Raw genomic sequence first — 57,671 nt, 5'->3', positions numbered from 1 at the left:
CCGCGCTGGGTGACGCCCAACCAGGTGCAGGACTTCTTCCAGCCGGCGGTCGAGGCCGCGAAGAAGGCGAAGACCGCCGTCGTGTTCGCGGCCAACGACGACACGGAAGGAACGGACCGGACCACCTTGACCCTGCCCGACTACCAGGACGAGCTGATCGACGCGGTGGCCTCGGCGAACCCGAACACCGTGGTGGTGCTGCAGACCGGGTCGGCGGTGACCATGCCGTGGCTGTCGAAGGTCCGGTCGGTGCTGCAGATGTGGTACCCGGGCCAGGAGGGCGCGCCCGCCGCGGCGGCGCTGCTGTTCGGCGACTCGGAACCGGCGGGCCGGCTCACCCAGACGTTCCCGACGTCGATGGACGCCACCGCGATCAGCGGCGACAAGCGCCGGTTCCCCGGCGTGGACAAGCAGGTGCAGTACTCGGAGGGCATCTACACCGGCTACCGCTGGTTCGCCGCGCAGCAGGTCAAGCCGTTGTTCCCGTTCGGGTTCGGGCTGGGCTACACGAAGTTCGCCTACAGCGACCTGAGCACCGTCTGGAGCGGCCAGAGCCTGATCGCCTCGCTTACCGTGCAGAACATCGGTGACCGCACGGGATCCGACGTGCCCCAGGTGTACGTCGGCCCGAGCTCGACGCTCCGGATGCCGCAGGCGCCCTTCTCGCTGGCCGGCTACACGAAGATCACGCTGGCTCCCGGGGCGTCGGCCCGCGTGAAGATCGTCGTGGACCCCGCGCAGCTGAGTTCGTGGAACACGGCGACGAACTCGTTCCAGCTCGGCACCGGCACCCGGACGCTGTACGCCGGCCCGTCGTCGGCCGACCTGGTGCTGCACCAGAACATCTCGGTGGGCGGGATCGGCACCGGCGGCCGCTGAGCCGCGCCGTCCGTGCGGGCCGCGTGACGCGGCCCGCACGGACGGGTTCAGCCGTTGCGCGGGCGGTTGAGGTACGCGAGCACGGCGAGGACCCGGCGGTTGTCGTCGTCGGACACCGCGAGCCCGAGCTTGCCGAAGATGTTGGCGGAATGCTTGCTGACCGAGCCTTCGGTGATGTGGAGCCGGGACGCGATCGCCGCGTTGGACCGGCCCTCCGCCATCAGCTCCAGCACCTCGAACTCGCGCGAGGTGAGATCGGCCAGCGAGGTGGTGCTCTTGTTGCTGGCCAGCAGCTTGCTGATCACCTCCGGGTCCATCACCGTGCCGCCCGCGGCGACCTGGCGCACGGCGTTGATGAACTGGGTGCCGTCGAGCACGCGGTCCTTGAGCAGGTAGCCGACCGCGCCCGCCTCGTCGGTCAGCAGTTCCCTGGCGTAGAGCTGCTCGACGTGCTGGGAGAGCACCAGCACCGGCAGGCCGGGGGAGCGCCGCCTGGCTTCCAGGACGATCCGGAGGCCTTCGTCGGTGTGCGTCGGTGGCAGCCGCACGTCGACGATCGCGATGTCCGGGGTGTGCTCTTCCAGCGCGCGCTCGAGCTCCGGGCCGCTCTCCACCGCGGCGATGATCTCGCAGCCCTTGGCCGTGAGCAACGTGCTGATCCCGTCGCGGAGCAGGAAAAGGTCTTCGGCGAGAACGACTTTCATCGACGGCTCCAACGTGGTCAGGCGGTCACCACGGGTGAGTCTACTGGGCAGGTGCCGCGCTGGGGTTCCGTAGGGGTTGGCGGCAGGACCCCGTCGGCGTTGGGTGGAGCCCGGGTGTCCTGGCGGCCCGGCCCGGACCGAAACCACCGGCAACCAGGGGGATCTCCATGCCCGTTCCGCACGTCCGTCCGTTGTTGTTCGCCAGTGGCTCGGAGGCGGGCCGGATCAACCCGCTGCTCACCATCGCCGCCGAACTGGCCCGCGGCGACGGCACCGAGCTGGTCTTCGCGTCGACCGACGACCGCCGCGCCGACATCGAGGCGCTGGCGCCGGGGCAGGTCCGGTTCGCCTCGCTCGGCGAACCGGACGCCCGGCACCTGCCGCGCAACTGGGACGAAGCGATCTTCACCGCGATGACCGGCCCCTCGCGTGGCCGGGCCGCCGCCGAGTACCTCGGCCGGGTGATCGACGCCGACTACCTGCAGGACATGTACGACCGCACGCTGAAGGTGCTCGACGAGGTCGAGCCCGCACTGGTCGTCGTCGACCAGGACGCGCCGTACGTCATGGATGCGGCACTGGCCAGGGGCGTCCCGTACGTGATGAGCGTGCCCATCCCGGTGAGCGTGGTCTACGCCGAGCGCGTGCCCGCCGACTTCCCGAAGGCGTTCACCGGGTTGCCGAGGAACATGACACCCGCGCAGCTGGAGGAGAACGCGCGGTTCGAGCGCGAGCTGGGCGAGGCGCTCACCGCGTCGGGCAAGCTCGGTGAGTTCTTCAAGGCGCGGCTGGCCGGCGGCTTCCGCAATCCCGCCTGCGTTTCCTCCGCCTACGCGGACGAGGCCGTGTCGGTGCTGGGGTTCTCCGTCTTCGGGGTGGAGTACGAATTCCCGGACGTGCCGGAAAATGTGCGCATGATCGGCGCGGTCGTGCCCGAGCCGTCGGGCGAGCGGACCGCGCTGACGGGCTGGCTCGACGACCACGAATCGATCGTCTACATCGGATTCGGCACCATCATGCGGCCCACCGCGGGGCAGGTCGGCGGGATCGTCGAAGCGGTGCGGCGGCTCCCGCCCGGGCAGCACGTGCTGTGGCGGCTCCCCGCGTCGCACCACCACCTGCTGCCGCCGGACCTGCCGGCGAACCTGCGGATCGAGTCGTGGCTGCCGTCGCAGACCGAGGTGCTGGCCCACCCGAACGTCAAGGTGTTCTTCAACCACGGTGGCGGCAACGCGGTCAGCGAGGCCGGCTACTACGGCAAGCCGATGCTGGTCATGCCGTTCTGGATGGACTGCCACGACTGGGCCGCGCGGGTCGTGGACTGCGGGGCCGGCCTGGCCGTCCGCTACACGCCCGAGCTGGACCCGGCCGAGATCGCCGAGCGGCTCACGAGCCTCCTCACGGACGAGCGCTTCGCGAGCCGGGCCGCGTACTGGCGCGATCGCCTGCGCGCGGCGGGCGGCGTCGGGGCGGCGGTCGAGATCATCGAAAAGCACGTGGCCGAGCAGGCCGCGCGGGACTGACCCCGCGCCGGAAGACTGGAGCAACGCTGTGCGTGTACTGGCCACGGTGAACGCCTCACCGTCCCACGTCCGCAAGTTCATCCCCCTGACCAGGGCACTGGCCGAGGCGGGGCACGAGATCCACTTCGTGACCTCCGAGCCGATGCTCACCGAGCTGGCCCGCGAACCGGTGACCGCGTCGACCCTGCTGCCCAACGCCTACGACGGCCTCGCCGCGCTGCTCAAGGGCATGGCCGCGGCCGAGACCGCCGGGCACCCCGTCGCGGCGGGCGAACCGGACCAGACCGCGGGCATCAACGTGGTCTTCGGGCTCGGGTTCTGGCGGGACGTCCTGCCGCCGGTGCTCGACACCGCCCGCGAGTTCAAACCGGACCTGGTGCTGCGGGACGACTTCGACGTCATCGGCTACCTGGTGGCCGAGCAGCTGGAGATCCCGCACGTCGCGATGTCCGGCGGCTCCACCATCCTGCTCGACCCGGCCCGGCTGGCCGACCCGCTCGACGCCCACCGCGAAGCGCTCGGCATCGCCGGATCGGGCCGCGGGCTCTACGGCTACGGCCGGGTCGACTACCTGCCCGCCGAATTCTCCTTCGCCGCGCACGAATGGCCGGTGGAGCTGAGGTTCCGGCAGCCGGTGCTGATCCGGCCCGGCGAAGCGCTGCCGTCGTGGATCGCGGACCTGCCCGCCGGCAAGCCGCTGGTCTACGCGGCAGTCGGCACGTCGCTGCCGATGCAGGCCAAGCTGAACCGCGAAGGCGTCCCGCTGCCGTCGTCGATCAAGCCGGAGCACGAGGTCGGGCTGATCCTCGCCACACTGTCCGAAGTGGACTGCGTGGCGGTGGTCGCGACCGGGGGCATCGGCGCGGACCTCCCGAAGGCCGCGCACGTCCACGTCGTCGACCACGTGCCCCAGCCGCTGGTGCTGGAGGCCGCCGACCTGTTCCTCAACCACGGCGGGTACAACGGGATCCGCGAGTCGCTGCGCGCCGGGGTCCCGATGGTGGTCCGCCCGCAGGGCAGCGACCAGCCGCACAACGCCCGGCGGGTCGCCGAGCTCGGCGTCGGGATCGGCGTGACGGGCGACGACCCGGCGGCGCTCGCGCAGGCCTGCCGGGCGGTGCTGGGTGACGGGTCGTTCCGCGCGGCCGCGGGTGCGGCACGGCGGCGCATCCTCGCCCTCCCGGGTGTGGAGACGGCGCCGGAGCGGCTCGAGCGGATCGTGAACGGCGAAAGCTGAACGGCCGAAAAGGCCCCTGCACCGATGCTCGGTGCAGGGGCCTTTTCGGTTTCCGGGGCTTGCGGTTCGACCCGGCACACAGACGTGGCCATCGCCTGTGTGCCGGGTCTTTGGGGCGTTGCGGCTGGTACGAGGGTCCTGCCGCACCGCCCGCGCACTCCGCGGGTACGGACGCTGGGGGATTGCCGTACCGCGGAGGAGCCAGAGGTGTCTCAGCCGGCCAGGAGGCGCTCGATCTCGTCGGCGGCGCGGGGCGCGCCGCCCGCGTCGCGGGTGAGCTTGCTCAGCTCGTCGAGCCGGGACCGGGTGTCCTGGCTCGCGCCCAGCCGGGTCACGGCGTCGACGAGGCGCTCGGCGGTGATCTCTTCGTGCGCGATCTTGACGCCGGCGCCGACCTCGACGATCCGGTCGGCGACCGCGTGCTGTTCCGGCATGCGCGGCACCGCCACCAGCGGGACGCCGAAGTACAGCGCCTCCGTGGTGCTGCCCATGCCCGCGTGCGTGACGAACACGGCGGCGTGGCGGAGCACGGCCGGCTGCGGCAGCCAGGGGTGGGCTTCGACGTTCGGCGGGAGCTCGCCGAGCTCTTCGGTGCGGATCTGGTTGCCGGTGGAGAGCACGACGTGCCACGGCAGGTCCGCGAACGCGGCCACGCAGGCACGCAGGAATTCGCCGCCCTGGTGGTAGCGCAGGGAACCCAGGGAGATCAGCACGACGGGCAGGCCGGACGCGGGCGGCGTCCAGCCGTCCGCGTCGGCGCGGCTGCCCAGGCACGGCCCGACGAACTCGACTTCGCCGTCCTCGAACCGGTCGTTCGCGTACTGGAACACCTTGGGCAGCACGGCCAGGTTCACTGGCTCGGTCCGCGAGTAGAACTCGCCGACGGGCATCTCGACGCCGTGGTCGGTGAGGAAGCCCGCCAGCCGGGCGCCGAGCGTCGCGGCGATCCCGCTCTCCGCCCACATCTTCGCGACGCCGGGCATCCGCTCGAGGAGGTTGAACCGCTTGTTGACCGCGAACGACGGGAACAGCTGCACCGCGGGGACACCCAGCTTGACCGACAGCAGCCTGGCCGGGGCCAGCACCGTCGTGTCGTAGAGCACCAGGTCGGGCCGGTCGTCCGAAAACCGGGCTTCCGCCGCGGCCGCGGCGGCCACGCTCTCCGCGAACTGCCCTTCGGAGAGCGCGACCGCGTTTTCCCCGGTGATGTCGTCGAGGTCGACGTCCGACGCGCTGCGGCCGCCTTCGTAGCGCACGAGGGTGGCGCCGGTGGCTTCGATCCGCTCCGCGAACTCGGCGGTGCTCACCCAGCTGACCCGGTGGCCGCGGCGGACGAGCTCCTCCACGATGCCGAGCAGGGGCGTGACGTGCCCGGTGGCCGCGAAGCTGAACACGGCGATGTGGTTCGGTGACACGGGGCTTCTCCTGATCGGGCGCTGGTCAGCCACGCGGCCGGCCGCTGTCGGCGCACTGGGGGTTCTCCCGCTGTCGGCGCTCCATCCTCGGGTTCCCCTTCTCGGCTCGCGGTCCCGGCGGGCTGCCGGTTCGACGTGACCGACGGTACGGATCGGGCGCGGCCGCCGGAACCCGGCTGGGGGCCGGAACGAGTGGTGGTTAACTCCACCCTGTTACGGGCAGCTCGGCCGCGGCGACGGTCGGGCCACCCGGCGGGCTGGTGATGGTCAAGGTGCCGTCGAACGGGGCGAGCCGGTGGGCGATGCCGTCGAGGCCGCTGCCTCCGGCCGGGTCGGCGCCGCCCTGCCCGTCGTCGGTGACGGTGACGGTGAGGATGCCGTTCCGCCAGGTCAGGGCGATGTCGACGTGGTCGGCCGCGGCGTGCTTGGTCACGTTGGTGAGCAGTTCGGACACCGCGAAGTAGACGGCCGTTTCCAGCGGGTGCTCCAGCCGGCCCGGCAGGTCCACCCGGACTTCGACGTCGAGCGGGCTGTCGATGGCGAGGGCGCGGATGGCGTCGGCGAGCCCCCGCTCGGCCAGCACCGGCGGGTGGATGCCGCGCACGAGGTCCCGCAGCTCCCGCATGGCGTGGCCGGCGGCTTCGCGGGCCTGCTCGGCGACGGCCTTGGCCGCTTCGGGGTCGGTGTCGACGAGTTCCGGGATGAGGTCGAGCTTGAGCCCGATGGCCAGCAGCCGGGCCTGCGACCCGTCGTGCAGGTCGCGCTCGATCCGGCGCAGCTCGGCCGCCTGCGCCGCCGTCGCCACCGTGCGGGTCCGGTCCAGGTGCGCGACGCGCTGGGCGAGCACGGTGCCCTTGGCGGGGGCCAGCATCAGCCGGGCCCACCGGTTGTGCGCGCGGAGCAGGGCGGGGGCCCAGGAGATGCCGACGGCGAACAGCACCAGCCCGGTGCCGATCCCGGTGAGCGGGTGGTGGCACCAGGGCGGCAGCGCCGGCAGCTCCGCCAGCAGCCGGTGCCACGGGCCCGCCGGGTCGTACCGCAGCAGCAGCCCGGCGATCGGCCACCACAGCCACGGCCAGATCAGCGCGAACAGGGCGAGCAGTGCCGGCACCATCAGCGGCAGCGCGATCCCGAGCACCAGGATCGGGTCGGTGACCAGCCACAGCAGCTCGCGGCGGGAGGCGACGTCCGACATGATCCAGCGCTGGCGCCGGATCTGCTGCGGACGGCGTCGGCTGCGGTAGAGCCGGTTGCCCTCGCGGTACAGGCCGTCCGGGCGGGCCACGGGGGGCGACGGCGGCGGGACGTAGGCCTCGGGGATGGCCACCCCCGACCACTCCGCGACCAGCCGGCGGCGCAGCTGGGCCAGCTCGCGCACCGGGGTCACCACGATCTCCCACCACAGCCAGCCGATGCCGAGCACGTGCAGCGGGACGACGGTGACCAGCAGCAGCGCGGCGACGCCGAGTTCGACGACGGCCATCGCGGCGACCGCGCCGAGCCGGCCCAGCGCCCGGCCGGCCCGCAGCCCGGAGCGGGCGACCGAGCCGATCCGCGACCGTTCGGTGGGCGCGAGGAGCCGCTTCGCCGCCAGCGCGTGCCACCGGAGCGCGACCGGGCCGAGTGCGAACCCGGAGGCGACCAGCGCCAGGCCGAGCACGACCGCCCAGCCACCGTCCGGCGATGGCAGTCCGCCGAAGGGCAGGACAGCAAGGGGCAGGGCGACGCCGGCGCAGACCAGTGCGGCGGGCACCGCCATCAGCGGGGTGCCGAGCAGCGGGTCGAGCAGCAGCCAGGCGAGGTCGCGCCAGGTGGCGTCGTCGCCGACCACCCAGCGCACGGTCTGCCGGTAGCGCGGGATCCGGACGCTGCGGTGCAGTTTCGTCCCGTCGCGGTAGAGGCCGTCCGCGTCCGGCCGGGGCGGGTCCGGCGCCGGGGTGTACGGCTCGGGGATTCCGACGCCCGCCCAGGCACCCGCGAGCCGCCGCTGCAGCCCGGTCACCACCCGGGTCCAGCGCACCGACGCCAGGTGCGTGAAGCGGAGGTCGAGCAGGAAGGTCGCGTGGGCGGCGACCACCGTGAGCGCGAACGCACCGAGCTCCACGACGCCGAGCGCGGACAGCGCCAGACCGCGCACGGGTGCGAGGCACAGCCGTGCCCAACGTCCCCCTGGCCTGGCCGGATCCGTGCGCACCCCTGGCCGCCTCCCCCGCTCGGTGATGATCGGCACCCAGTCTGGCAGAACCCCGGTGATTTCCCGACCCGGTTCGGGGCGCGGGGCGCCCGCAGGGCCTGCCCCTAGGGGTTTTTGAGGGGTGGTTGGGCGCTTCTCGGGAAACGTAGCCTCACCGTCGAACGAGTGACTCTCCCGATTCCGCGCCGCCGGTTTCGCTTTTCGTTCGCGCCGACGCCGACGAATTCAGCCGCCGGTTCCGGTACGCCCGGATCGGGGACACGGGGGAACCTGCCGGAAGGTCTGAGAGGCGCGCGTGCGGGGAAAAGACATTGCGATCGTCGGATTGTCCAGCCGGTTCGGGGACGGCGCCGGTGCGTCCGTCGCGGAACTCGCGGCCGGGATCGGAAACGGAGCGGACGTATTCGTCTGTGCCGATTCGGCGGAACTGCTCGCGCGGATCCGCCCCTTCTCCGGTGCGCCGGGAACCGTGGTGGACGGCGGTGCGCCCGCCGCCCTGCGCGCGGCCTGCGACCGGCTCGGCGAAACCGGCTTCGCGTTGGTCGGCGCGGACGACGCGGTGTGGCTGCTCAAGCCCGCCGAGCCCGGTGACCGGGCCCGGGGCCTCCTCCGGTCCGAGCCGGCCGGCGGCCCCGCGCGGGACGCGGCCGCGGGCGAACTGCCCGGTCTGGTGCGCGCGTTCGCCCGGCCCGGACAGCCGGAAGTGCGCCTCGCCGCCGGTGACGGCACCCTGGTGCTCGGGCCGCCCGATCCACCGCTCGCCTTCCTCTTCGCCGGCCAGGGCAGCCAGCGGCCCGGCATGGGCCAGGGCCTGCACCGCGACGACCCGGTGTTCCGCGCCGCCTTCGACGAGGTCTGCCGGCACCTCGACGCCGAACTCGACGTCCCGCTCGCGTCGGTCGTCTTCGGCGACCTGACCGCGCTGCTCGACCGGACCGAGTACACCCAGGCCGCGCTCTTCGCGCTCGAGGTCGCCCTGTTCCGCGCGGTGGTCGCCCGGGGCGTGCGGCCGGCCTTCCTGGCCGGGCACTCCATCGGCGAGCTGGCCGCCGCGCACGTCGCCGGCGTGCTCTCGCTCCCGGACGCGTGCGTGCTGGTCGCCGCGCGGGGCCGGCTCATGCAGGCGCTCCCGGAAGGCGGTGCCATGGCGGCGGTCCAGGCGACCGCAGGCGAGCTCGCCGGGACGCTGGCCGCGTACCCGGACGCCGAGATCGCGGCGGTCAACGGCCCGGCCTCGGTCGTCGTGTCCGGCGACGAAGACGCGGTGCTCGCGGTCGCCGCCGAATGGGCGGCGCGGGGCCGCAAGACCACCCGGCTGCGGGTCAGCCACGCGTTCCACTCGGCACACATGGACGGGATGCTCGACCGGTTCCGGGACATCGCCGCCGGCCTGGACTTCCGGGCGCCGTCGATCCCGGTCGTGTCCGACGAAACCGGCGAGTTCGCCGCCGACATCGCGACGCCCGAGTACTGGGTCCGGCACGTGCGGCGGCCGGTGCGGTTCGCCGACGGCGTCCGCACGCTCGCCGCGGCCGGCGCGCACGGCTACCTGGAGCTGGGGCCCGGCGCCGTGCTGAGCTCGCTGGTGCGTGACTGCCTCGGCGGCGAGGCCGCGGTCGCGCCCGCGCTCCGCCGCGGCCGGGACGAGTCCGCTTCGCTGGCCGCCGCGTTGACGGCGTGCCGGGAGACCCCGCGCGCCGAGCCCTCGCCCACCGGCGATGACCTCGCCGTCCTGGTGCGGGCCGAGGCGGCTCGGGTGCTCGGCGTGGCGCCGGACGCGGTGCTCGACGCGCGGCCGTTCGCCGACCTCGGCATGGATTCACTGGCCGCGGTGGAAATCCGCGACGCGCTCGCCGCCGCGACCGGCCGGCCGCTGCCGAGCACCCTGCTGTTCGACCACCCGACACCGCGGGCGCTCGTGCGGGCCCTCGCCGGTGCCGACGACGCCGGGCCGGACGTCCCGAGCCCGGCGTCGGCGGACGAGCCGATCGCGATCGTGGCGATGAGCTGTCGCCTGCCCGGCGGGATCGGGTCCCCGGAAGAGCTGTGGGCGCTGCTCGAGCGCGGGGGTGACGCGGTCACCGCGTTCCCCGCCGACCGCGGCTGGGACTTCGGCGCGCTCTTCGGCCGCGCGCCGGGCGAGCCCGGCACGTCGGACACCCGCGAGGGCGGCTTCCTCGCCGACGCGGCCGGGTTCGACGCCGGCTTCTTCGGGATTTCCCCGCGGGAAGCGCTGGCGATGGACCCGCAGCAGCGGGTGCTGCTGGAAACCTGCTGGGAGGCCTTCGAGCGGGCGGGCATCGACCCCGGCGCCCTGCGCGGCAGCCCGACCGGGGTGTTCGCGGGCACGAACGGCCAGGACTACGGCACCCTCCTGCTCGGCTCGCCCGGCGAGCTCGAGGGCTACCGGGGCACGGGCAGCGCGGCGAGCGTCCTCTCGGGCCGCGTCGCCTACACGTTCGGCCTCGAAGGTCCCGCGGTGACCGTCGACACGGCCTGCTCGGCTTCGCTGACGGCGCTGCACCTGGCGGTGCAGTCGCTGCGGGCCGGTGACTGCTCGCTGGCCGTGGTCGCCGGGGTGACGGTGCTGGCCACGCCCGCGAAGTTCGCGCAGTTCTCCCGGCAGGGCGGGCTGGCGGCGGACGGGCGCTGCAAGTCGTTCGCCGACGCCGCCGACGGCACCGGCTGGGCCGAGGGCGCCGGTGTGCTGCTGCTGGAGAGCGTGGCCGACGCGCGCCGCCACGGACACGAGATCCTGGCGCTGGTGCGGGGTTCGGCGGTGAACTCCGACGGGGCGTCGAACGGGCTGACCGCCCCGAACGGCCCGGCGCAGCAGCGGGTGATCCGGCGGGCGCTGGCTTCCGCCGGCCTGTCCGCCCAGGACGTCGACGTGGTCGAAGCGCACGGCACCGGGACCCGGCTGGGCGACCCGATCGAAGCGCAGGCGCTGCTGGCCACCTACGGCCGGGACCGGGAAACGCCGTTGCTGCTGGGTTCGCTGAAGTCGAACATCGGGCACACCCAGGCCGCGGCCGGGGTGGCGGGCATCATCAAGACGGTCATGGCGATGCGGCACGGCGTCGTGCCGAAGACGCTGCACGTGGACCGCCCGACGTCCGAAGTGGACTGGTCGGCCGGTGCGGTGGAGCTGCTGACCGAGGCCCGGCCGTGGCCGGAGACCGGGTCGCCGCGGCGGGCCGGGGTGTCGTCGTTCGGCGTGAGCGGCACCAACGCGCACGTGCTCATCGAGCAGGCGCCCACGACGCCTGGCGGGTCCAATGTGGACTCCGAACGCGGTCCGGTGGCTTGGCTGCTCTCCGCGGCCAGTGCACCGGCGTTGCGGGCGCAGGCCGACCGGGTGCGGGCTCGGGTGGCGGGCTCGCGGATCGCCGACGTTGCCTTCTCCCTGGCCACCGGGCGGGCGGCGTTGGAGCACCGCGCGGTGGTGGTCGGCGAGCGGGACGCGCTGCTGTCGGGTTTGTCGGCCCTGGCTGCCGGGGAGCCCGCTGCGAACGTGGTTTCGGGTCTGGTGGGTTCCGGTCGCACCGGGTTTCTGTTCTCGGGTCAGGGTTCGCAGGTTCTTGGGATGGGCCGGGATCTGTACGAGCGGTTCCCGGTTTTCGCCGAGGCTTTCGACGCGGTGTGCGCTCGTCTCGATTCGTCGTTGCGGGATGTGCTGTGGGGTTCGGATGCCGAGCTGCTGAATCGGACGGTGTTCACTCAGGCCGGGTTGTTTGCGGTCGAGGTGGCGTTGTTCCGCTTGTTGGAGTCGTTTGGGGTGCGGCCGGATGTGTTGGTGGGGCATTCGATCGGTGAGTTCGCGGCGGCGCATGTTGCTGGTGTGCTTTCGCTGGATGACGCGTGTGCGCTGGTGTCGGCGCGTGGTCGGTTGATGCAGGCGTTGCCCGAGGGTGGGGCGATGCTGGCGGTGCAGGCCACGCACTCGGAGATCGCCCCGGTGCTGGGTGATGGTGTTTCGCTGGCCGCGGTGAACGGTCCGGATTCGGTCGTTGTTTCGGGTGATGTGGCGGCGGTCGAGCAGGTTGCCGAATGGGCGGCCGACCGCAAAACGCGCTGGCTGAAAGTGTCGCACGCGTTCCATTCGCATCGGATGGATCCGATGCTGGCGGAGTTCGCGGCGGTGGCGTCCACTGTGGAGTATCACGCGCCGGAGCTGCCGATCGTGTCGACCTTGACCGGTGAGCCGGTGACGGTGTTCGACGCGCAGTACTGGGTCGATCAGGTGCGGGGCACGGTCCGTTTTGCCGACGCCGTGGTGGCTGCGGGTGCCGGGCGCTGGGTCGAGGTCGGGCCGGGTGCGGTGCTGGCCGGGCTGGTCGATGGTGTGGCGGTGCAGCGGGCCGACCGCGATGGGGTGCCGGCGTTCCTGACCGCGCTGGGCCGGCTGCACGTCGACGGCGTCACCGTGGACTGGTCGCCGCTGTTCGAGGGCGCACGCCGGGTGGACCTGCCGACGTACCCGTTCGAGCACCAGCGGTTCTGGCTCGATCCCGCCCCCACCGGCGACCCGGTCGACGCCTGGCGCTACCGCGTCGCCTGGCGCCCGGTCCCGGCTCCCGCCGCGCCGCCGGCCGGCACCTGGCTGCTCGTCCACCCGGCGGCCTGCCCGCTCGCCGGGCCGGTCACCGCGGCCCTCGCCGCGCGAGGCGCCCACGTCGTGGCCACGACCCTCGCCGACCTGCCCGCACGGTGGCCCGCCGAACCGGTGGCCGGCGTGCTGACCACGCTCGCCGCCGACGGCCCGGCCGCGCTCGCCGAGCTGCTGCGCGCGCTCACCGGCCGGGGCGGCGAAGCACCCGTGTGGTGCCTGACCGCGGGCGCGGTGTCCACTTCGGACCACGACCCGGTCACCGCGCCCCGCCAGGCCATGGCCTGGGGCCTCGGCGCGGTCGCCGCGCTGGAGCACCCCCGGCTGTGGGGCGGGCTCGTCGACCTGCCCGCGGAACTCGACGAAAGCGCCGCCGACCGGCTGTGCGCGGTGCTTTCCGGCCGGACCGGCGAGGACCAGGTCGCCGTCCGGGCGGCCGGGGTGCTCGCCCGCCGGCTCGTCCGCGCACCCCGCGCGAGCGCGGGCGTCACCGCGTGGCAGCCCCGCGGCACGGTCCTGATCACCGGCGGCACCGGCGCGCTCGGGGCCGAGGTCGCCCGCGAGCTCGCCGCCGGTGGCGCCGAACGGCTGCTGCTGCTCAGCCGCCGTGGCCGGGACGCACCCGGCGCGGCCGCGCTCGAAGCCGAGCTCACCGCCGCGGGGGCGGCGGTCACCGTCGCCGCCGTGGACGCGGCCGACCGGGCCGCCGTCGCGGCCGTGCTCGCCGCCCTGCCGGAAGACCAGCCCGTGCGCGCCGTCGTGCACGCGGCCGGGGTGCTGGCCGACGGCGTCCTCGAATCCCTCACGCCCGAGCGGTTCGAACCGGTGCTGACGGCCAAGGCGGACTCCGCGTGGGTGCTGCACGAGCTCACCGAAGACGCCGGCCTCGACGCCTTCGTGCTGTTCTCCTCCGACACGGGCACGCTCGGCAGCGCCGGCCAGGGCAACTACGCCGCCGCCAACGCCTACCTGGACGCGCTCGCGTCGTACCGCCGGGCCCGCGGCCTGCCGGCGACGTCGATCGCCTGGGGACCGTGGGCGGAGGGCGGCATGGCGGCCGGTGGCGCGGCCGCCGACCGGCTCCGGCTGCGCGGGCTCGGCGCCATGCCGCCCGCGCTCGCCCTCGGCGCGCTCACCGCGGCGATCGCCGACGGCGAGACCACGCTGACCGTCGCCGACATCCGCTGGGACCGCTTCGCGGTGTCGTTCGCCGGTGCCCGGCCGAGCCCGCTGCTCGCCGAACTGCCGGAGGCGCGTCCGCCGTCGGAGGCGGCGAAGCCGGCCGGGCGGAGCCGGGCCGAGCTCGCCGTGCTGGTCCGCACGCACACCGCGTCGGTGCTCGGGCACGCCGGACCGGCCGACGTGCCCGCCGACCGGTCGTTCAAGGACCTCGGCTGCGACTCGCTGACCGCGGTCGAGCTGCGCAACGCGCTCGCGGCGGCCACCGGCTTGAGCCTGCCCGCCACCGCCGTCTTCGACTACCCGACCCCGGCCGCGCTGGCCGGGTACCTCGCCGCGGAGCTGGGCGGCGGCGAAACCGACGTGGCCGCGCCCGTCGCCGCGGCCGCCGACGGCGAGCCGGTCGCGATCGTCGGCATGGCCTGCCGGTTCCCCGGCGGCATCCGCACCCCGGACGAGTACTGGGCGTTCGTCGCCGCCGGCGGCGACGCGATCGGCCCGTTCCCGGCCGGGCGCGGCTGGGACGTCGACGGGCTGCACGACCCGGACCCGGAGGCGGCGGGCAAGTCCGTCACCCGCGAGGGCGGGTTCCTCTACGACGCCGACGAATTCGACCCGGCGTTCTTCAGCGTCTCGCCGCGCGAGGCGCTCGCCATGGACCCGCAGCAGCGGCTGCTGCTGGAGACGTCGTGGGAGGCGCTGGAGCGGGCGGGCATCGACCCGTCGAGCCTGCGCGGCAGCCGCACCGGCGTCTACACCGGTGTCAACACCCACGACTACGCCGAGCTCCTCGACGACGCCGTCCTGGAAGGCTTCCGCGGCACCGGGACGGCGTCGAGCGTGCTGTCCGGCCGGGTGGCCTACGTGCTCGGCCTGGAGGGCGCGGCCGTTTCGGTGGACACGGCGTGTTCGTCGTCGCTGGTCGCGACCCACCTCGCCGATCAGGCGCTGCGCCGCGGCGAGTGCACGCTCGCGCTGGCCGGCGGCGTGACGATCATGGCCACGCCCCGCCGGTTCGTCGAGCTGTCGCGGCAGGGTGCGCTGTCCGGGGACGGGCGGTGCCGCGCGTTCGCCGAGGACGCCGGCGGCGCCGGGTTCGCCGAGGGCGTCGGCGTGCTGGTGCTGGAGCGGCTGTCCGACGCGCGCCGCAACGGGCACCCGGTGCTCGCGCTGCTGAAGGGCTCCGCGATCAACTCCGACGGCGCGTCGAACGGCCTCACCGCGCCGAACGGGCCGTCGCAGCAGCGGGTGATCCGGCAGGCGCTGGCCGCCGCCGGATTGTCTGCTCAGGACGTCGACGTGGTCGAGGCGCACGGCACGGGCACGAAGCTCGGCGATCCGATCGAGGCGCAGGCCCTGCTGGCCACCTACGGCCGGGACCGGGACCGGCCGCTGTGGCTGGGCTCGGTGAAGTCGAACATCGGGCACACCCAGGCCGCGGCCGGGGTCGCCGGGATGATGAAGGTGGTGCTGGCCATGCGGGCCGGGGTGCTGCCCGCGACGCTGCACGCGGCCGAGCCGTCGTCCCACGTGGACTGGACGGCCGGGCAGGTCCGGCTGCTGACCGGTGAACAGCCGTGGCCACGCGGGCCGCGGCCGCGCCGGGCGGGCGTTTCGTCCTTCGGCATCAGCGGGACCAACGCCCACCTGATCCTGGAGGAACCGCCGCCGGCCGAGCCGCGCGAACCGGAACCGGACCGGCTGGTGCCGTGGCTGCTGAGCGCGACGTCCGCCGACGCGGTGCGGACACAGGCGGAGCAGCTCTACGACCACGTCGCCGCGCGTCCCGGACTGTCCGTTGTGGACGTGGCCGCGACGTTGGACCGCACGCGCTCGGGGCTGGCGCACCGGGCGGCGGTGCTCGGCGCGGACCGCGACGAACTTTTGGCGGGGCTCGCCGCGCTGGCCGCGGGCGAACCGGGGGCCGAGGTGGTCACCGGGGTGGCGGCGGAGCCCGGCGCCGGGCCCGTCCTGGTCTTCCCCGGCCAGGGCGCGCAGTGGCTCGGCATGGCCGTCGGGCTGCTCGATGCCCACGAGGTGTTCGCCCGGCGGTGGGCCGAGTGCGAGCGGGCGCTGGCGCGCTGGGTGGACTGGTCGCCGACCGAGGTGGCGCGCTCGGCCGACCCGGCGGTCCTCGACCGCGTCGACGTCGTGCAGCCGCTGCTGTGGGCGATGATGGTGAGCCTCGCCGAGGTCTGGCGGTCGGCGGGCGTCCGGCCGGCCGCGGTGATCGGGCATTCGCAGGGCGAGATCGCCGCCGCCGTCGTCGCCGGTGCGCTGTCCGTGGAGGACGGCGCGCGGGTGGTCGCGCTGCGGGCCAAGGCGATCACCGAGCTCGCGGGAACGGGCGGGATGCTGTCGGTGCCGCTGCCGGCGGCCGACGTCGAGGCCGGGCTGGACCCGCGGCTCGGGATCGCGGCCGTCAACGGCCCCGCCGTCTGCGTGGTTTCCGGCGCGGCGGACGCGCTGGCCGAGGCGCAGGCGCGGTGGGAAGCGGCCGGCGTGCGCGTGCGGCGGGTCCCGGTGGACTACGCGTCGCACTCACCGCAGGTCGAGTCCATCCGCGAGCGGATCCTGATCGACCTCGACGGCCTTCGGCCCTCCTCTGTGGACACGATCTTCTTCTCGGCGCTGGAGAGCGCGGCCGTCGACGGCGCCGGCCTCGACGCGGACTACTGGTACCGGAACCTGCGTGGCACGGTGCACTTCTCGGCCGCCGTGCTGGCCGCGGTCGCGGCCGGGCACACCAGCTTCGTCGAAGTCTCCCCGCACCCCGTGCTCACCCTCGGCGTCGAGCAGACCCTCGAAGCCGCGGGCGTGCGCGGCGTCGTCGTGCCGACGCTGCGGCGCGACCACGGCGGGCCCCGGCAGCTCTGCACCGCGCTGGCCACCGCCCGCGTCAACGGCCTGCCGGTGTCGTGGGGCTTCGGCGACCGGGCCGGCGCCGACCTGCCGACCTACGCCTTCCGCCGGGACCGGTACTGGCCGGACGCCGCCGCGCGGCGTGCGGGCGACGCGACCGGGCTGGGGCTGACCGAAGCCGGGCACCCGCTGCTGGGTGCGGCCGTGGCCGTGGCGGACTCCGGCGGGGTGCTGCTCACCGGCCGCCTTTCGACGCGGACGCACCCGTGGCTCGCCGACCACGCGGCCGGCGACGTCGTCCTGGTGCCGGGTGCCGCGCTGCTCGAACTCGCGCTGTGCGCCGCGGACCGCACCGGCTGCGCCGGCGTTGGGGAACTGGTGCTGGAGAACCCGCTCGTGCTGCCCGGCCCGGCCGCGGTGCGGGTGCAGGTTTCGGTCGGTGCACCCGGCGAGGACGGCGGCCGTCCGCTGGCCATCCACTCCTGCCCCGACGGCGACGAGACCTGGACCCGGCACGCGACCGGGGTGCTCACCGAGACCGCCGCCGGCCCGGCCCCCGAAGCGCCGCAGTGGCCACCCGCCGGCGCCCGGCCGCTCGAGCTGACCGGCTTCTACGACCGGCTCGCCGAGACCGGCTACCGGTACGGCCCCGCCTTCCGCGGCCTGACCGCCGCGTGGGAGACCGCCGACGCGGTGTTCGCCGAGGTGACGCTGCCGGAGGAACAGCGCCGGGCCGCCGGGCGCTACGGCATCCACCCGGCGTTGCTCGACGCCGCGCTGCACGGACTGCGCCTGGCCTCGTTCGTGCCGCAGCCCGAGGCCGGCCGGATCCGGCTCCCGTTTTCGTGGTCCGGCGTGCGCCTGCACGCGACGGGTGCCGCCACCGTCCGCGTGCGGATCACCCCGGCCGGCGAAGACGGCGTGTCGCTGCTGCTCACCGACGTGACCGGGGCGGTCGTCGCTGCCGTGGACACGCTCGTGTCGCGGCCGGTGGCTCCCGGAGGGCTCGCCGCGCGCGAAAACCGGCTGTACACCGTGGACTGGACCCCGGTCCGGCCGTCGGACGCCCCGGCACCCCGGTGGGTGCCGTTCGACGGGCACCTCGGCGATGGGGCGGCGGTGCCGCCGGTGCTCGTCGCCGAGGTACCGCCCGGAGCGGCCGTCGAGACCGTCCAAAAGGGACTGGAACTGGTCCGTTCCTTCCTGGCCGACGACCGGCTCGCGCACTCGCGGCTAGTGGTGCTCACCCGCGACGCGGTGGCGGCGAGCCCCGGTGACCGGGTCGCCGGGGTCACCGGCGCCGGGCTGTGGGGGCTGCTGCGCTCGGCGCAGTCGGAGCACCCCGGCCGGTTCGTCTTGCTCGACCTCGACGAGGGCGCGCGGTTCGACCGGGCCCTCGCCACGGCGCTGGAGCTGGACGAGCCGCAGCTGGCCGTGCGCGCGGACGCGCTGCTCGCGCCCCGCCTCGCCCGCGCCGGGGACGACCGGTTGCGGGCGCCCGAGGGCCCGTGGCGGCTGGACGTGACGAAGGCCGGGACCCTGGACGACCTCGCGCTGGTCGAGGCACCCGGGGCGCTCCGCGCCCTGCGGGACAACGAAGTCCGGCTCGGCGTGCGCGCGGTCGGCCTGAACTTCCGCGACGTGCTGATCGGCCTCGGGATGTACCCCGACGCGGTGCCGATGGGCGCCGAGGGCGCCGGTGTCGTCCTGGAGGTCGGTGCCACGGTCACGGACCTGGCGCCGGGGGACCGGGTTTTCGGGTTGTGCAGCGGGGCGCTGGGACCCGTGGCGGTGGTGGACCGGCGGGAGATCACGCGGATGCCGTCGGATTGGTCGTTCGAGACGGCGGCTTCGGTTCCGGTGGCGTTTCTGACGGCTTGGTACGCGCTGAACGACCTGGCCGGGCTGCGTCACGGTGAATCGGTGCTGGTGCACGCGGCCGCCGGTGGTGTCGGCATGGCCGCGGTGCAGGTGTCCGAGCACCTGGGGGCGACCGTGTTCGGCACGGCCAGCCCGGCGAAGTGGCCGTCGGTGGGAATCGCGGCCGAGCGGCTGGCGTCCTCGCGGACCCTGGACTTCGAGCCCGAGTTCCTCGCGGCCACCGGCGGCGCCGGGGTCGATGTCGTGCTGGACGCGCTGACCGGCGAGTTCGTGGACGCGTCCCTGCGCTTGCTGCCGCGAGGCGGCCGGTTCGTCGAGATGGGCAAGAACGACATCCGCGACCCGGAACTGGTGGCCAAGGAGTACCCCGGGGTCGTGTACCGCTCGTTCGACCTGCGGGACGCCGGGCTCGACCGGCTGGCCGGGATGCTCGCCGAAGTCACCGCGCTGTTCGAACGCGGGGTGCTGCGGCCGCTGCCGGTTTCGGTGCGGGACATCGCCGAAGCACGGGATGTGTTCCGGACGATGAGCCAGGCCAAGCACGTCGGCAAGCTGGTGCTGCGGGTGCCGCGGAAGATGGCTGACGGCACGGTGCTGATCACCGGCGGCACCGGCACCCTGGGTGCGTTGCTGGCGCGGCACCTGGTGACCGAGCACGGGGTCCGGGACTTGGTGCTGCTGAGCCGTCGCGGCCCGGACACACCCGGCGCCGGCGAACTGTGTGCCGAGCTGGCCGGGCTCGGCGCGCGGGCCGAGGTCGTGGCGTGCGACGCGGCGGATCGCGACGCGCTCGCGAAGGTCGTCGCCGGTCTCGACCTGGCCGGGGTCGTGCACGCGGCCGGGGTGCTCGGCGACGGCGTGCTCGAGTCGGTGACGCCGGAGCGGCTGGCCGAAGTCCTGCGGCCGAAGGTCGATGCGGCGCTGAACCTGCACGAGCTGTGCGGTGACGTCGGCGCCTTCGTCCTGTTCTCCTCGTCCGCGGGCCTGTTCGGCCGGCCGGGACAGGCCGCCTACGCCGCCGCGAACACGTTCCTGGACGCCCTCGCCCAGCACCGCCGGGCCCACGGACTGCCGGGGACTTCGCTGGCCTGGGGGCTGTGGGCGGAAGCGAGCGGCATGACCGGCACCCTGTCCGAAGCGGACACCCGGCGGCTGGCGCGCCGCAGCACCATCGCACTGTCCACAGAGGATGGCCTGGCGTTGTTCGACGAGGCCCTGTCCGCGGGCGAGCCGCTGCTCGCCCCGATCCGGCTCGACCTCGCGGCCCTGCGCGCCCAGCCTGCCGTCGCCCCGGTGCTGCGCGGGCTCGTCCGGCGCGTCACCCGGCGGCAGGCGGGCACGGTCACCGAAGCCGCCGCGGGCACCCTGGCCACCCGGCTCGCCGTCCTCCCCGAGAGCGAAGCCGACCGAGTGCTGCTGAACCTGCTGACCGGCCACGTGAGCGCCGTCGTCGGGCACACCGCCCCGGACGCCGATCGCCCGTTCAAGGACCTCGGGTTCGACTCGCTGACCGCGGTGGAGCTGCGCAACCGCCTCGCCGCCGCGACCGGCCTGAAGCTGGCCGCGACGCTCGTCTTCGACCACCCGACCCCGGCCGCGCTCGCCGCGCACCTGCGCGCCGAGCTGCGGCCGGCCACCCCGGCCGCGACCGCCGAGCTCGAACTCGACCGGCTGGAGGCGGCGCTGTTCGACGGCGACGGGCCGGACGCGGGCGTCGGAGCGCGGCTCGAAGCCCTGCTGACCCGGTGGCGCGCCCGGCGGCAGCCGGACGCCGACGGCGCCGCGCGCGAATTCCGGTCGGCGACCGACGACGAGCTCTTTTCGCTCATCGACGACGAGTTCGGCCTGACGTGACCGGTCCGCAGCGAGACGGAGAAGCCGCGATGAACACCGAAGACAAGCTGAGGGACTACCTCAAGCGCGTGTCGGAAGACCTGCGCGCCACCCGGCGGCAGCTGCGCGAACGCGAGGACGCCGGCCGCGAACCGATCGCCGTCGTCGGCCTCGGCTGCCGCTTCCCGGGCGGGATCACCTCGCCCGAGCAGCTGTGGCGGCTGCTCGCTTCGGGTGGCGACGCCATCGGCGAGTTCCCCGCCGACCGCGGCTGGGACCTCGACGCCGTGTTCGACGCCGACCCCGACGCGCCGGGCAAGTCCACCGTCCGGCGGGGCGGCTTCCTCGACGACGTCGCCGCGTTCGACCCCGAGCTGTTCTCGATCAGCCCGCGTGAGGCGCTGGCCATGGACCCGCAGCAACGGCTGCTGCTGGAGACGTCCTGGGAAGCGGTGGAGCGGGCGGGCATCGACGTGACGACGCTGGCCGGGACGCGCGCCGGGGTGTTCTTCGGCGCGTCCACCCAGGACTACAGCGGCCTGCTGCGCACCGAAGGCGCCGACCTCGAAGGGCACGTCCTCACCGGGAACGCGTCGAGCGTGCTGTCCGGCCGGGTCGCCTACACCTTCGGCTTCGAAGGCCCGGCGGTGACCGTGGACACCGCGTGTTCCTCGTCGCTGGTGGCGCTGCACCTGGCCATCCGCGCGCTGCGCGCCGGCGAGTGCGACGTGGCACTGGCCGGCGGCAGCGCGATCATGCCCACCCCGCGGATCTTCACCGCGTTCTCCCGCCAGCGGGGCGTGGCCGCCGACGGCCGGTGCAAGGCGTTCGGCGAGGAAGCCGACGGCGCCGGCTTCGCCGAGGGCGTCGGGGTGCTGCTGGTCGAGCGGCTTTCGGACGCGCGACGGCAGGGACACCCCGTGCTGGCCGTGCTCACCGGTTCCGCGGTCAACCAAGACGGCGCCTCGAACGGCCTGACCGCCCCGAACGGCCCGGCCCAGCAGCGGGTGATCCGCCAGGCACTGGCCGACGCCGGGCTCGCCCCGGCGGACGTCGACGTCGTCGAGGCGCACGGGACCGGCACGAGGCTGGGCGACCCGATCGAGGCGCAGGCCCTGCTCGCCACCTACGGGCAGCACCGCGAGCGGCCGCTGCTGCTGGGGTCGGTCAAGTCGAACCTCGGCCACACGCAGGGCGCGGCCGGCGTTGCCGGGGTGTTCAAGGTGGTGCTGGCCCTGCGGCACGGCCTGCTGCCGAAGACGTTGCACGCCGATCCGCCGTCTTCGCGGGTCGACTGGTCGGCGGGTGCGGTGGAGCTGCTGACCGAGGCCCGGCCGTGGCCGGCTTCGGACCGGCCGAGGCGGGCCGGGGTGTCGTCGTTCGGCATGAGCGGCACGAACGCCCACCTGCTCGTCGAAGAAGCGCCGGCCGTGCCGGCGGAACCGGAACCCGCGCCGGTGCCCGTGCCCGCGGTCGTGCCGTGGGTGCTGTCGGGGAAGTCGGCCGCGGCGGTGCGGGCCCAGGCGGAGCGGCTGGCCGGGCACCTGGCCGAGCACCCGGCACCGACCCCGTCCGATGTGGCGTTTTCGCTGGCCACGACCAGGGCCCGGCTGGAGCACCGCGCGGTCGTGGTGGGCACCGGCCGCGACGAACTGCTGGCCCGGCTGGCCGCGGTGGCGTCGGGGGAGCAGGCGCCCGGTCGCGTCGCCGGTGGTGCGGGCCCGGTGCTGGTGTTCCCGGGCCAGGGTTCGCAGTGGGCGGGGATGGCCGTCGAGCTGCTGGATTCTTCGGACGTGTTCGCGGCTCGTTGGGCTGAGTGTGAGGCGGCCCTGGCGTCCTTTGTGGACTGGTCGCTGACGGAGGTGGCCCGCTCGGGCGATCCCGCCTTGCTGGAGCGGGTGGACGTGGTGCAGCCGCTGCTGTGGGCGGTGATGGTCTGCCTGGCCGAGACGTGGCGAGCCGCCGGCGTCGAGCCCGCGGCCGTGATCGGGCACTCCCAGGGCGAGATCGCCGCGGCCGTGGTCGCCGGTGCGTTGTCCCTTGAGGACGGTGCGCGGGTGGTTGCGCTGCGGGCGAAGGCGATCACCGAGCTGGCGGGGACCGGCGGGATGTTGTCGGTGCCGTTGCCGGTGGCCGACGTCGAGGCCGGCCTGGACCCGCGGCTGGGGGTGGCCGCGGTGAACGGCCCGTCCGCGACCGTCGTCTCGGGTGAGGCCGCCGCGCTCGACGCGGCCCAGGCCGCCTGGGAAGCCGCCGACGTCCGGGTGCGCCGGGTGCCCGTCGACTACGCGTCCCACTCGCCGCAGGTCGAGGCGATCCGGGAGCGGATCCTCCGCGAGCTGGCCCCGGTGCATCCGTCCAGTGTGGACACCACGTTCTTCTCGACGCTGACCGGCGAGCCGATCGACACCGCCGAGCTCACCGCCGAGTACTGGTACCGCAACCTGCGGGCCACCGTGCGGTTCGAAGACGCCGTGCGAGCGGCGATCGCGGCCGGGCACACGGTGTTCGTCGAAAGCTCGGCCCACCCGGTCCTGACCGTCGGCGTCCAGCAGACGCTCGACGCGGCCGGGACCGACGGCGCGGCCGTGCCGACCCTGCGCCGGGACCGGGGCGGGCTCGAACAGCTCTACACCGCTTACGGGGACGCGCACGGCGCGGGTGTGCCGGTCGCCTGGGAACGGCTGGTTTCCGGCCGGGTGGTGGAGCTGCCCACCTACGCCTTCCAGCACCGGCGGTTCTGGCCCCGTCCCGGCGGGGACGGTGGCGGGGACCCGCAGGCGTGGGGTCTCGGCGCCACCGGCCACCCCCTGGTGGGCACGGCCGTCCGGGCCGCGGAGTCCGGCGCGCTCACCTTGACGGGCCGGCTTTCGCCGTCGGCCCAGCCGTGGCTGGCCGAGCACGCGGTCCGCGGGACCGTGCTGCTGCCCGGCGCCGCGTTCGTCGAACTCGCCGCGCTGGCCGCGGCCGAGGCGGGCTGCGCCGAGATCGAAGAGCTCACCTTGGAGGCCCCGCTCACCCTGGCCGGCGAGGGCGGGATCGATCTCCAGCTCGGCGTCGCGCCGGCAGCGGACGACGGTCGCCGTGCGTTGACGATCCACTCGCGTACGGGTGCCGAAGAGTGGATCCGGCACGCGAGCGGCACGCTGACCACCGGCGGAACCGCCGTGCCGGACGGGCCGGGCGAGTGGCCGCCCGCCGGGGCCGTGCCGGTGCCGGTCGACGACGTCCACCAGCGGTTCGCCGACGCGGGCTACGAATACGGTCCCGCGTTCCAAGGCCTCCACCGGGCCTGGCGGCTCGGCGACGAGATCTTCGCCGACATCCGGCTCCCCGATGGCGAGCACGCTGGCGGGTTCGGGCTGCACCCGGTCCTGCTCGACGCCGTGCTGCAGGCGGGCAAGCTGCGGTCCTCCGATGACCCGGGCACGCCCCGGCTGCCGTTCGCGTGGACCGGCGTCCGGCTGCACTCGCGCGGGGCCACGGTCCTGCGTGCCCGCGTCGGCCCGGCCGGCGCCGACGGTGTCACGCTCGGCGTGACCGACGGCTCCGGCGCCCCCGTGCTGACCGCACGGTCGGTGGTGTCGCGGCCCATGGCGCAGACGCGCCCGGACTTCCTCCACCGGCTCGCCTGGCGCCCGGTCGCCGCCGATCCGCGCCCCGCCGGGACGTGGGCGGTGCTGGGCACCGCCGAACACCCCGGCCTCGCCGCGCTCGACCCGGTGCCCGACGTCGTCGTGTTCCCGGTGCCCGCGCCGGAGGAGGGCCCGCTGACCGCGCGGGTCCACGACGTCACGCGGCGAACCCTGGAGATCCTGCGCGGCTGGCTGGCCGGCGAGCGGTTCGGGCGGGCGAAGCTGGTCGTGGTCACCCGCGGTGCCGTGGCCGCCGGCGACGACGAGGCCGTGGCCGGGCTCGCGCAGGCCGCCGTGTGGGGCCTGGTGCGCTCGGCCCAGTCGGAGAACCCGGGCCGGTTCGTCCTGCTGGACCTCGACGCCGAAGCGGGTTTCGAGCGGGCGCTGGGACTGGACGAGCCGCAGCTGGCCGTGCGCGACGGCGTCGTACTGGCACCCCGGCTCGTCCGGGCGGCGGACGACCGGTTGCGGGCGCCCGAGGGCCCGTGGCGGCTGGACGTGACGAAGGCCGGGACCCTCGACGACCTCGCGCTGGTCGAGGCACCGGAGGCGGTGCGGCCGCTGGGAGACGGCGAAGTCCGGGTCGGGGTGCGCGCGGTCGGGGTGAACTTCCGGGACGTGCTGATCGGTCTCGGGATGTACCCGGGCGCTTCGCGGATGGGCTCCGAAGGCGCCGGTGTGGTGCTCGAGGTCGGTGCGGCGGTCACGGATCTGGCGCCGGGGGACCGGGTTTTCGGGTTGTGCAGCGGGGCGTTGGGACCGGTGGCGGTGGTGGACCGGCGGGAGGTCGCGCGGATGCCGTCGGATTGGTCGTTCGAGACGGCGGCTTCGGTTCCGGTGGCGTTTTTGACGGCTTGGTATGCGCTGAACGACCTGGCCGGGGTCCGCGACGGCGAGTCGGTGCTGGTGCACGCGGCGGCCGGTGGTGTCGGTATGGCGGCGGTGCAGATCGCGCGGCACCTGGGCGCGACGGTGTTCGGGACGGCGAGTCCGGCGAAGTGGCCGTCGGTGGACGTCGACGCCGAGCGGCTGGCGTCGTCGCGCACCTTGGACTTCGAGAGCGCGTTCCTCGGAGCGACCGGCGGTGCCGGGGTCGATGTGGTGCTGGACGCGCTGACCGGTGAGTTCGTGGACGCGTCTCTTCGGTTGTTGCCGCGAGGCGGCCGGTTCGTCGAGATGGGCAAGAACGACGTCCGTGATCCGGAGCTGGTGGCCAAGGAGTACCCGGGGGTCGTGTACCGCTCGTTCGACCTGCGGGACGCCGGGCTCGACCGGCTGGCGGGGATGCTCGCGGAGCTGGTGAGGCTGTTCGAACGCGGGGTGCTGCGGCCGCTGCCGGTTTCGGTGCGGGACATCGCCGAAGCACGGGACGTGTTCCGGACGATGAGCCAGGCCAAGCACGTCGGCAAGCTGGTGCTGCGGGTGCCGCGGAAGATGGGCGACGGCACGGTGCTGGTCACCGGTGGCACCGGCACGCTGGGCGGTCTGGTCGCCCGGCACCTGGTGACCGAGCACGGGGTCCGCGATCTCGTGTTGCTGAGCCGTCGCGGCCCGGACGCGCCCGGTGCGGACGAACTGTGTGCCGAGCTGGCCGGGCTCGGGGCGCGGGCCGAGGTCGTGGCGTGTGACGCCGCCGATCGCGACGCGCTCGCCAAGGCTGTCGCCGGCCTCGAACTGACCGGCGTCGTGCACACCGCGGGCACGCTCGACGACGGGCTGGTCGGCGCGCTGACGCCGGAGCGGCTCGAGGCGGTCCTGCGGCCGAAGGTCGATGCGGCGCTGAACCTGCACGAGCTGTGCGGCGACGTCGGCGCGTTCGTCCTGTTCTCCTCCGCCGCCGGGGTGTTCGGCAGCGCCGGGCAAGCCAACTACGCGGCCGCCAACGCCTTCCTCGACGCACTGGCGGCCCACCGCCGGGCCCGCGGCCTGCCCGCGGTGTCCCTCGCCTGGGGCCGGTGGGCCGACACCAGCGAGCTGACCGGGACGATCGGCGAGGCCGGCCGGCTCCGGATGGCGCGCCGCGGTTCCCTCGCGCTGACCAGCGAGGAGGCGCTGGCGCTGTTCGACGCGGGACTGGCCGAGACACTGGCCGTCCCGATCCGCCTCGACGTCGGCGCGCTGCGGACCGGCGCCGCCGAGGGCTCCGTGCCCGAGGTGCTCGGCGCGCTCACCCGCGAGCTGGCCGCGCCCCGCGCCCGGCGCACCACCGGAGTCACCGCGTCCTTCGGCGACCGGCTGACCGGACTGTCCACTGAGGACCGCGAGCGGGCCTTGCTGGAGCTGGTGCTCGGGCACGTGGCGACGGTGGCCGGGCACGGGTCGCTGGACGCCCTGCGGCCGGAGCGGCCGCTGAAGGACCTCGGGTTCGACTCGCTGATGGCGGTCGAGCTGCGGAACCGGCTGACCGCGGCGACGGGCCTCCGGCTGCCGTCCACCCTGGCCTTCGACCACCCGACGCCGTCCGCGATCGCGGACGTGCTGGCCGCGGAACTGGCGGGCGGCGACACCGAACCCGCCGCGCTGGCGGCCGTCGACCGGCTCGAGGAGCTGGTGTCCGGCCTGGCCGACGGCGACGACACGCGCCGCCGCGTGGTCTCCCGCCTGGACGCGCTGCTCGGCAAGTGGCGGGGCGGCGAGGCCGCCACCGTGGCCGGCGCGCTCGACGTGGCGACCGACGACGAGATCTTCGCCTTCATCGACAACGAACTCGGGTCCTGATCCATGCAGGCCCGCGCACCGCGAGGAAGTGGCACCAGATGGTGAACCAGGACAAACTGCGGGACTACCTCAAGCGGGTGACGGCCGACCTGCACGTGGCCCGGCAGCGCATCCGGGCGCTCGAGGAGACCGGCCATGAGCCGATCGCCGTCGTCGGGATGTCCTGCCGGTTCCCCGGCGGCGTCGCCTCGCCCGACGAGCTGTGGCGGCTGGTCGCCGACGGCGCCGACGCCATCGGCGAGTTCCCGGCCGACCGCGGCTGGGACCTCGCCCGGCTGTACCACCCCGACGCGGACCGGCCGGGCACCTGCTACACCCGGCACGGCGGGTTCCTCCACCGGGCCGCCGATTTCGACGCCGCGTTCTTCGACATGTCACCGCGGGAGGCGCTCACCGTCGACCCGCAGCACCGGCTGCTGCTGGAGACCTCCTGGGAGGCCTTCGAGCACGCCGGCATCGACCCCGCGAGCGCGCGCGGCAGCCGGACCGGGGTGTTCGCCGGCCTGGTCTACCAGGACTACGCCGCGCGCCTGCCCTCGGTGCCGGAGGAGCTCGAGGGCTACACCGGCAACGGCAGCGCCGGGAGCATCGCCTCCGGCCGGGTCGCCTACGCGCTCGGCCTCCACGGACCCGCGGTGACGGTGGACACCGCCTGCTCGTCGTCGCTGGTCGCGGTGCACCTGGCCGCGCAGGCGCTGCGGCAGGGCGAGTGCACGCTGGCGCTGGCCGGTGGCGTGACGGTGATGGCGAGCCCGCGGCCGCTGATCGGGTTCAGCCGCCAGCGCGGGCTGGCGCCCGACGGCCGGGCCAAGGCCTTCGCCGAGGGGGCCGACGGGACGGCGTTCGCCGAAGGCGCCGGCATGCTGCTGCTGGAGAAGCTCTCCGACGCGCGCCGCCACGGGCACCCGGTGCTGGCCGTGGTCCGCGGTTCCGCGGTCAACTCCGACGGCGCGTCGAACGGCCTGACCGCGCCGAACGGGCCCGCTCAGCAGCGGGTCATCGAACAGGCGCTGGAAAACGCGCGGCTGACCGCACCGGAGGTCGACGCCGTCGACGCCCACGGCACGGGCACGAAGCTCGGCGACCCGATCGAGGCGCAGGCCCTGCTGGCCACCTACGGCCGGAACCGGGAACGGCCGCTGCTGCTGGGTTCGCTGAAGTCGAACATCGGGCACACCCAGGCCGCCGCCGGCGTCGGCAGCCTGATCAAGATGGTGCAGGCGATGCGGCACGGCGTGCTGCCGAAGACGCTGCACGTGGGCTCGCCGACGTCCGAAGTGGACTGGTCGGCCGGCGCGGTGGAGCTGCTGACGGAGGCTCGGCCGTGGCCGGAAACGGGCGCGCCGCGGCGGGCCGGGGTGTCGTCGTTCGGCGTGAGCGGGACGAACGCGCACGTCATCGTCGAGCAGGCACCCGAGGAAGCGGTCGACGAAACCGCCCGGCCGGCCGGAGCCGTGCCGGTGGTGCTGTCGGGCCGGACGGCCGCGGCGCTGCGCGGGCAGGCGGCCCGGCTGCGGGCCCACCTGGTCGACCGGCCGGAGCTTTCGGCCACCGATGTCGCCTATTCGCTGGTGACCGGGCGGACGGCGTTCGAGGAACGCGCGGTGGTGGTCGGGGACCGCGAGGCGTTGCTGTCGGGGTTGGCGGCACTGGCTGCCGGTGAGCCCGCGGCGAACGTGGTACCGGGTTCGGTGGGGTCCGGCCGGGTCGGGTTCCTGTTCTCGGGACAGGGTTCGCAGGTGCTCGGGATGGGCCGCGACCTCTACGGGCGGTTCCCGGTGTTCGCCGAGGCTTTCGACGCCGTGTGCGCTCGTCTGGGCGCTTCGCTGCGGGACGTGCTGTGGGGCTTCAACGCCGAGCTGCTGAACCGCACGGTGTTCACCCAGGCCGGGTTGTTCGCGGTCGAGGTCGCCTTGTTCCGCCTGCTGGAGTCCTTCGGCGTCCGCCCGGACGTCCTGGTCGGGCACTCGATCGGTGAGTTCGCCGCGGCGCACGTGGCGGGTGTGCTCTCGCTGGACGACGCCTGTGCGCTGGTTTCGGCGCGTGGCCGGTTGATGCAGGCGTTGCCCGAGGGCGGGGCGATGCTGGCGGTGCAGGCCACGCCGGACGAGATCGCGCCGGTGCTGGGTGACGGGGTGTCGCTGGCGGCGGTCAACGGCCCGGACTCGGTGGTCGTTTCGGGTGACGTGGCTGCCGTCGAGCGGGTCGCCGAGTGGGCGGACGGGCGCAAGACGAGCCGCCTCAAGGTGTCGCACGCCTTCCACTCCCACCGGATGGACCCGATGCTGGCGGAGTTCGCCGAGGTGGCGTCCACTGTGGAGTATCACGCCCCCGAGCTGCCGATCGTGTCGACGCTGACCGGCGAGCCGGTGACGGCGTTCGACGCGCGCTACTGGGTCGACCAGGTGCGGGGCACGGTCCGCTTCGCCGACGCCGTGGCCGCCGCGGGTGCCGGACGCTGGGTCGAGGTCGGGCCCGGTGCCGCGCTGGCCGGGCTCGTCGACGGGGTCGCCGTGCAGCGGGCCGACCGGGACGGGGTACAGGCGTTCCTGACCGCGCTCGGCCGCCTGCACGCCGCCGGCCTCACCGTGGACTGGACGCCGCTGTTCGGGGCCGCGCGCCGGGTCGACTTGCCGACCTACGCCTTCCAGCGTGACCGCTACTGGCTCGAAGCCGGACCGGCCGCCGCCACCGCACCGGCCGCGGCCGACCTGCGGTACCGGGTTTCGTGGGTGCCGGTGGCGGAGCCGGACACGTCGTTGTCCGGCAGCTGGCTCGTTCTTTCCGGCACCGGCAGCGAAGATCTCGCGGCCGCCTTGACGAGCCGGGGCGCCGAGGTGACCACCGTGGCCGTGCCGGACGGCACCGGCCGCGCCGAACTCGCCACCCGGCTCACCGGCCGGTTCGACGGCGTCCTCGCCGAACTCGGCGTCGTCGCACTGGCGACGGCCGTGCAGGCGCTCGGCGACGCCGGGATCACCGCCCCGGTGTGGGCGGTCACCCGCGACGACGGCCCCGACCCGGCCGCGGCCATGGTGTGGGGGCTCGGCCGGACGATCGCCCGCGAGGTCCCGGACCGGTGGGCCGGCCTCGTCGAGCTGCCGCCGGTCGTCGGCGACCGCGTCGCCCGGAAGCTCGCGGGCGTGCTGGCGGGGACCGAAGACCAGGTCGCCGTCCGCGAGACCGGCGTCTTCGCCCGCCGCCTCGTGCGCGCGGCCGCGGAGACCGGGCCGAACTGGGCGCCCGCGGGCACCGTGCTGGTCACCGGCGGAACCGGGGCGCTCGGGGCCGAGGTCGCGAAGTGGGCGGCCGGCCTCGGTGCCGGACGGCTCGTGCTGCTGAGCCGCCGGGGCGAGGACGCGCCGGGTGCGGCGCGGCTGCGCGCGGACCTCGAAGCCGCGGCCGCCGAGGTGCGGTTCGCCGCGTGCGACGCGGCCGACCGGGACGCGCTGGCCGCGACGCTGGCCGGCGAGCGGATCTCCGCCGTCTTCCACGCGGCGGGCGTGCTCGACGACGGCGTCTTCGACAGCATGACGCCCGCGCGGTTCGAGACCGTCTTCGCGCCCAAGGTGACGGCGGCGCGGAACCTCGACGAGCTGACCCGGGACCACCCGGTCACGGCGTTCGTCCTCTTCTCCTCGTTCGCGGCGACGGTGGGTGGCCGGGGGCAGGCCAACTACGCGGCCGCGAACGCCTACCTCGACGCGCTCGCCGAGCGGCGGGTGCGCGAAGGCCTGCCGGGCACCTCCGTCGCGTGGGGTGCCTGGGCGGGCGCCGGGATGGCTTCGGGCGACGCGGTGGAACGCCGGATCGACCGCGGCGGGCTGCTCCCGCTCCCGGTGGCCGAGGCGCTGGCCGTGCTGGGCCGGGTGGCCGAGGCGCCCGGTGCGCTCGTCGTCGCCGACGTCGACTGGGCCCGGTTCGCCCCCGATTTCACCGCCGTGCGGCCGAGCCCGCTGCTCGACGGCATCCCCGAAGCGGCCGCCGTCGTCGCCGCCCCTTCGCCGTCGGCGGATCCGGTCGCGGTGCCGCCGTCCGAGCGGCCCCGCGCCGTGCTGGGGCTGGTGCGGTCGCGGGCCGCGGCCGTGCTGGGCCACGCCTCGGCCGAGGCGATCCCGCCCGGCCGGGCCTTCCGCGAACTCGGCTTCGACTCGCTCGCCGCCGTCGAACTGCGCAACCTCCTGATGGCCGCCACCGGCCTGACCCTGCCGACGACCGTGGTGTTCGACCACCCGTCGGCGGCCGCGCTGGCCGGCCACCTCACCGGCCTGCTCGCCGGTGACACGACCGCGGCCGAGCCCGAAACCGCCGTCGTCTCGGCCGAACCGGTGGTCGTCGTCGGGATGTCCTGCCGGCTCCCCGGCGGGGTGTCCTCACCCGAAGAGCTGTGGGAGCTCCTCGTGGCCGGCGGGGACGGCATGGGCCCGTTCCCCGCCGACCGCGGCTGGGACGTCGCCGCGCTCCACGACCCCGGGCGCACCCGCCCGGGCACGACCTACGTGGCCGAGGGCGGCTTTGTCGACTGCGCCGGCGACTTCGACGCCGCGCTGTTCGGCATCTCCCCGCGCGAAGCACTGGCGATGGACCCGCAGCAGCGGCTGCTGCTCGAAACGTCGTGGGAGGTGCTCGAACGGTCCGGGCTCGACCCGCTGTCCCTGCGGGGGAGCCGGGTCGGGGTGTTCGCGGGCACCAACGGCCAGGACTACCCCGGCCTGGTCGACGAGGGACCCGAGGAACTGGCCGGCTTCCGCGGCACCGGCGGCGCGGCGAGCGTGCTCTCCGGCCGGGTCTCCTACGCGTTCGGCTTCGAGGGCCCGGCCGTCACCGTCGACACGGCGTGCTCGTCTTCGCTGGTCGCGCTGCACCTGGCCGCGCAGGCGCTCCGGCAGGGCGAATGCACGCTGGCGCTGGCCGGCGGCGTGACCGTGATGGCCACCCCCGGCGCGTTCATCGGCTTCTCCCGGCAGAACGGCCTCGCCGCCGACGGCCGCTGCAAGGCGTTCGCCGAAGCGGCCGACGGCACCGGCTGGGGCGAAGGCGCCGGCGTCCTCCTGCTGGAGCGGCTGTCCGACGCGCAGCGGAACGGGCACCGCATCCTCGCGGTGGTCCGGGGTTCGGCGGTCAACCAGGACGGCGCCTCGAACGGGCTGACCGCACCGAACGGCCCCGCGCAGCAGCGGGTGATCCGGCAGGCGCTGGCCGCCGCCGGACTGTCCACCAAGGACGTCGACGCCGTCGAGGCGCATGGCACGGGCACCCGGCTCGGCGACCCGATCGAGGCGCAGGCCCTGTTCGCCACCTACGGGCAGGACCGGGCCGAGCCGCTGCTGCTGGGCTCGGTCAAGTCCAACATCGGCCACACCCAGGCCGCGGCCGGCGTCGCGGGCGTGATCAAGATGGTGCTGGCGCTGCGGCACGGGCTCGTGCCGCCGACGCTGCACGTGGACGCGCCGACGTCGCACGTGGACTGGTCGGCGGGCACGGTCGAACTGGTCACCGAGCCGACGCCGTGGCCGGAAACCGGACGGCCCGCCCGGGCCGGGGTGTCCTCGTTCGGCATCAGCGGCACCAACGCCCACGTCATCCTCGAAGCCCCGCCCGTCGCCGAGCCCCCGGCCTCCGCCGCCGGGCCGTCGATCGTGCCGTGGGTCCTGTCGGCGAAGGACGAGGAAGGCGTGCGGGCCCAGGCCCGGCGCCTCCGCGCGGCCCTGGCGGACCGGCCCGGCTGCTCGCCGCGCGACATCGCGTTTTCGCTCGCGACGGCCAAGGCCCGGCTGGACTCCCGCGCGGTCGTCATCGGCGGTGAGGACCTCTTCGACGGGCTCGCGGCGCTGGCCGACGGCGAGCAGTCGCCCGGTGTCGTGGCGGGCGAGGTCGTCGAGAGCGCGGGTCCGGTGCTGGTGTTCCCGGGTCAGGGTTCGCAGTGGGTCGGTATGGCCGTCGAGCTGCTGGATGCATCGGAGGTTTTTGCTTCCCGGTGGGCTGAGTGTGAGTCGACTCTGTCGTCCTTTGTGGACTGGTCGTTGACGGAGGTGGCTCGTTCGGCTGATCCTGCGGTGCTGAAGCGGGTTGATGTGGTGCAGCCGTTGCTGTGGGCGGTGATGGTCTGTCTTGCGGAGTTGTGGCGTGATGCTGGGGTTGAGCCGGTTGCGGTGATTGGGCATTCGCAGGGTGAGATCGCGGCGGCGGTGGTGGCTGGTGTTCTGTCCGTTGAGGACGGTGCTCGGGTGGTTGCCCTCCGCGCGAAGGCGATTGCCGAGCTGTCGGGTACCGGTGGAATGTTGTCAGTGCCGTTGCCGGTGGCCGAGGTTGAGGCCGGTCTGGATCCGCGGTTGGGTATTGCCGCGGTGAATGGCCCGTCGGCGACGGTGGTGTCGGGTGAGGTCGCTGCGTTGGATGAGGCGCAGGCTGCGTGGGAGGCCGAAGGTGTCCGCGTGAGGCGGGTGCCGGTGGATTATGCGTCGCATTCGCCGCAGGTGGAGGCGATCCGGGAGCGGATTCTGGCTGATCTGGCGCCGGTGACGCCGTCCAGTGTGGACACCGCCTTTTTCTCGACGTTGACCGGCGAGGAGATCGACACGGTCGAGTTGACCGCGGATTACTGGTACCGGAACCTGCGGGCGACGGTGAAGTTCGAGGATGCGGTCCGGGCGGCGATTGCGGCTGGGTACACGGTGTTCGTCGAGAGTTCGGCGCATCCGGTGCTCACGGTCGGTGTGCAGCAGACGCTGGACGCTCTGGAAGTCTCCGGCGCGGTGGTGCCGACGCTGCGCAGAGATCACGGGGACCTGCGGCAGCTGTACACCGCGTTCGGTCAGGCGTTCGTGCACGGCGTCCCGGTGGCCTGGGAAGACCTCGTTCCCGGGCGGCAGGTCGAGCTGCCCACCTACGCCTTCCAGCACGAACGCTACTGGGTCGACCCCGTCCGGGACACCGGCGCGCTCACCGCGGTCTCCGTCGCGTCCGGGCAGACGGTCCTCACCGGCGAGCTGTCGCTCCGGTCGCACCCCTGGCTCGCCGACCACGCCGTGCTCGGCACCGTGCTCGTCCCCGGCGCCGCGCTCGTCGAGCTGGCCGTCCGGGCGGGCGAGGAGACCGGCTGCCCGGTCGTCGACGAGCTCGCCCTCGAATCCCCGCTCCTCCTCCCCGAAGCGGACGGCGTCGAGGTGCAGGTGCTCGTCGAACCCGCAGGCGACGACGGGCGCCGCGCGGTCACCGTGCACGCCCGGCGCGCCGCCGGGGACGAGGACGTGGACTGGGTCCGGCACGCGGCGGGCACCCTCGCTCCCGCGAGCGCGACCGAACCGGCCGCCGGGCTCCCCGCGTGGCCACCGCGCGACGCGGTCCCCGTGCCGGTCGGCGGCTTCTACGCCGGGGCCGCCGCGGCCGGCTACGGCTACGGCCCCGCCTTCCAGGGCCTGCGCGCGGCCTGGCGAGCCGGTGACGCCGTGTTCGCCGAAGTGGCCCTCCCCGCCGAAGCCGGCGCCGGCCCGGGGTTCGCCGTGCACCCCGCGCTCCTGGACGCCTGCCTGCACGCGGCGAGCGCCGGCGGGCTGCTGGGCGAAGCCGCAGCACCCCGGCTGCCGTTCGTCTGGTCCGGCGTGCGCGTCCACGCCGTGGGCGCGCACCGGGTCCGCGTCCGCCTCACCACCACCGGACCGGACGCGCTGGCCGTGCTGGTCACCGACGAAACCGGCCTGCCGGTGGTCACCGTGGCCGGGCTGGCCGTCCGCGAGGTCGATCCGGCCCGCCTGCGGACCGGCGGCGCCGGTTCGCTGTACGCCGTCCGCTGGGAACCGGTGCGGGAACAGCCCGCGGTGGTGCCCGCCGCGGTCGTCGAGCCCGTGGACGAGGTCGAGGCGTTGACCGCCGTCCAGGACTGGCTGGCCCGGGCCGAGGACGCACCCCTGGTGGTGCTGACCCGCAACGCCGTCGGCGTGCGGCCCGAAGACGCCGTCGAAGGCCTCTCGCAGGCCGGGGTCTGGGGGCTGGTGCGGTCCGCCCAGTCCGAGCACCCCGGCCGGTTCGTGCTCGTGGACACCGACGGGGCCGTTCCCGACGGCCTGCCGCCGGACGAGCCGCAGCTGGCGGTGCGCGGCGGAACCGTGCACGTGCCGCGGCTGCGGCGGGTGGCGGCCACGGCCGAACCGGCGTGGCCCGCGGCGGGAACGGTGCTGATCACCGGCGGCACCGGCCTGCTCGGCGGGCTCGTCGCCCGGCACCTGGTGACCGAGCACGGCGTCCGCGACCTGGTCCTGCTCAGCCGCAGCGGCCTGGCCGCGCCCGGCGCGGCCGAGCTCGCGGACCTGCCCGCCACGGTCCGGATCGTCGCGTGCGACGCGGCCGACCGGACGGCGCTCGCCGCGGTGCTGGCCGGCATCGACCGGCTCGCCGGGGTGGTGCACGCGGCCGGGGTGCTCGACGACGGCGTCGTCACGTCGCTCACCCCGGAGCGGATGGCGGCCGTGTGGCGCACCAAGGTGCTCGCCGCCCGCAACCTGCACGAACTCGCCGGCGACGTCGAGAAGTTCGTCCTGTTCTCCTCCGCCGCGGGCGTGTTCGGCGCACCCGGGCAGGGCAGCTACGCGGCGGCCAACGCCTGGCTGGACGCCTTCGCGCAGCACCGGCGCGCCCGTGGCCTCCCGGCGGCTTCGCTGGCCTGGGGACTGTGGGAACAGGCCAGCGGCCTCACCGCGCACCTGGACGGCGAGGAAGCGGCCCGCCGCGGGCGGGCGTCGGTGCAGGCACTGTCCACAACGGACGGTATTGCGCTGTTCGACGCCGCGCTGGCCTCCGGCGAACCGGCGTCGGTGCCGGTGCGCCTCGACCTGGCCGGCCTGCGCCACCGCGCGGAAACCGGTGCGGTGCAGCCGATCCTGCGCGGGCTGGTCCGGACGCCCGCGCGGCGCACGGCCGTCCCCGTCGACTCCCGGCCGGGACTGGCGGCCGAGCTCGCCGGCCTCGCCGAGGCCGAGCGGCGCAAGGTGCTGCTCGACCTCGTCCGGGCCCACGTCGCGACCGTGCTCGGGCACGGCACCGCCGAAGCCGTCGCGCCGGGCCGGTCGTTCACCGAGCTCGGCTTCGACTCGCTGACCGCGGTCGAACTCCGCAACCGGCTCGGCGCGGCGACCGGGCTGAAGCTCCCGGCGACGCTGGTGTTCGACTACCCGAACCCGGCCGCGCTCGCCGGGCACCTGCTCACCGGCGCCCTCGGCACCGACAGCGCCTCCGACGTGCCCGCGGCCCTGGCCGGCCCGTCCACCGGCGATCCCGTCGCGATCGTGGCGATGGCCTGCCGCTACCCCGGCGGGGTCACCACACCCGAGGGGCTGTGGGCGCTGCTCGAAGCGGGCGGCGACGCGCTTTCGCCGTTCCCCGCCGACCGCGGCTGGGACCCGGCGGTCCAGCCCGGCGGCACGGGCGGGTTCGTGCACGACGCCGCCGACTTCGACGCCGCCTTCTTCGGGGTCTCGCCGCGCGAGGCGCTCGCGATGGACCCGCAGCAGCGGTTGCTGCTCGAGACGTCGTGGGAAGCGCTGGAGCGGGCCGGGATCGACCCGTCGAGCCTGCGCGGCAGCAGCACCGGCGTGTTCGCCGGCCTGATGTACCACGACTACGCGAGCCGGCTGCCCGCGGTGCCCGAGGAGGTGAGCGGGTACGTCGGGACCGGCACCTCCGGCAGCGTGCTCTCCGGCCGGGTGGCCTACACCTTCGGGTTCGAAGGGCCCGCGGTCACGGTCGACACCGCGTGTTCGTCGTCGCTGGTGGCCCTGCACCTCGCCGCGCAGGCGCTGCGGGCGGGGGAGTGCTCGCTCGCGCTGGCCGGCGGCGTCACCGTGCTGTCGCAGCCCGAGGTGTTCGCCGAATTCGCCCGGCAGGGCGGCCTGGCGGGCGACGGGCGCTGCAAGGCGTTCGCCGAAGCCGCCGACGGCACCGGGTTCGGGGAAGGCGTCGGCGTCCTCGTGCTGGAACGGCTTTCGGACGCCCGCCGCAACGGGCACGAGGTGCTCGCCGTGGTCCGCGGGTCGGCCGTGAACTCCGACGGCGCGTCGAACGGCCTGACGGCCCCGAACGGGCCGTCGCAGCAGCGGGTGATCCGGCAGGCGCTGGCCGCCGCCGGACTGTCCACCCAGGACGTCGACGTGGTCGAGGCGCACGGCACCGGCACCCGGCTCGGCGATCCGATCGAGGCGCAGGCCCTGCTGGCGACCTACGGCCAGGAGCGGGAGACGCCGGTGCTGCTGGGCTCGATCAAGTCGAACATCGGCCACACGCAGGCCGCGGCCGGCGTCGCGGGCGTGATCAAGGTGGTCCAGGCCATGCGGCACGACCTGCTGCCGAAGACCCTGCACGTGGACGCGCCCTCGTCGGTCGTGGACTGGTCGGCGGGCTCCGCCGAGCTGCTCACCGAAGCCCGGCCCTGGCCGGACACCGGACGGCCCCGGCGGGCGGGTGTGTCCTCCTTCGGGATCAGCGGCACCAACGCCCACGTGGTCCTCGAAGCACCGGCCGAACCGGCACCGGCGCGGTCCGGTCCCGCCGAGGACGGGTTCCCGGTTCCGTGGCTGCTTTCGGCGGCTTCCCCGGCGGCCCTGCGCGCCCAGGCCGCCCGGCTGGGCGGCCGGCTGGCCGAGCGGCCGGACCTGCGACCCGGTGATGTCGGCTACTCGCTGGCGACCGGCCGGGCGGCGCTGGACCACCGCGCCGCGGTGGTCGCCGAAGACCTCGAAGCCCTGGTCCGGGGGGTTGCGGCGATCGCGTCCGGGGAGACGCCCGCCGGTGTCGTGCGCGGCTCGGCCGCGGCCGATAGGGGCAACCTAGGGGTGTTGTTCGCGGGCCAGGGTTCGCAGCATTCGGGCATGGGCCGAGGGCTGTGGACGCGTTTCCCGGTGTTCGCCGAGGCGTTCGACGCGGTCTGCGACCGGCTCGACACGCACCTCGGGCGAACGCTGCGCGACGTGCTCTGGCAGCCCGGCGCCGACGTCCACGACACCGCGATCGCCCAGGCGGGCTTGTTCGCTTTCGAGGTCGCCTCCTACCGGCTGCTCGAATCCTTCGGCGTCACCCCCGGCGTGCTGATCGGCCACTCCGTCGGCGAGTTCGCCGCCGCGCACGTCGCGGGGGTGCTGTCGCTCGACGACGCCGCCGCCCTGGTCGCGGCCCGCGGACGGCTGATGGCCGCCCTGCCCGCCGGCGGCGCGATGCTCGCCGTGCAGGCTTCGGAGGAGGAGATCTCCCCGCTGCTGGGCGAATTCGGCGGCCGGGTGTCGCTCGCGGCCGTCAACGGCCCGCTGGCCGCCGTGGTCTCCGGCGACGCCGACGCCGTCGAAGCGCTCGGCGAGCGGCTGGCCGGGCTCGGCCGGAAGACCACCCGGCTGAGCGTTTCGCACGCCTTCCACTCCCACCGGATGGCGCCGATGCTCGACGAGTTCGCCGCTGTTCTGTCCACAGTGGACTTCGCGGCGCCGCGGATCCCGATCGTCTCCACCCTCACCGGGAAGCCGGTCGACCAGGAGCTGTGTTCGCCGTCGTACTGGGTCGAGCAGGTCCGGGCCACCGTGCGGTTCGCCGACGCGGTCGGCGCCGCCGCCGGCCTCGGCGTCCGGGCGTTCGCCGAGCTCGGCCCGGCCGCGGCGCTCACCGCGCCGGCCCGCGAGGTGCTCGCCGGCTTCGACGACGAGGCCGTCGTGGTCCCCGTCCAGCGCGCCGACCGCGAGCCCGCGCACACCTGGGTGAGCGCGCTCGCCCAGCTGCACGTGACCGGCACACCGGTCGGCTGGGACGCGCTGTTCACCCCGCTGCGGCCGCGGCGGGTGGAGCTGCCGACCTACGCCTTCCAGCGGCGCCGGTACTGGCTGGAGGCCCCGGCGGCCGGCACCGCCACCGCCGCCCCGGCGGCCGAAGAGCGGTTCTGGGCCGCCGTCGACGCCGGAGACCTGGCCGCGCTCGCCGAAACGCTGCACGTCGAGCCGGACGCGCAGCTGCGGCCGGTGCTCGACGCGCTCGGGCCGTGGCACCGCGAAAGCCGCGCCCTCTCGGCCGCGGACGCGTGGCGGTACCGCGTGCGGTGGGTCCCGGTCTCCGTCGAGAGCGCCCCGCTGTCCGGCTCCTGGCTGCTGGTGACGACGCCGGACACCGGCGCACTCGCCGCCGAGCTGGCCACGGCCATCGGCGCCCGCGGCGCCGAAGTCGTGCCCTTCCCCCTCGAATCGGCCGAAGACCTCCGCGAGCTGCCCGAAGTCACGGGCGGGGTGCTGTCGACGGCCACCGACGTGACGCTGACCGCGGAGCTCCTCCGCGCACTGGCCGGGCTCGGCCGCGAGGTCCCCGTGTGGTGCGTGACCACCGGCGCGGTCGCGATCGGCGGCGACGAGCCCGCCGACCCCGGCCGCGCGGCGCTCTGGGGCCTCGGCCGGGTGGCGGCGCTCGAGCTGCCCCGGTTGTGGGGCGGGCTGCTCGACCTGACCGCCGGGTTCGACGGCGGTGTGGTCGCCGGTGTGCTCGCCGGTGGCGGCGAAGACCAGGTGGCCGTTCGCCCGTCGGGCGTGTGGGGCCGGCGCGTCGTGCGGGCCACCGCGCCCGGCGGACGGCCGTGGCGGCCACGCGGGACGGTCCTGGTCACCGGCGGCCTGGGCGCCTTGGGTGCCCGGGTGGCCCGCTGGGCGGCCGGGAACGGCGCCGAGCACCTCGTGCTCACCGGCCGCCGTGGTGCGGATACGCCGGGCGCGGCGGAGCTGCGCGCCGAGCTGACCGCGCTGGGTACCCGGGTGACCGTCGTGGCGTGCGACGTCACCGATCGCGAAGCGGTGCGGGAGCTCCTGGAAACCGCGGAGCCCTCGGCGGTCGTGCACGCCGCCGGCGTGGCGCAGGCCGCGCCGCTGGCCGAAACCCCCGCCGCGGAGTTCGCCCGGATCCTGGCGGCCAAGACCGACGGCGCGCGCCACCTCGACGAACTGCTCGGGGACCGCCCGCTCGACGCCTTCGTGCTGTTCTCCTCCGTCGCCGGGATCTGGGGCAGCGGCGGCCAAAGCGCCTACGCCGCGGCCAACGCCGCGCTCGACGCGCTCGCCGAGCGCCGCCGCGCCCGCGGCCTGACCGCGACCGCGATCGCCTGGGGCCCGTGGGCGGACGCCGGCATGGCGGGCGACCCGGCCGCCGCGGCGGCGCTGCGCGAGCGGGGGCTCACCGCGATGGCGCCCGAGGCCGCGATCGGGGCGATGGCCCGCGCCGCGGGCGAGGACGCCGCCGTGACGGTGGTCGCGGACGTCGACTGGCCGGTGTTCGCCCCGCTGTTCACCGTGGCGAGGCCGAGCGCGCTGCTCGGCGAACTGGTCGCGCCGGCCCCGGTGCCCGAGCGGCCCGCCGAGGCGCCGCTGACGGCCCGGCTGGCGGCGGCGGACGCGGCCGAGCACGAGCGGATCCTGGTGGCCGCCGTCCGCGCGGAGACGGCCGCGGTGCTCGGCCACCCCGACGAGAGCGAAGTCGACGTGCGGCGCGGGTTCCTGGAAATGGGCCTGGATTCGCTGGGCGCGGTGCAGCTGCGCGACCGGCTGGGCGCCGCGACCGGCCGCACCCTGGCGGCGACGGTCACCTTCGACCACCCGACCCCGGCGAAGCTCGCCGCGCACCTGCGTACCGAGCTGCAGGGCGGCGGTGACCCGGCCGGGCTGCTGCTGAGCGAGCTCGACCGGCTCGAAGCCGCCTTCGCCGCCCCGGACGCCGACGAGCTGACGCGGTCGCGGGTCACCGTGCGGCTGCAGGGTTTCCTGACCCGCTGGCGCCGCCCGGACGCCGGGTACGACAGCGGGACCGGCAACGGGCACGACCTGGAGTCGGCCACGGCCGACGAACTGTTCGACCTGATCCACGAGGAATTCGGAAAGTCTTGAGCAAGCGGGCGCGAGCGGCTTGTCGGGCAAGAGAAATTGGGGGTTGTTCCCGTGGCGCGTGAGCAGCAGCTTCTCGACCACCTCAAGTGGATGACGGCCGAGCTCAGGCAGGCGAAGAGCAGGCTGGCCGAGCTTGAGGCCGTCGAGCGGGAGGACATCGCGATCGTCGCGATGGCCTGCCGCTACCCCGGTGGTGTCGAGTCGCCGGAAGACCTGTGGTCGCTGGTGCGTGACGGCCGTGACGGCTTCTCCGCCTTCCCCGCCGACCGAGGCTGGGAGGTCCCGGAAGGCGCGAACGGCTTCGCCACCGGCGAAGGCGCTTTCCTGCACGACGCCGCCGAGTTCGATCCCGGCTTCTTCGGGATCTCGCCGCGCGAGGCCCTCGCCATGGACCCGCAGCAGCGGCTGCTGCTCGAGACGTCGTGGGAGGCACTGGAACGGGCCGGGATCGACCCCGAGACGCTGCGCGGCAGCCGGACCGGCGTCTTCGTCGGCTCCAACAACCGCGATTACGTGTCGCTGCTGGGCCGGGCCACCGAGGACCTCGGCGGGTACGTGGCCACCGGCGGCTCGGCGAGCGTGTTCTCCGGCCGGATCTCCTACGCGTTCGGCTTCGAAGGGCCGACGCTGACCGTGGACACCGCGTGCTCGTCGTCGCTGGTGGCCCTGCACCTGGCGGCCCGGTCGCTGCGGGAGGGCGAGTGCTCCCTCGCGCTGGCCGGCGGCGTGACCGTGATGGCCACCCCGGGCGCGTTCGCCGAGTTCACCCGCCAGAACGGGCTCGCCGCCGACGGCCGGGTCAAGGCCTTCGCCGAGGCCGCCGACGGCACCGCGTGGGGTGAGGGCGCCGGCCTGCTGCTGGTGGAGCGGCTGTCCGACGCCCGGCGCCACGGGCACCCGGTCCTGGCCGTGCTGCGCGGCTCCGCGGTCAACTCCGACGGCGCCAGCACCGGGCTGACCGCGCCGAACGGCCCCGCGCAGCAGCGGGTGATCCTGCAGGCGCTGCTGGACGCCGGGCTGGCCGCCGACGACGTCGACGTCGTCGAAGCGCACGGCACCGGCACGACGCTCGGCGACCCGATCGAGGCGCAGGCGCTGCTGGCGACCTACGGCCAGGGCCGTCCCGCCGACCGCCCGCTGCTGCTCGGCTCGGTCAAGTCGAACGTCGGGCACACCCAGGCGGCCGCCGGCGTCGCGGGCGTGATCAAGGTGGTCATGGCGATGCGGCACGGGCTCGTCCCGCCGACGCTGCACGTGGACGCACCGACTTCGCACGTGGACTGGTCGGCGGGCGCGGTCGAGCTGCTGACCGAGCCGCGGCCGTGGCCGTCGGCGGACCGGCCCCGGCGGGCCGCCGTCTCGTCGTTCGGCATGAGCGGTACCAACGCCCACCTCGTCCTCGAAGCCGCGCCGCCCGTCGAGCCCGCGGCCGTCGAGCCGCGTGCCGAAGGCCCGGTGCCGCTGGTGCTGTCGGCGAAGACGCCGGAGGCGGTCCGGGCCCAGGCGGACCGGCTGGTCCGCCACCTGCGCGACCGTCCGGAACTCAGGACGGCCGACGTGGCGTTTTCCCTGGTGACGTCGAGGGCCGCGTGGCCCGAGCGTGCGGTCGTGGCCGGCGCGGACCGCGCCGAGCTCCTCGACGGCCTGGCGGCACTGGCCGGCGGCCAGCCCGCACCCGGGGTCGTGACCGGGCGAGCGGCCGACCCCGCCGGTCCGGTGCTGGTGTTCCCGGGTCAGGGTTCGCAGTGGGCCGGCATGGCCGTCGAGCTGCTGGGTTCTTCGGAGGTTTTTGCTTCCCGGTGGGCTGAGTGCGAGTCGGCGCTGTCGTCCTTTGTGGACTGGTCGCTGACGGAGGTGGCTCGTTCGGCTGATCCTTCCGTGTTGGAGCGGGTGGATGTCGTCCAGCCGTTGCTGTGGGCGGTCATGGTCTGCCTGGCCGAGTTGTGGCGGGACGCCGGTGTCGAGCCTGCCGCGGTGATCGGACACTCGCAGGGCGAGATCGCGGCCGCGGTGGTTGCCGGGGCTCTGTCCCTTGCGGACGGTGCTCGGGTCGTTGCCCTGCGCGCGAAGGCGATTACCGAGCTGGCCGGGACCGGCGGGATGCTGTCGGTGCCGTTGCCGGTGGCCGAGGTCGAAGCGGGTCTGGACCCGCGGCTGGGGATTGCGGCGGTGAACGGGCCGTCGGCGACGGTCGTCTCTGGCGAGGTCGCCGCGCTGGACGAGGCACAGGCGGCTTGGGAGGCGGCTGGAGTCCGTGTCCGGCGGGTGCCGGTGGACTATGCCTCGCATTCGCCGCAGGTGGAGGCGCTCCGCGACCGGATCCTCGCCGATCTGGCACCCGTCACTCCGTCCAGTGTGGACATGACGTTCATCTCGACGCTGACCGGCGAAGCGATCGACACCGCGGAACTGACCGCGGACTACTGGTACCGGAACCTCCGGGCGACGGTGAAGTTCGAGGACGCGGTTCGCGCGGCGATCGCGGCCGGGCACACGGTGTTCGTCGAGAGCTCGGCGCACCCGGTGCTCACGGTCGGCGTGCAGCAGACGCTCGACGAGGCCGAGGTTTCCGGTGCGGTGGTGCCGACGCTGCGCCGGGACCACGGCGACCTGCGGCAGCTCTTCGCCGCCTACGGGGACGCCTACGTCCACGGGGTGGCGGTCGCCTGGGAGAAGCTGACCCCGGGACAGCGGGTCGACCTGCCCACCTACGCCTTCCAGCGCGAGCGGTACTGGGTGCGGACCGCACCCGGCGGCGGGGACTTCGCCGCGGCCGGGCTCGCCGGCGCCGGGCACCCGCTGCTCGGCGCCGTCGTGTCCGTCGCCGGCTCCGGGCAGGTCGTGCTCACCGGACGGCTGTCCGCGCGAACGCACCCCTGGCTCGCCGACCACGCCGTGCTCGGGACCGTCCTGGTGCCCGGCACCGCGCTGCTCGACCTGGCCGTCCGCGCCGGCGACCTCGCCGGCTGCGACACCGTCGAGGAACTGACCCTCGAAACCCCGCTCCGGCTGCCCGGTTCCGGTGCCCTCACGGTCCAGGTCGTGACCACCACGGCGGACGACGGCCGCGTCGCCGTCACGATCCACTCCCGTCCGGACACCGCCACCGCTGCCGCCACCGACGACCCGTGGACCCGGCACGCCTCCGGCACCTTGACGCGCGCCCGCGCCGGAACCGGCGACACCCTCACCACGTGGCCACCGGTGGACGCCGAGCCGGTCGGCATCGACGGCTTCTACGCCGGGTCCGCCGCGGCCGGGTACGGCTACGGCCCGGCCTTCCAGGGCCTGCGCGCGGTCTGGCGCGCCGATGACGCCGTGTTCGCCGAAGTCGCGCTGCCCGGGGCCGCGGGCGAGGCCGACGGGTTCGCCGTGCACCCGGCGCTCCTCGACGCCTGCCTGCACGCGGCCGGCGCCGGCGGTCTGCTGGACGCCACCGACGGCCCCCGGCTGCCGTTCGCGTGGTCGGGCGTCCGCGTGCACGCCGCGGGGGCGCGCCGCGTGCGCGTCCGGCTGGCCGCGCAGGGCACCGACACGATCAGCGTGCTGGTCGCCGACGAGTCCGGGCTGCCCGTGGTCACCGCGGACCGTCTCGCCCTGCGCGTGGCCTCCGTCGACCGGCTGCGCCCGGCCGGCTCCCTGTACGAAGTGGCCTGGGAACCCGCCGCCACCGAGGCGGTGGCGTGGACGGAGCTCGTCGAGCCCGTCGACACGGCCGCAGCGCTGGCGGCGATCCAGCGCTGGCTCGGCCGGCCCGAGGGCCGCCTCGCGGTGGTGACGCGGGACGCCATCGGCGTCACCGCGGACGACCCGGTCACCGGCTTGGCGCAGGCGGGAATCTGGGGCCTGGTGCGGTCGGCGCAGTCCGAGCACCCGGGCCGGTTCGTCTTGGTGGACACCGATGGCGAGGTGCCTGCCGGGCTGCCGGACGAGCCGCAGCTCGCGATCCGCGACAGCGCCTTCTACGTTCCCCGGCTGCAGCGTGCGGCCGCTACCGCCGAGCTCGCGTGGCCGACCGAGGGCACGGTCCTCGTCACCGGCGGCACCGGCCTGCTCGGCGGCTTGGTCGCCCGGCACCTGGTCGAACACGGTGTCCGGGATCTGGTGCTGCTGAGCCGTCGCGGCCCGGACGCCCCGGGCGCGCAGGAACTCGCGGATCTCGCCGCCTCGGTGCGGATCGTCGCCTGCGATGCGGCCGACCGTGCGGCACTGGCCGAGGTCTTGGGCACCATCGAGCACCTGAGCGCGGTGGTGCACGCGACGGGCGTCCTCGACGACGGCGTCGTCGAGGCCCTGACCCCGGAGCGGTTGGAAACGGTGTGGCGGCCGAAGGTCGATGCGGCATGGAACCTGCACGAGCTGGCCGGTGACGTCGAGAAGTTCGTGCTGTTCTCCTCGGCCGCGGGTGTCTTCGGCGCCCCCGGGCAGGGCAACTACGCCGCCGCCAACACCTGGCTGGACGCCTTGGCCCAGCACCGCCGCGCCCGCGGCCTGCCCGCCACATCCCTGGCGTGGGGCCTGTGGGAACAGGCCAGCGACATGACCGCGCACCTCGCCGGCGACGACAGCGGCAGGCTGGCCCGGTCCTGGGTCCGCCCGCTGTCCACTTCGGACGGTATCGCGCTGCTCGACGCGGCCCTGGCCGCCGACCTCCCGTCGGCCGCCCCGGTCGCCCTCGACCTCGGCGCCCTCCGCGCGGGCTCGGTCCCCGCGTTGCTCACCGGCCTCGCGGGCGGTCCTCGCCGCCGGGTCGTCCGAGCCGAGCCCGCGGTGGGCGGCCTCGCCGGCCTCGACCTCGACGAGCAGCGGCGCACCGTGCTCGGCATCGTCCGCGCCCAGGTCGCCGACGTGCTCCGGCACACCTCGGCCGCGGCGGTGGACCCGCACCGCTCGTTCACCGAGATCGGCTTCGACTCGCTGACCGCGGTGGAACTGCGCAACCGGCTCGGCGCCGCGACCGGCCTGAAGCTGCCCGCCACCCTCGTCTTCGACTACCCGACCCCGGACGTGCTCGCCGAGCACGTCCGGCGCGAACTGCTCGGCCTCGGCGACCGGGTGGTCACCACGGCGCCGGCCGGCGGTGCCGCCGCCGACGAACCGATCGCCGTCATCGGCATCGGCTGCCGGTTCCCCGGCGGGGTCGCCTCCGCCGCGGACCTGTGGCGGCTCGTCGAGTCCGGCGGCGACGCGGTCGGGGCGTTCCCCGCCGACCGCGGCTGGGACCCGGCGGCGCTGTCCGGCGCCCGCGAGAGCGGGTTCCTCCACGACGCCGCCGAGTTCGACGCCGGGTTCTTCGGCATCTCGCCGCGCGAGGCCCTGGCCATGGACCCGCAGCAGCGGCTCCTGCTCGAGACGGCGTGGGAAGCGGTCGAGGACGCGGGCATCGACGCGACGGCGTTGCGCGGCAGCCGCACCGGCGTGTTCGCGGGCACCATGTACCACGACTACGCCACCCTGATGCCCGCCGTGCGCAAGGGCGCGGAGGGCTACATCGGCACCGGCAACTCCGGCAGCGTGGTCTCCGGCCGCGTCTCCTACGTGCTCGGGCTCGAAGGCCCGGCGGTCACCGTGGACACCGCGTGCTCGTCTTCGCTCGTCGCGCTCCACCTCGCCGCGCAGGCCCTGCGCTCCGGGGAATGCTCGCTCGCGCTCGCCGGCGGGGTGACCGTGATGTCGACGCCGGGCCTGTTCACCGAGATGGCGGCCCAGGGCGGGCTCGCGCCCGACGGCCGGTGCAAGGCGTTCGCCGACGCGGCCGACGGCGCCGGGTTCTCCGAAGGCGTGGGCCTGCTGCTGGTCGAGCGGCTGTCCGACGCCCGCCGGAACGGGCGGCGGATCCTCGCCGTCGTCCGCGGCTCGGCGGTGAACTCCGACGGCGCGTCGAACGGCCTGACCGCGCCGAACGGCCTTTCGCAGCAGCGGGTCATCCGGGCGGCGCTCGCCGACGCCGGGCTCGGCACCCAGGACGTCGACGCGGTCGAGGCGCACGGCACCGGCACGAAGCTCGGCGACCCCATCGAAGCGCAGGCCCTGCTCGCCACCTACGGCCGGGACCGGGCGCACCCGCTGCTGCTCGGCTCGATCAAGTCGAACATCGGGCACGCGCAGGCGGCCTCCGGGGTCGGCGGCGTCATCAAGATGGTGCAGGCCATGCGCCACGGCGTGCTGCCGAAGACCCTGCACGTCGACGCCCCGTCGTCCTTCGTGGACTGGACCGCCGGTGCGGTCGAGGTGCTGACCGAGGCGCGGGACTGGCCCGAAACCGGGCGCCCGCGCCGCGCGGGGGTCTCCTCCTTCGGGATCAGCGGCACCAACGCGCACGTGATCCTCGAGCAGGCCCCGGACACCCCGGCCACCGAACGGCCGGACCCGCGGCCGGGACCGGTGGCGTGGCCGGTGTCGGCCCGGACCCCGGAAGCCCTGCGCGCGCAGGCCGCCCGGCTCGGTGAGTTCCTGACCGGTCGCTCGGAAGCCGGGCCTGCCGACGTGGCCTTCTCGCTGGCCACCGCGCGAGCGGACCTGGAGCACCGGGCGGTCGTCGTCGGCACCGGCTCCGAAGAGCTGCTGGCCGGGCTGGCCGGCGTGGCCGCGGGCGAACCGGCCGGGGTGACCGGGGTGGCCGGGCCGCCGGGCGCGGGACCGGTGCTCGTCTTCCCCGGCCAGGGTTCGCAGTGGGTCGGGATGGCGGTGGAACTGCTCGACTCGTCCCCGGTCTTCGCGGCCCGGTGGGCCGAGTGCGAGACCGCCCTTGCGTCCTTTGTGGACTGGTCGCTGACCGAGGTGGCCCGCTCGGCCGATCCCGCGGTGCTGGAGCAGGTCGACGTCGTCCAGCCGCTGCTGTGGGCGGTGATGGTCGGCCTGGCCGAGCTGTGGCGTTCCGCGGGGGTCGAGCCCGCCGCGGTGGTCGGGCACTCCCAGGGCGAGATCGCCGCCGCGGTGGTGGCCGGTGCGCTGTCACTGGAAGACGGCGCACGGGTCGTCGCCCTGCGGGCCAAGGCGATCACGGAACTGGCCGGGACCGGCGGCATGCTGTCGGTGCCGTTGCCGGTGACCGACGTCGAAGCCGGCCTGGACCCGCGGCTGGGCATCGCCGCGGTGAACGGGCCGTCGGTGACCGTCGTTTCGGGCGAGGTCACCGCGCTCGACGAAGCCCAGGCGCGCTGGGAAGCCGATGGCGTCCGCGTCCGCCGCATCCCGGTGGACTACGCGTCGCACTCGCCCCAGGTGGCGGCCATCCGCGACCGCGTGCTCGCCGACCTCGCGGGGATCACCCCGCGCCCGGTCCGCACGGTCTTCGCCTCGACGCTGACCGGCGAGCCGCTCGACACCGCGGAGCTGACCGCCGGCTACTGGTACCGCAACCTGCGCGAGACCGTCCGGTTCGAGCAGGCCGTCCGCGCGCTCGCCGCGGCCGGGCACACGACGTTCGTCGAGGCTTCGGCCCACCCCGTGCTGACCGTCGGCGTCCAGCAGACCTTGGACGCGCTGGAGGTCACCGGCGCCGCACTGGGCACGCTGCGCCGCGAGCACGGCGACCTCACCCAGGTGCTCACCGCGTACGCCGAAGCGCACGTCCTCGGCCTGCCCGTCGACTGGGCGGCGGTGTTCGCCGACGCCCGGCCGGTCCGGGTGGACCTGCCGACGTACGCGTTCCAGCGCGAACGCTTCTGGCCGCCGGCCCGGCCGTCGGAAACACCGGCGGCCGCCGACTCGGTCGAGACGCGGTTCTGGGACGCCGTCGAGCGCGAAGACCTGGAAGGCCTCGCGGACGCCCTGCACCTCGGTGACCGCGAACTCGGCGCGGTCGTGCCCGCCCTCTCGGCCTGGCACCGGCAGCGCCGGGCGCACGCCACGGCCGACCGCTGGCGCTACCGGATCACCTGGAAGCCGCTCGGCCGCCCGGCGGAGCGCCTGGCCGGGACCTGGCTGGTGGTCACCGCGGCCGGCGCGCGCCCGGCCGACGTCGGCACGGCGCTGGCCGCCAACGGCGCCGACGTGACCGAGCTCGAACTCGCCCCCGGCACCGGCCGGGCGGACCTCGCCCGCCGCCTGCGCGAACTGGACCGCGAGGTCGCGGGAGTCGTGTCGCTGCTCGCGGCCGACGAATCGCCGCACCCGGAACACCCCGCGATGACGGCCGGCCTCGCCGGCACGCTCACGCTGGTCCAGGCGCTCGGCGACGCCGGTGTGCCCGCGCGGCTCTGGTGCCTCACCCGCGGCGCCGTCGCGGTGGCGGACGGCGAAGACCTGCCCCGGCCGCTGCAGGCCCAGGTCTGGGGGCTCGGCCGGGTCGTGGCCCTCGAACACCCCGCCCGCTGGGGTGGGCTCGTCGACCTCCCCGAGGTCCTCGACGAGCCGGCCGGACGACGGCTCGCCTCGGTGCTCGCCGCGGCGGACGACGAAGACCAGCTGGCCGTCCGGCCCTCCGGGGTGTTCACCCGGCGGCTCACCCGCGCGCCGCTCGGCGACGAGCGGCCCGGCCGGACCTGGCAGCCGCGCGGCACCGTGCTGGTCACCGGCGGCACCGGCGACCTCGGCCCGCTAGTGGTGCGCTGGCTCGCCGGCGCGGGCGCCGGCCACGTCGTGCTCCCGGGCCGGCGCGGCCCGGACGCGCCGGGCATCCCCGAGCTCACCGCCGAGCTGGCCCGCTCCGGCGTGCGGCTCACCGCCGTCCGCTGCGACGTTTCGGACAAGGCCGCGCTGGCCGCGCTCCTGGCCGAGCTGCGCACGGCGGGCGACCCGGTGCGCGCGGTGGTCCACGCGGCCGCGCTCATCGACATCGGTGCGCTCGAGACCTCGTCGCTCGCCGACTTCTCCGCCGTGATGGCGGCCAAGGTGCTCGGCGCGCAGCACCTCGCCGAACTGCTCGACGGCGACGAGCTCGACGCGTTCGTGCTGTTCTCCTCCATCGCCGGGGTCTGGGGCAGCGGCGACCACGGCGCGTACGGCGCGGCGAACGCCTACCTCGACGCGTTCGCCGAGCACCGCCGGGCCCGCGGGCTCCCGGCGAGCTCCATCGCCTGGGGCATCTGGCGGGCGGCCAACGAGTGGACCGGCGCCACCATCCCCGAGGGCGTCGACCCGAGCCTGGTCCGCAAGCGCGGGCTGCCGTTCCTCGACCCCGAGATCGCGATGAGCGCACTGCGCCGCGAACTCGACCACGACCGGCCGTTCATCGCCCTCGCCGACGTCGACTGGGACCGGTTCGTGCCCGCGTTCGGCTCGGCCCGGCCCCGGCCGCTGATCGCCGACGTCCCGGAGGCGGCGGAGCTCCTCGCCGCCGACCGGGTCGAGCCGGACCCGGCCGCGGGCGAGCCGTCCGAGCTGCGCCGGAAGCTGGCCGGGTTGTCCGCGGCCGAGCGGCGGAAGGCCGTCCTGGAGACCGTGCGGGGGCAGGCCGCGGCCGTGCTGGGCCACGCTTCGGCCGCGGCCGTGGTGCCGGGCAAGGCCTTCCGCGACTTCGGGTTCGACTCGCTGACCGCGGTCGACCTGCGCAACCGGCTGACCGCCGCGATCGGGCTGAAGCTGCCCACCACGGTCGTGTTCGACTACCCGACCCCGGAAGCGCTGGCGAACTACCTGCACGGCCGCGTCTTCGGGGCCGAAGCCGACGGGCCCGCCAAGGTCGTCACGATCGCCGCCGCCGACGAGCCGATCGCCATCGTCTCGATGGGCTGCCGGTTCCCGGGCGGGGTCGCCTCGCCGGAGGACCTCTGGCGGCTGCTGGAGTCCGAAGGCGACGCCGTGACGGAGTTCCCGGCCGACCGCGGCTGGGACCTGGCGGCACTGTTCGACCCCGACCCGGACGCGCCGGGCAAGAGCCACGTCCGGCACGGCGCCTTCGTCGACGGCGTCGGCGACTTCGACCCCGCGTTCTTCGGCATCTCGCCGCGCGAGGCGCTGGCCATGGACCCGCAGCAGCGGCTGTTGCTGGAGATCTCGTGGGAGGTGCTCGAGCGGGCCGGGATCGACCCGGCGTCGGTGCGCGGCGACCGGATCGGCGTGTTCACCGGCAGCAACATCAGCGACTACGGGCAGGCCGTGCTCCGGTCGTCGGCGGGCTCGGAAGGCCACGTGCTGACCGGCAGCGCGTCGAGCGTGGTCTCCGGGCGGATCTCCTACACCCTCGGGCTCGAAGGCCCGGCGGTCACCGTGGACACCGCGTGCTCGTCGTCGCTGGTCGCGTTGCACCTGGCCGTTCAGGCCCTGCGCAACGGCGACTGCGAGCTGGCGCTGGCGGGCGGGGTCGCGCTGATGGCGGGCCCCGGGGCGTTCATCGCCTTCTCGCGGCAGCGCGGGCTGGCCCTGGACGGCCGGTGCAAGGCGTTCGCCGACACGGCGGACGGCATGGGCCTCGCCGAGGGCGCGGGCGTGCTGCTGGTGGAGCGGTTGTCCGAGGCGCGGCGCAACGGGCACCCGGTGCTGGCCGTGGTCCGCGGGTCGGCGGTGAACCAGGACGGCGCGTCGAACGGGTTGACCGCGCCCAACGGCCCTTCGCAGCAGCGGGTGATCACCCAGGCACTGGCCAACGCCCGGCTGTCCGGCGCGGACGTCGACGTCGTGGAGGCGCACGGCACCGGGACCCGGCTGGGCGACCCGATCGAGGCGCAGGCGCTGCTGGCGACCTACGGCCAGGACCGCGACCGGCCGCTGTGGCTGGGCTCGGTGAAGTCGAACATCGGCCACACCCAGGGCGCGGCCGGGGTGGCCGGGGTGCTGAAGGTGGTGCTGGCGCTGCGCAACGGCCGGCTGCCGAAGACCCTGCACGCCGCCGCCCGATCGTCCGAAGTGGACTGGTCGGCCGGCGCGGTCGAGCTGCTGACCGAGGCGCGGCCGTGGCCCGCCACGGAAACCCCGCGGCGGGCGGGCGTCTCGTCGTTCGGCATGAGCGGCACGAACGCCCACGTCATCATCGAAGAAGCCCCGGCCGTCGAAGAACGCGAAGAACCCGAAGAACCCGAGGTGCCCGCCGCAGCTCCCGCGGTGACGCCGTGGGTGCTGTCCGCCAGGTCGGAGGCCGGGCTGCGGGACCAGGCCCGGCGCCTGGCCGCGCACGTCGACGGGCTGCCTGCCAACGACGTGGCGTTCTCGCTGGCCACCACCCGGACCGCCTGGGAACGCCGGGCGGTCGTGGTCGGCACCGAACCCGCCGAACTCCTCGACGGCTTGTCGGCCCTGGCCGGCGGCGAGCCCTCGCCCGCCGTCGTCACGGGTGAGGTGGTCGGCAACACGGGGCCGGTGCTGGTGTTCCCGGGTCAGGGTTCGCAGTGGGTCGGCATGGCCGTCGAGCTGCTGGATGCTTCGGAGGTTTTTGCTTCCCGGTGGGCTGAGTGTGAGGCGGCGTTGTCGTCCTTTGTGGACTGGTCGTTGACGGAGGTGGCTCGTTCGGCCGATCCGGCCGTGCCGGAGCGGGTCGACGTCGTCCAGCCGCTGTTGTGGGCGGTGATGGTCTGCTTGGCCGAGTTGTGGCGTGATGCTGGGGTTGAGCCGGTTGCGGTGATCGGGCATTCGCAGGGTGAGATCGCGGCCGCGGTGGTGGCGGGCGCGTTGTCCCTTGAGGACGGTGCTCGGGTGGTTGCCCTGCGCGCGAAGGCGATTACTGAGCTGGCGGGTACCGGTGGGATGTTGTCGGTGCCGTTGCCGGTCGCCGAGGTTGAGGCCGGTTTGGACCCGCGGTTGGGTATTGCGGCGGTGAACGGGCCGTCGGCGACGGTCGTGTCGGGTGAGGTCGCCGCGCTGGACGAGGCACAGGCGGCTTGGGAGGCGGCTGGAGTCCGTGTCCGGCGGGTGCCGGTGGACTATGCCTCGCATTCGCCGCAGGTGGAGGCGATCCGGGAGCGGATTCTCGCCGATCTGGCACCGGTGACGCCGTCCAGTGTGGACACTACCTTTTTCTCGACGTTGACCGGCGAAGCGATCGACACCGCCGAGTTGACCGCGGACTACTGGTACCGGAACCTGCGGGCGACGGTGAAGTTCGAGGATGCGGTCCGGGCGGCGATCGCGGCCGGGCACACGGTGTTCGTCGAAAGTTCGGCGCATCCGGTGCTCACGGTCGGCGTGCAGCAGACGCTGGACGAGCTGGACGTCGATGGTGCGGTGGTGCCGACGCTGCGCCGGGACCACGGCGATCTGCGGCAGCTGTACACCGCGTTCGGCCAGGCGTTCGTGCACGGCGTCCCGGTGGCGTGGGAGCAGCTGACCCCCGGCCGCCGGGTGGACCTGCCCACCTACGCCTTCCAGCGACGCCGCTTCTGGCCGGACACCCCCGCGGCGAAGCCGGGCGACCCGCACGGCCTCGGCCTCACCGCCACCGAACACCCGCTGGTGGCCGCCGCGATGACCGTCGCGGACTCCGGCGAGCTGGTGCTCACCGGGCGGCTCGGCCTGGACACCCACCCCTGGCTCGCCGACCACGCCGTCCGCGGTTCGGTGCTGCTGCCCGGCACCGGCTTTGTCGAGCTGGCCGTCCGCGCCGCCGACGAAGCGGGCTGCGGGCTGGTCGAGGAACTCACCCTGGAAACCCCGCTGGTGCTGCCCGAAGCCGGTGGGCTGCGCCTGCAGCTCACCGTGGCACCCGACGACGAGACCGGCCGGCGCGGCCTGACGGTCCACAGCCGCCCGGACGACGACCCCGGCGCACCGTGGACCCGGCACGCGGCGGGCGTGCTCGCCCCGGCCGGCGCCCCCGCCGGACCCACCGGACTGGAAACCTGGCCACCGCCCGGCGCGGCCCCGATCGACCTCGACGACGTCTACGGCCGCTTCGCCGGGCTCGGGTTCACCTACGGGCCGCTCTTCCGCGGTCTCCACGCGGCCTGGCGCGACGGCAACGACTTCTACGCCGACGTCCGCCTGCCCGCCGGCGCCCGCACCGACGGGTTCGGCCTGCACCCGGCCCTGCTCGACGCCGCGCTCCAGGCGATGCTCGCGGCCGGGCTGGAGACCACCGCGGCCGAAGCCGTCGGACGGCTCCCGTTCGCCTTCAGCGGTGTCACCTTGACCGCGACCGGCGCGACCGCGCTGCGGGTGCGGCTCTCGCGGGTCGGGGAGGAGGCGATCTCGCTGACCGTCGCCGACGCCACCGGCGCCCCGGTGGCGACGATCGATTCGCTGGTCTCCCGGCCGGTTTCGGCGGCCCGGTTCGACGCCGCGCGCCGCGGCTCGCTGTTCGCCGTCGAGTGGAACCGCGTCGAGCCGGGCACCGGCGGCCGCAGCTGGGCGATGCTCGGCGAGGCCGCGGCCGACGTCCTCGTCACCGAGGTCCCGCGGGCCGGCCTGACCGCGGCCGGGGTCCGCGCCGGGCTGACGGCCACGCTCGCCACCGTCCAGGACTGGCTCGCCGCCGAGGACCCCGCCGGGTCGCGGCTCCTGGTCGTCACCCGGGACGCGGTCGGCGTCCGCCGGGACGACCTGGTCGCCGGGGTGGCGGAGTCGCCCGTCTGGGGCCTGCTGCGGTCGGCGCAAACCGAGCACCCCGGCCGGCTGGTGCTGCTGGACGTCGACGCCGAAGCGGTGCTCACCGAAGTGCTGCCGTCGGTCGTCGCGCTCGACGAACCCCAGCTCGCCGTCCGCGGCGGCGAGGTGTTCGTGCCCCGGCTGGCCCGCACCGGCCCCGACGCCCTCCGGCCGCCGTCCGGACCGTGGCGGCTCGACGTCACCACCGCGGGGACGCTGGAGAACCTGGCCCTGGTCGGCCACCCGGACGCCGGGCGCCCGTTGCGGGACAACGAAGTCCGCGTCGGGCTGCGCGCGGTCGGGGTGAACTTCCGCGACGTGCTGATCGGTCTCGGGATGTACCCCGACCCGGTGCCGATGGGCGCCGAGGGCGCCGGCGTGGTCCTGGAGACCGGCGCGGCGATCACCGACCTGCGGCCGGGGGACCGGGTCTACGGCCTGTTCAACGGCGCGCTCGGGCCGGTCGCCGTGGCCGACCGGCGGGCGATGGCCGTGCTGCCGGACGGGTGGTCGTTCGAGACGGCGGCTTCGGTCCCGGTGGCGTTCCTGACGGCCTGGTACGCGCTCAACGACCTGGCCGGCGTCCGCGACGGCGAGTCGGTGCTGGTGCACGCGGCCGCCGGTGGCGTCGGCATGGCCGCGGTCCAGATCGCGCGGCACCTGGGCGCGACCGTCTTCGGCACGGCGAGCCCGGCGAAGTGGCCGTCGGTGGACATCGACGCCGAACGGCTGGCGTCCTCGCGCACCTTGGACTTCGAGAGCGCGTTCCTCGGCGTCACCGGCGGTGCCGGGGTCGACGTGGTGCTGGACGCGCTGACCGGTGAGTTCGTCGACGCCTCCCTGCGCCTGCTGCCGCGGGGTGGCCGGTTCGTGGAGATGGGCAAGAACGACGTCCGTGACGCGGAACTGGTCGCCAAGGAGTACCCCGGCGTCCGGTACGAGGCGTTCGACCTCATCGAAGCGTCCCCCGACCGGCTGGCCGCGATGCTCGCCGAAATCACCGCGCTGTTCGAACGCGGGGTGCTGCGCCCGCTGCCGGTTTCGGTGCGGGACATCACCGAGGCGCGGGATGTGTTCCGGACGATGAGCCAGGCCAAGCACGTCGGCAAGCTCGTCCTGCGCATCCCGCCGCGGCTCGCCGACGGCCCGGTGCTGGTCACCGGCGGCACCGGCACCCTGGGCGCGCTGCTGGCCCGGCACCTGGTCACCACCCACGAAGTGCGGGACCTGGTGCTGCTGAGCCGTCGCGGCCCGGACGCGCCCGGCGCGGACGAGCTGCGGGAAGAGCTGGCCCAGCTGGGCGCCCGTGCCGAGATCGTGGCCTGCGACGCGGCCGATCGGGACGCACTGGCGGAGGTCGTCGCCGGTCGCCCGCTCTCGGCCGTGGTCCACGCGGCCGGGGTGCTCGACGACGGCGTGCTCGAGTCGGTGACCCCGGAGCGGCTGGCCGCGGTCCTGCGCCCGAAGGTCGACGCGGCGCTGAACCTGCACGAGCTGTGCGGTGACGTCGCCGCCTTCGTCCTCTTCTCCGGCGGCGCGGGCACCTTCGGCAGTGCCGGGCAACCGGCCTACGCGGCCGCGAACGCGTTCCTCGACGCCCTCGCCCAGCACCGCCGGGCGCACGGACGGCCGGCGACCTCGCTGGCCTGGGGCCTGTGGGCGGAAGCCAGCGGGATGACCGGGCACCTGGCAGGCGCCGACCACGCGCGGCTGTCGCGCGGCGGTATCCGGCCGCTGTCCACAGAGGACGCACTGGCGCTGTTCGACGCCGGGTTGCGCGCGGCCGAACCGGCCGTGGTGCCCGTCGACCTCGACCTCGCCGCCCTGCGGTCGCGGCCCGCGGTCCCCGCGGTGCTGCGCGGGCTGGTGCCGGCCGGCACCCGCCGGGTGGCGGCGGCGGGCGAGGACACCGGGCCGTCGTTCGCCCAGCGGTTCGAAGCGATCCCCGCCGACGACCGCGACCGGTTCCTCCTCGACCTGGTGCGCGGCCACGTGGCGACGGTGCTCGCCCACGAGTCCGCCGCCGCGATCGAGCCGGACCGGGCACTGAGCGAGCTCGGCTTCGACTCGCTGACCGCGGTCGAACTGCGCAACCGGCTCACCGCCGCGACCGGCGTGCGGCTGCCCGCCACGGTCGTCTTCGACTACCCGACCTCGGCGGCGGTGGCCGCCCGGCTGCACGAGCTGCTGGGCGACGGCGGCACCCCGCGGCCGGGAGTCTCGCTGCTCGACGAGCTCGGGCGGCTGGAAGCCACGCTCGCCGGCCTCGACGCCGGCGGGGCCGCCGCGGTCGCCGCCGACGAACTGGCGGCCGACAGCGTCACCGCGCGGTTGCGCGCACTCGTCCGCGGCTGGACCGGCCTCCGGTCCGGCGGCGGCGACGCCGGGGACGACCTCGAGCTGGCCGGCGACGACGAACTCTTCGAGGTGCTCGACAGCGAACTGGGCAGGTCTTCATGACGGACAACGGCACCCTGCGCGACTACCTCCGGCGGGCCACCACCGAACTGCGCGAAGCCAACCGGCGGGTGCGCGAGTTCGAAGAGCGCGACGCCGAGCCGGTCGCCGTCATCGGGATCGGCTGCCGGTACCCCGGCGGGATCACGTCCCCGGACGGCCTGTGGGACCTGGTGGCGGCGGGCGGCGACGCCGTCACCGACCTGCCGGGCGACCGGGGCTGGGACCTCGACGCGCTGCTCGCGCCGGACGCGGCACCGGACAAGCCCGGCACCACGTACTCGCGGGCCGGCGGCTTCCTGCACGACGCCGCGGAGTTCGACGCCGGCTTCTTCGGCATCAGCCCGCGCGAAGCGATCACCATGGACCCGCAGCAGCGGCTCGTGCTCGAAACCGCATGGGAAGCGTTCGAGCACGCCGGCATCGACCCGGTGTCGGTGCGCGGCAGCCGGACCGGGGTCTTCGTCGGGGCCGCGCCCTGCGGCTACGGCACCGGCCGCCGGACCGAGGCCGCGACGGCGGAGGGGCACCTGCTCACCGGCAACGCCACCAGCGTGGTGTCCGGACGGCTCGCCTACACCTTCGGCCTGGAGGGCCCGACCGCCACCGTGGACACGGCGTGCTCGTCGTCGCTGGTCGCCCTGCACTGGGCCCGGCACGCCCTGCGCCAGCGGGAGTGCTCGCTGGCGCTGGCGGGCGGGGTCACCGTGATGCCGACGCCGGCGGTCTTCCTCGCCTTCAGCAGGCAGGGCGGGCTCGCGCCGGACGGCCGGTGCAAGGCGTTCGGCGACGGCGCGGACGGCTTCGGCCTCGCCGAGGGCGCGGGCATGCTGCTGCTGGAACGGCTGTCCGACGCACGCCGCAACGGACACCCGGTGCTGGCCGTGCTCCGCGGCTCCGCGATGAACTCCGACGGCGCGTCGAACGGGCTCACCGCCCCCAACGGCCCGTCGCAGCAGCGGGTGATCACCCAGGCGCTGGCCGCCGCCCGGCTGTCGGCCCACCAGATCGACGCGGTCGAAGCCCACGGCACGGGCACCCGGCTCGGCGACCCCATCGAGGCGCAGGCGCTGATCGCCACCTACGGCCGGGGCCGTGACCCGCGGCGGCCGCTGTGGCTGGGTTCGGTCAAGTCCAACCTCGGCCACACCCAGGCCGCGGCCGGCGTGGCGAGCGTGATCAAGGTGGTGCAGGCGAT

At 75.0% G+C, this 57,671-nt stretch carries 10 protein-coding genes and 1 pseudogene (2 of these 11 only partly in view); 8 read left to right on the top strand and 3 right to left on the bottom strand.

All coding sequences use genetic code 11. The annotated features are described in order from the left end of the window. Positions 1-879: the end of a beta-glucosidase gene (locus tag ACWEGE_RS15845; RefSeq protein ID WP_449661160.1), read on the top strand. 1,578 nt of this gene lie to the left of the window's left edge; 879 of the gene's 2,457 nt are visible here — the last part of the coding sequence; the start codon falls outside the window, past its left edge; the stop codon is at positions 877-879. Between the two features lie 47 nt (positions 880-926). Here the strand turns inward: ACWEGE_RS15845 and ACWEGE_RS15840 are convergent, their stop codons facing one another. After that, a complete protein-coding gene (locus ACWEGE_RS15840) occupies positions 927-1,583 on the bottom strand; it encodes a response regulator (RefSeq protein ID WP_449661159.1) in 657 nt (218 codons plus the stop codon). Positions 1,584-1,750: 167 nt separating this feature from the next. Here ACWEGE_RS15840 and ACWEGE_RS15835 point away from each other — a divergent pair, with 167 nt between their 5' ends. Then, positions 1,751-3,106 (top strand): glycosyltransferase, encoded by a 1,356-nt coding sequence (locus tag ACWEGE_RS15835; RefSeq protein ID WP_449661158.1) that lies wholly within the window; start codon positions 1,751-1,753, stop codon positions 3,104-3,106. Positions 3,107-3,152: 46 nt separating this feature from the next. Next, positions 3,153-4,343: a glycosyltransferase gene (locus ACWEGE_RS15830; RefSeq protein WP_449661157.1), complete on the top strand. Its 1,191-nt coding sequence runs from the start codon at positions 3,153-3,155 to the stop codon at positions 4,341-4,343. A 212-nt stretch (positions 4,344-4,555) separates the two neighbouring features. On the opposite strand, the gene ACWEGE_RS15825 is transcribed toward ACWEGE_RS15830, so the two are convergent. Beyond that, on the bottom strand, positions 4,556-5,758 hold the full coding sequence (locus tag ACWEGE_RS15825) for a macrolide family glycosyltransferase (protein ID WP_449661156.1): 1,203 nt from the start codon (positions 5,756-5,758) through the stop codon (positions 4,556-4,558). Between the two features lie 199 nt (positions 5,759-5,957). Beyond that, positions 5,958-7,895: a sensor histidine kinase gene (locus ACWEGE_RS15820; RefSeq protein WP_449661155.1), complete on the bottom strand. Its 1,938-nt coding sequence runs from the start codon at positions 7,893-7,895 to the stop codon at positions 5,958-5,960. Between the two features lie 382 nt (positions 7,896-8,277). Here ACWEGE_RS15820 and ACWEGE_RS15815 point away from each other — a divergent pair, with 382 nt between their 5' ends. The 5 genes and pseudogenes from ACWEGE_RS15815 to ACWEGE_RS15795 all read left to right on the top strand — a co-directional run. Next, positions 8,278-20,337, top strand: coding sequence for an SDR family NAD(P)-dependent oxidoreductase (locus ACWEGE_RS15815; RefSeq protein ID WP_449661154.1), 12,060 nt, complete (start codon positions 8,278-8,280; stop codon positions 20,335-20,337). Next, positions 20,334-26,669: an SDR family NAD(P)-dependent oxidoreductase gene (locus tag ACWEGE_RS15810; protein WP_449661153.1), complete on the top strand. Its 6,336-nt coding sequence runs from the start codon at positions 20,334-20,336 to the stop codon at positions 26,667-26,669. The genes ACWEGE_RS15815 and ACWEGE_RS15810 overlap by 4 nt, the downstream gene beginning before the upstream one ends. Before the next feature lie 41 nt (positions 26,670-26,710). Further along, positions 26,711-40,558: a type I polyketide synthase gene (locus tag ACWEGE_RS15805; protein WP_449661184.1), complete on the top strand. Its 13,848-nt coding sequence runs from the start codon at positions 26,711-26,713 to the stop codon at positions 40,556-40,558. Between the two features lie 51 nt (positions 40,559-40,609). After that, positions 40,610-56,476, top strand: coding sequence for a type I polyketide synthase (locus ACWEGE_RS15800; protein WP_449661152.1), 15,867 nt, complete (start codon positions 40,610-40,612; stop codon positions 56,474-56,476). 29 nt (positions 56,477-56,505) lie between these two features. Further along, positions 56,506-57,671 (top strand): annotated as a pseudogene (locus tag ACWEGE_RS15795) (SDR family NAD(P)-dependent oxidoreductase); its annotated part runs 3,349 nt beyond the window's last position; the annotation flags it as partial.

The organism is Amycolatopsis sp. NPDC004747 (genome assembly GCF_053601335.1).
This window is presented reverse-complemented; position numbering and strand designations above follow the sequence as displayed.

Excerpts from the sequence above, each read along its gene's own strand:
- ACWEGE_RS15835 (WP_449661158.1), top strand. The coding sequence starts at position 1,751 with ATGCCCGTTCCGCACGTCCGTCCGTTGTTGTTCGCCAGTGGCTCGGAG.
- ACWEGE_RS15840 (WP_449661159.1), bottom strand. The coding sequence starts at position 1,583 with ATGAAAGTCGTTCTCGCCGAAGACCTTTTCCTGCTCCGCGACGGGATC.